This window comes from Neisseria subflava (assembly GCF_024205745.1).
GTDB lineage: Bacteria > Pseudomonadota > Gammaproteobacteria > Burkholderiales > Neisseriaceae > Neisseria > Neisseria flavescens_B.
This window is the reverse complement of record NZ_CP073117.1, coordinates 1,610,392-1,668,062: the sequence shown is the minus strand read 5'-3', so window position 1 is coordinate 1,668,062 and position 57,671 is coordinate 1,610,392. Positions and strand designations below refer to the sequence as shown.

Sequence of the window (57,671 nt, the reverse complement as noted above, 5' to 3'; positions counted from 1 at the left end):
TATTTTTTCAGACGACTATAATTTATTTCTTATGCTTTTCCCAACCTATTTGGCTTAATTACAGCTTGCATCAGTTTTTTTGCCGCCGCACATGATACCTTGCATCTCTTTCGCAAATTCAGGCATATGACGCTGTGCAACTTTCTCTGTTAATGCCAATCCAAAAGTCATTAGTTCGTTCATAGCTTGATTGAGCATAAGAGGAGTCTTAACAGCAACAGCCTGCCCGACAGGTGAACTATTAAAGGCAATCATGCCGTTAACTTCTTCTTGAGTGTATGTTAATTTGGCGTTCTTTAATAAATTATTGCGGATAGTCTGTTTCACTTCGGGCGTAATCAAATCTCTCAAAACATTTTCGCGATAACGGTCAATAGCTTTTGCTATTTGCTCTTTTTTCGCTTCCGGTACTTTGGCAAGGGCTTTATCTGCATACGGTTTAAATCCAACATTGAAACCGTCAATCATATTTTTTTCTAATTCCCGGTCAAAATTCTGCGTATCCAACCAACGCTCCAGCGACTCATCGCTAGGTGTAGCGGCAAACGCATTGGCACACAAGGCCAGCATGGCGAAGGGCAATAATAAGGTTTTCAGTTTCATTTTTTTCTCCTTTTCAATAAAAAAATATTTTCAGATAGTCGGAAAATTATTTGGCACATTCCGAAGAATGTTTATTGCCCTTGCACAAAATATCGCGCGTTTGCGCTTCAAAAGCAGGCGTATATTTCCTGCTTGCGTTGATATAGTTGTTGCTCATTGTCTTTTCAACAATCTCATCATTCAATTTATCGAAACGTTCCACCTTTTCAAATGCAGACTTACCGGCCCCATGCTCAAATACTTTTACTATGCTATCCACGTCTGCTTGGCTCAGGACATTATCAATATCTCCGCCATGCCGTCTGAGATGATTGATTTTTTTTCAAAATACCCTTGCCCCGAGGGGAAGAGAAAAAGCGGTTGAGCACATCGACTTCTTCTTGTGTAAATACTTTCTGTACGGCACGCTTTTCTTCATCCAACCATTGTTTTTTCAACTCAGGGCGGCTCAAATCGTCTTGCATGTTTTTCATATAACGACTGATGACCGCCTTCATCTGCGCTTTTTGAGCTTTGGGCGTCATCGTTAACAAGCGCTCATTGTCCTCTTTATTCACCATCTCCAAAGAACGTTGTACTTTCTCGCTATAATTATTGCTTATCCCTTGAATCTCCAACCATTTCATTACAGATTCATCACTTGGTTTAGCAGCTAAGCTTTGAGTGGATACAAATAAAGCTGCACAAGCGACCAACAAATATTTTAACTTCATGATTTACTCCTATTGCGTAGTTTGAAGATCATATTTAAAACATCTGTGAAACATCTATCAGCATTTAGATTGAAACATTCGCGGATACAAACGCCGCCAAGTTCGGCTCAATTATCGCATAAACAGGCAAGACCCACACATGATTCAGGCCGTGGCCGTCTGAAAATTTGACCGCATCCTTTTCCGTGATAATCACTACATCTGCGTCCGGCAAATCCGCTGCCGTAATATCTGCATGATCAGGCAAGGCAACGGTTTGTTTTAAAGCGATATTCATCTTTTGCAACGTATTGAAAAAACGCTCCGGCTTAGCGATACCGGCGACGGCGGCGACGGTTTGATTTCCTAAGCCCGCCAAATCCAATTTTTCAGACGGCCTGTTCAAACGGTAAATCTGCCCTGTTTCAATATGGCTGGCAAACATATTTTCAGACGGCCTGAATGCCGTATCTGCTTGCCACCCGCTGACGACGACCGCATCAACGGAAGCCAATCGAGACAAAGGTTCGCGCAAGCTGCCGTTGGGCAGTAAATCCAAATTGGTACGTCCTGTATCTGCCGCCGGGAATACGGCAATTTCCATATCGCGTTGCAAGGCATAATGTTGCAAGCCGTCGTCGGCCACAATCAATTCAAGCTCCGGATACGCCGCAAGCAATGCCCTGCCTGCTTCTGCACGGCTGCTGCCCACCGCCGTCGGCGCGCCAGTTTGGCGAAACAGCAATAAAGGCTCGTCGCCTGCATCTGCCGCGCTGCTGGCTGTATTCAATACATGAACCGCCTTACTCTTGCGCCCATAACCTCGGCTGATGATGCCGACCTTAACGCCCTTTTCCTGCAAACCCGACACCAGCGCGGCGACTATCGGCGTTTTCCCTGTTCCGCCTGCATGGATATTGCCGACCACCACCACAGGCACAGGCAATTTTTCGCTTTTCAGACGGCCTGAAACAAAATCATCGCGCCGTTTCACCGCAATTTTAGCAAACAGCTTGGACAGTGGTTTTAATAGTAAAGACAGAAACGGATTGGGGGATTGCCAATGGCGTTCGATAATTTGGTGGAGTTTGGGCATACGCATGGCTTTTGAAGCGGAAATCAAACGATAATATAACACAAGCCTGCCCATACAAGGCCGTCTGAACATGCGGCTTTGATAATGTTAAAACAAAGGGCGCAAGTTTCATGAAAACGAATACAACGAATCGCTCTAAAACCCTTATAATTCAACTTTCCCAAATTTTTTCCATTTCGTAATGTCCGAACTTTTCGCACCCTCATCCATTTCCGTATCCGAGCTCAACGCCCTCGCCAAAGCCTTGCTGGAAGACCATCTCGCAGGCTTGTGGATTGCCGGCGAAGTATCCAACCTGACCCGTGCCGCCAGCGGACATTATTATTTCTCGCTTAAAGACAGCCGTGCGCAGGTGCGTTGCGCGATGTTTAAGGGCGCGGCTATGCGCTTGGCGAAGCCTTTGAAAGAAGGCGACCATATCGAAGTATCAGGAAAAATCAGCATTTATGAAGCGCGTGGAGAATTTCAGATTACCGTAAACGAAGTACGGCTCAAAGGTTTGGGGCAGCTTTACGAAGCCTATGAACGATTGAAAGCGCAGTTGCAGGCGGAAGGCGCGTTTTCAGCGGAACGCAAAAAACCGTTGCCTGCCCGTCCGCAATGTATCGGCATCGTCACCAGCCTGGCGGCGGCGGCTTTGCGCGATGTCGTGACCACCTTAAACCGCCGCGCGCCCGAAATCCCCGTTATCGTTTATCCGACGCCCGTACAAGGCACAGGCAGCGAGTTGCAAATTGCCCAAGCGATTAAAACCGCTTCGCAACGCGCCGAATGTGATGTACTGATTGTCTGTCGCGGCGGCGGTAGCATTGAAGACTTGTGGGCGTTTAATGAAGAGCCGGTTGTACGCGCCATCGAAGCCTGCGCGATTCCCGTCGTCAGCGGCGTAGGCCACGAAACCGATTTCACGCTCGCCGATTTTGTTGCCGACGTGCGCGCACCGACACCAACCGGCGCGGCAGAGCTGGTCAGCCCCAACCGCCAAGAATCGCTACACCGCCTCGCCCAAGCGCAAGGCCGTCTGAAAACCGTTTTGGAACAACGCTATTTCGATGCCAGCCAAAAACTCGACTGGCTGGCGCGGCAAATCCGTCATCCGCGCCAAAAACTTGACGAGCAGCGTGCCTCAATCAGCAAGCTGGCGCAAACGCTGTCTTACTCGATGACGCAAAACGTCCGCGCCCACACCGCCCGTTTTGAACGCCAAACCCAAACCCTGAAACATTGCCGCCCTGATGTTTCCGTTTACACACAAAATATCGACCGCTTTCAGACGACCTTGTCGCATTCCTTCCGCCAGCTGCTTGTCCACCGCCGTCAAAGCCTGACCGCCCAAGCCGCATTACTCGAAGCCGTATCGCCTCAGCATATTTTGGAGCGTGGTTTTTCGGTCGTCAAAAACACACGCGGACAAGTCATCCGCAATGCTGATACATTGAAACAAGGGCAGAAACTACACATCACTTTTGCCGACGGCGAAACCGACGTACGCGTGACCAAAGAGCAGGCGCAGGGCGAGTTGTTTGACTGACAAAATAAAGGCCGTCTGAAACTTTATGCTGATAAAGTGAAACTATGTCTGCCTTTTAAAAATCCTTAACCAACCAATGCGGTATAATGCCTCATCTGCACACGCAGCATATACGGAAACATTATGGACAACTCACAAAATACAGAAAATCCGATTCCTCCACGCAACTCCATCCGCAAAAACAGCATTTACCTGCTGCCCAATTCCTTTACCATCGCCGCACTGTTTTGCGCGTTCTTCGCCATTACCCAGTCCATGCACGGACGTTATGAAACGGCGGCGATTGCAGTTTTCCTTTCCATGCTGCTCGACGGCATGGACGGACGTGTTGCCCGTTTAACCAACAGCCAAAGCGCGTTCGGCGAACAGCTCGACAGCCTTGCCGATATGGTCAGCTTCGGTGTAGCGCCTGCCCTGATTGCCTATAAATGGCAACTTTGGCAGTTTGGCAAAATCGGTTATTCCGTCGCCTTTATCTACTGCGCTTGCGCCGCCCTGCGTTTGGCACTGTTCAACACGCTCATCGGCAAGGTCGATAAACGCTGGTTTATCGGCGTTCCAAGCCCGACCGCCGCTGCGTTGATTGTCGGCCTGATTTGGGTCAATCACAGCTTTGAACGCTTCCCCGGCGTGCATTGGTGGGCATTGGGCATTACCCTGTTTGCCGGTATTTCCATGATTGTGCAGATTCCGTTTTGGAGCTTCAAAGAAATCAATATCCGCCGCCAAGTGCCGTTCATGGGCATGGTGCTTGCCGTGTTGGTACTGCTGCTCATCAACTGGAAACCTTCACTCGTCCTCTTCTTGTTTTTCCTTGGTTACAGCCTGTCCGGTTATGTGATGGCAGTCATCCGTTGGTTTAAAAAACGCCATAAAGCACACAAACACGACAAGGCCGTCTGAAATGTGGTCTTTGGACATCATCCTTGCACTGCTCGCCGTCGGCAGCGCGGCGGGCTTTATTGCCGGACTATTCGGCGTAGGCGGCGGCACGTTAATTGTTCCTGTTGTCTTATGGGCGTTGCAGCTGCAAGGCATAGGCGGCCACCCCTATGCCCAGCATCTAGCCATTGGCACTTCATTTGCCGTCATGGTATTTACCACCTTCTCTAGTATGTACGCCCAACATAAAAAACACGCCATCGATTGGGCAACCGTCCGCCGGATGACACCGGGCATGATATTCGGCGTCCTCCTCGGCGCAGTAACGGCAAAATATATGCCGACGCTGGCTTTGCAGGTTTTCTTTATTGCATTTCTTGCCTTTATCGCACTCAAAACCCTACGCGATTCCAAACCCACGCCTTCACGCACCCTGCCCGCCCTCCCCGGCCTGACAGCTGCAGGCACGCTTTTTGGTGCGGCTTCGAGCTGGGTCGGTATCGGCGGCGGTTCGCTATCCGTTCCATTCCTACTGTATTGCAACTTTCCGGCGCACCGCGCCATCGGCACATCTTCAGGTCTGGCATGGCCGATTGCAGTTGCCGGCACCATCGGCTATTTTGCCAACGGTTTGCCTATTGCCAACCTGCCTGAAGGCGCGGCAGGCTTTATTTATCTTCCGGCCGTAGCCATTTTGAGCATTGCCACCATCCTCTTTGCCCCACTCGGCGTTAAAACGGCGCACAAGCTGCCCGCCCGAAAACTCAAAATCGCCTTCGGCATCATGTTGCTGCTGATTGCCGCCAAAATGACTTGGAATTTGATTCATTAAATCTTTCTTGTGAAAAGGCCGTCTGAAACTCTTTCAGACGGCCTGTTTCATGACAATAAAAACAAACTAAATTAAATCTTTTTCTCTACCTAATTTGCCCCATCGCAAATACAGCCAAGCGCCATATTGCCCATCCTGCCACCAACAATCCGGCGCACAAACGAACCATGCGTTTTTGCAAAAAGGTTTTCAAATGCGCTGCAAATATGCCCATCGCGAGCAGGTTCGGCAAGGTTCCCAACGCAAATGCCAGCATATACAGTCCGCCGTGCAAGGCATTGCCGCTGCCTAAAGCATACAAAGACGCGCTGTACACCAAACCGCAAGGCAGCCAGCCCCAAAGCACGCCCACGCCGAAACAGGCAGATACCGATTTAATCGGCAGCAATTTGTTCAGCAAAGGATTCAGGCGTTTCCATATCGGTTTGCCGATGCCTTCGATTTTGGTTGCGGTAGTCGAAATACCGGCAAGATACAGACCGAGCAAAAGCAACAAGACATTGGCGGCAATATACAAACCGTTTTGAACCGCACGTGTATCATCCAAGGAAATGCCGACCTGCCCGACCAAGCCGACCAGAAGGCCAATGACGACATAGCTGCTGATGCGCCCCAAGTTCAACAATACAATCAGCCCGATTCGGTTTAAATGTGGCGGCAGCTGCAAAGCGAATGCGCTGCTTAATCCGCCGCACATGCCGACGCAATGCGTTCCGCCAAAAAAGCCGAGCAGAAAAAGCGTAAGAAATGTGATTTCTTGATTCATGGTTTTTAATGATTCAAACGAATGGATGAGGCCGTCTGAAACTTTTCAGACGGCCCTAAGAATGCAGGACAGGCTTTTCCGCCCACCCTCTTCACGCTTTAGAAAAGCAATTAACTGCGTGCGCGTACGTCAAATGCCTGACGCAAACCTTCGCCGATCATAACCAGCAAAAGCAGCATCACCGTCAGTGTAGCAACGGCAGACAGACCGATCCACCACGCGTCCAAGTTGTCTTTGCCTTGCGCCAGCAACTCGCCCAAGCTCGCCTGTGAGGCAGGTACGCCCAAGCCCAAGAAGTCCAAACTGGTCAGGGCAAGTACGGCACCCGAAATACGGAAAGGCAAAAAGGCCAATACCGGCGTCAAGCTGTTGGGCAGGATATGGCGCCACATGATTTCACGGTTGCCCACGCCCATCGCGCGCGCCGCCAAAACATAATCGGTCTGACGGTTTTTCAAAAACTCGGCGCGGACATAGTCAGATAAGCCCATCCAGCCGAAAAGCGACAGCAACACCAGCAAAATCAACAGCCCCGGATTAAAGAACGAAGACAGGATAATCAAGAGGTACAACTCCGGCATACCGCCCCAAACCTCGATAAAACGCTGCATCAAAAGGTCGGTTTTACCGCCGAAATAACCCTGTACCGCGCCTGCAACCACGCCGATTACGGTAGTCACCACAGTCAATACCAAGGCAAACAACAGCGAATCGCGGAAACCGTAAACCAAGCGCGCCAACAGGTCGCGGCCGCGGTCGTCCGTTCCCAAGATATGCCGTTCGGACGGTTTGGCCGGATCGGGTGCCGTATCAAAATCGTTCAAGGTATCGGCATCGTAAGGATTGGGCAGGTAAAGGGCAAAATTGCCGTCTGAAGTAATGTTGTGACGGATAAGCGGATCCAGATAATCCGCCGGCGTATCGAAATCGCCGCCAAATGTGGTTTCGTTGTATTCGTTTACCAAGGGGAAGAAATACTCGCCCTGATAGCGTATCCACAAAGGTTTGTCGTTGCTCCACAAAGGCGCAAGCAAAGTGACGACAAACAAAACGGCCAAAATCCGCAAAGCCAACCAACCGCGCTTATGCTGCTTAAAGGCTTGCCAAGTAGGGTTTGAAGTAGATTTTTTCTTTTTCATGGTTCGAAACATTCTTTAATAATGGATTGAAGATATTTTCAGACGGCCTTATTTCTGTCCGCCAAAGTGAATGCGCGGATCGACCCACGAATAAGAAATATCCGACACCAATTTAGCCAACAACCCCATTAGCGTGAACACATACAGTGTACCCATTACGACAGGATAATCGCGTTTCATCACTGCCTCGTAAGACAACAAACCCAACCCGTCCAGCGAGAACAACGTTTCAATCAACAGGCTTCCGGTAAAGAATGCGCCGATAAATGCGGCCGGGAAACCAGTAATCAGAGGAATCATGGCGTTGCGGAAAATATGCTTCCACAAAATCTGCTTCTCAGGCAAACCCTTGGCTCGCGCGGTATATACATATTGACGGCGGATTTCTTCAAGGAACACATTTTTCGTCAATACGGTCATCACCGCCAAGTTGCCTGCCACCGAAGCGGTAATCGGCAAGGCCATATGCCACAAATAATCTTTGACTTTACCTGCCCAAGAGAGCGTATCGAAATCATCGCCGACCAAGCCGCCCTGCGGAAACCAGGCAAAAAAGCTGCCGCCGCCAAACAACACCAGCAACACCAAACCCAATACAAACGGCGGTACAGTATAGCCGACCAAAATGATCATACCCGTAATCGTATCGAATCGGCTACCATCCCTGACCGCCTTGGCAATACCCAACGGAATACATATCAAATAAGTCAGGAAAAACGTCCACAAACCCAAACTCATCGATACCGGCATTTTCTCTTTCACCAGATCAAATACGGTTTGATGGTGGAAAAAACTCTCGCCCAAATCGAAACGGGCAAATTTCCATACCATATCAACAAAACGCGTCACAGGCGGCTTGTCGAAACCGTACAAAGCATTCAGCGCGGCCAAATCTTCCGCACTGATGCGGTTGCCGTTTTTGGCCAAAGTTCCAGGCATGCTGTGTCCTGCCGTCTCACCGCCAACCGCACCCTGCGTCAGCTGCTGAACCATCTGCTCCACCGGACCGCCGGGAACAAACTGAATCACGGCGAAGGTAATCGCCAAAATCCCCAATAACGTGGGAATCAAAAGGAGCATACGATGAAAGATATAACGCCACATGGTTAAGTGTTCCTCTATTTTTTTGATTTGAAGGCCGTCTGAAACCGCTGACTTCAGACGGCATATAGTAACGGATTAATAAGCGTTTGGCCGATGATTTACTTCTCCAACGCCTCCTGCAATTTCTTCTCAATCAAATCCGCATCAAACGATTTGGCAATCAATTCAAAGCGGGAATCGCGGCGCCATGAAACTTGGTTTGCGCCCCATTGACCGTCCACCCAGTTCAGCCACACCCAAGTGCCGAGTACTTGAAACACGCCTTTGGCGCGGACGAGGCCGTCTGTAAATTTAGGCAGGTCGTTGAAGAAATCGGTCAGTTTTTCGCCGTCGAAATCACGTCCGGCAGGGAAAGTGAAGCCTTGAGACTGGAAGCCCATGGTATTGTCAGGCAAGGCTTTGAGGCGGTAGCGCGATTTTTCGACAACGGGAATATCAAGCCATTGGATGTCGAGTTGCGCATTTTGTACTTCGACCACTTTGGCTTTAGGCGGGAACAGCTTGGCCGCTTTATCGTGAAACTCAGCCAGCTGCTCGGGGGTGCACAAGTCGGTTTTGCTGGCGACCAATACGTCGCAAATGCCGATTTGGTCTTTATACAAGGCTTGTTGCGCGTAATCGGGATTAATGAATTGGCGCGGATCGACAACGGTAAAGACTGCGCCGATTTCCAGCATACTGTCGAGCGGTTTGGCTTTCAATTCGTCGATAACGCTGGCGGCGTGCGCCAGACCGCTGGCTTCAATCATCAAGCGGTCGGGTTGGGCGTCGCGCAACATTTTTTGTACGGTCGTACCCATTTGCGCGCCGGCAGTACAGCACAAACAGCCGCCGGCGATTTCTGCCACGGGAATGCCGTTGTCGCTCAAGACGGCGCCGTCAATGCCGATTTCGCCAAATTCGTTGACGATGATAACCCATTTTTCATTCGGGTCTTTTTGCGCCATCAGACTTTTGAGTGCGGTGGTTTTGCCTGTTCCGAGAAAGCCTGAAATCAGGTGGACTTTGGTCTTTTTTACTTCTGACATTTTTTACAAATTCCTGTTAAAACAACATGTTCTTCTTTTAATGAGAAACCGGTTTCGGCCACGCCTGCACGCAAGGCCGCCCATTCTTGGCTCAAGGTCTGCTCATCCGCCGTACCGCATTCGGTGCAAACCAAAATAAACGCGCTGTGGTGCGCCTCTGTTTCTTCGTGGTCGTGGCAATGGTCGTTGCACTCGTGCTGCGCGTGGCTGCACAAAATATAGCCGTTGACCGCCGCCACTTTGTGCAAAACTCCCTGTTCCGCCCAAAAATCAAGGGCGCGGTAGGCCGTCGGCGGCGCAACCACACCCTCGCTTTGCTGCTGCATCTGCGACAGAACGTTGTAGGCTTTAATCACGCCGCTTTGTTTCAAAACAATATCAAGCACTTGCTCACGCAATGCGGTTACCTGCACGCCATCGCGCTGCGCTTGTTCTAAGATTTTTTGTTTGATTGCGTTCATAACTGAAACAGCCTTTCAGACGGCCTTGTTAATAAAAAATTACATTATAGCGTGTTTACTCAATTTCAGATAACAAAGAGGCCGTCTGAAACGTTCAGACGGCCTGATGCCGATTACTTAAACCAAGATTTAATTTTTCCAAACAAAGACATGCTTTGTTTTTCAAACGTTTCTTCCTTCGCCGGAGCAGGCGCGTCACGGTAAACTTTCATGCCTGCAAAGGTCTGGGCAACCGGCATGATTTCGATGGAATTGACGTTCATCCGCGCAGGACGCTGATAGAGCCATAAAGCGGTATCGGCAATATCTTGCGGCTGGATAAACTCGACATTCTCATAAACCTCGGCCGCACGCTGGTCGTCGCCTTTGAAACGGACGTTGGAAAACTCGGTATCGCCGCACAGGCCCGGTTCGATATTGGTAATACGGATATTTTTGTCTGCCAATTCGGCGCGCAGATTCATGCTAAATTGGCGCACAAAAGCCTTGGTCGCGCCATAGACATTACTGCCGGGATAAGCATAACTGCCGGCAATAGAACCCAAATTGATGATGTAGCCCTGTTTGCGCGCAACCATTTGCGGCAAAATCTGGCGGGTCAGAAAAGTCAGGCCGATGATATTGGTTTGAATCATGGTTTCCCAATCGCCAAAATCGGCTTTATCGGCTGTATCCAGACCTAAAGCCAAACCGGCGTTGTTGATCAGGCAATCGATTTCGGACAAATGCTCGGGCAGGCTGTTCAAAGCGTTTTGAATTGACTCCGTGCGCGAAACATCCATTTCCAAAGGGTAAAACTGCTCGCCCAATTCCTCTGCCAACTGCTGCAATTTGTCTTCGCGCCTTGCCGCACCGATGACATGATAGCCTGCCGCAACAAAGGTGCGGCACATCGCCGCGCCGAATCCTGCCGATGCCCCGGTAATCAAAATTGCCATATCGTTTCCTTTCTATACTCGTTTCAGACTTGGGTTTAAGGTATGATAACGCCTTATCAGACGGCCTGAGAGTTTGGCCGACTGATTCTAAATTTAACGATAATCATATCATCACAATAGGACACACTCCATATGAAAACCCGTTTTCTCCCAGTTGCGCTGGCAGCCGTGGTGCTTACGCTTTCCGCCTGCGGCGGCAGCGGTGCGCCTTCCCAGCCTAAAGGCCCTATTTCCGAAGACCGCACTGCCGCATTCAAATCCATGATGCCTGAGTTTACCCGCATGGGCAAAATGGTCAAAGACGAAGAGCCTTACGACGTTGAGAAATTCAAACAAGCTGCAGCCACTTTTGCCGAAAACAGCAAAAAACCGTTCACCCTGTTTGAATCCGACCCTCAAGGCAACGGCCGCGCCCTGCCTGCCATCTGGACAGACACAGCAAAATTCAAAGCCGAAGAAGAAAAATTCGTTGCAGCGGTTGAGAAACTCAACGCCGCAGCCCAAACCGGCAAACTGGAAGAAATCAAAGCCGCTTACGGCGAAACCGGTGCAACCTGCAAATCCTGCCACGACACATTCCGCGGTCCGGAATAAGGCTTAAAACAAACAATAAAGGCCGTCTGAAATATCATTTTCAGACGGCCTTTTCTTCAACTGACTTCAAACCTTTCTATATCGACTTTATATTTTGCATTTCATGTTTTTTAACGGTTTCATTTGAAACCGACGGCTCAATTCACATAGCGCAATCAAATTTTCTTCTTCCGGCTGTTTAAATTCAATTAAATCTCCCCTTTTCTTGACCAACCCAATTCAAATTCAGACCTGCTTTATTTTTTCAGCCGGATTAATCATATGCGGTTGGATTATCTCCTGAAACAAGTATCTGCTTTATTTTTTAACAAATAAAAACCATTATCAAAATATTTGTAAAGTTTAATAATATGTTATAAAGTAGCGACTTCGTTTCTGAGGTAACTATCATGAATCCGAATTTCAAATTAAATCTACTAACATTATCTTTACTGGCTATAACAAGTATCGCACACGCAGAAGACGAGGTTTCAACTCAAGAGCTTGATGAAATTCAAGTCAAAGGCAAACACATTGCCAAAGAGAAAAAAGTTTTTACCGAAGGCCAAGCCAAAAGTTCGCGTGAACGCGTTTATCAATCCAGCGAAAACATCGATACCATCGTTCGGAGCATGCCCGGCGTTTTTACCCAACAAGACAAGGGATCGGGGTATTGGCGGTCAATATCCGTGGCGATAGCGGTTTGGGACGCGTCAATACGATGGTTGACGGCGTCACCCAAACCTTCTATTCCACTTCTGCCGATGCCGGACGCAGCGGCAGCTCCTCGCAATTCGGTACGGCACTGGATCCCAATTTCATTGCCGGCGTGGATGTAACCAAAGGCAGTTTCACAGGTGCCAACGGCATCAATACCTTATCCGGTACAGCCAATTTCCGTACTTTACGGGTAGACGATGTGGTACACGGAAACAATACCTTCGGCCTCTTGACCAAAGGATTGACCGGCACAAACAGCACCAAAAGCAATTTTATGGCAACCGGAGCGGTACAAAAATGGTTTGACAGTGGTGCACGCCTTGGTGCGTTATATGGTTACAGCCACCGTAATGTCGAGCAAAACTATAAAGTGGGCGGCGGCGGTCAGCGTATCGGCAATTTTGGCGAAGAATATTTGGACCGTAAAAAACAAGAATATTTTGAGAGCAACTTATTGAAATTCGACCACGAACAAAATCTCTGGGTTCGTGACTTTTCCAAACGCAATGCGGTCGGTAAAAGCTATTGGGACTACCCTTTCTCCAAAAAATATAACGATCCTGAAGTTTTGCAAAGAGATTATGTCGATGATTTGGAAAGAAGCTGGAAAGAGAATTTGGCACCGCAATGGGACCTGACTCCAATCGACCCGACCAGCCTGCAACAACGCTCAAACAGCCATTTGGTCAAAGTGGAATACGAAAACGACAACAACAAGCTGGACCTTCAGCTTCGTACCATGAACAACCGCATCGGCAGCCGCAAAGTAGAAAATCGCAACTACCAAGCCAATTACAATTTAAACATTGGCGATTATGTCGATTTAAACGTGTTGGCCGCCCATAATCTGGGCAAACAAAAATATCCGAAAAACTCACGTTTTTCAGGATGGGGGCTGTTGGATTATTTGGAAACCAAAAACACAGCCAATCTTTTGGATATCAACAACAGCTTTTCTTTCAAACTTCCCCAAAAAACAGATTTAAAAGCCACCGTCGGTTTCAATTTCTTTAAAAACCAATACAGTAAAAACCGCTTTCCGGAAGAGCTGAGCCTGTTTTACGACGGCCCCGATCAAGATGCCGGCCTGTACAGCTTTTTAGGCCGCTTCAAAGGCGACAAAGGAATATTTCCCCAAAAATCAACGATATTGCAACCTTCAGGCCAGCAAAAATTCAATACCTTCTATTTTGATACTTCCTTGAAAAAAGGCATTTATCAATTGAATTACAGCGCCAATATGGTCAACTACCGCTACAAGGGCGAATATACCGACTACTTCAATACCCAAGAAGACTTTAAAAAAGCATTTGGAGAAGACTCTGAAATTTATAAACAGCATTGCACGCCAAGCTGCGACCTTTACGAACCGGTTTATACCAAATCCGGTAAAAAGCATGCGGTAAACCATTCGGTAGCATTAAACATCAATGTCAATGACTACTTTATGCCGTTTATCAGCTATTCGCGTACGCATAGAATGCCGAATATTCAAGAAATGTATTTTTCACAAATCGGCGACTCGGGCGTCAATACCGCCCTTAAGCCGGAACAGGCCAATACTTACCAAATAGGCTTCAATACCTTCAAAAAAGGGATTTTCAAGCCGGATGATGTATTGGGTTTCAAACTGGTCGCCTATCGCAGTAGGATCAACAACTATATCCACAATGTTTATGGCAAATGGTGGGATTTAGACAAAGCACCCAGCTGGGTAACCAGCACCGGCCTGCAATACTCTATCCAGCATCGAAACTACGCCAAACCTGTCCATAAAAATGGTTTGGAAGTGGAAATGAACTATGATTTCGGCCGCTTTTTTACCACCCTGTCTTACGCCTATCAAAAAACCAACCAGCCGACCAACTATAGCGATGCCAGCGAATCTCCCCGCAACTCTTCTAAAGAAGACCAAATCAAACAAGGCTACGGCTTAAGCAAAATTTCCCGCCTGCCCGAGATTACGGTCGGTTTGAATTGGGCTCACGCTGGTTGGGCAACAAATTGACCATCGGCGGCATTATGCGCTATTACGGCAAAAGTACACGGGCAACGACTGAGGAAGAGTTTGTTGACGGGACAACCGGTGCCAATACCTACTCTTCACACCAAATGGGCAGAAGGGTGATCAAAAAAACAGAAAGCATCAACAGACAGCCACTGATTTTTGATTTCTATGCCAATTATGAACCGAAGAAAAACCTTATCCTTCGTTTCGACATTCAAAATGCGTTCAATAAACGCTATATCGACCCTTTGGATGCCGCAAATGATGCCGCAACCCAGCGCTATTTCAGCGTATTTGAAAGAAAAGGCGGTTTAGATGATGAGGAAGTCGAATGCGATGCCAACGGTTTATGCAATGGCAAATATGGCGGCACGACACGCTCCGTCTTGAACAACTACGCACGAGGCAGAACTTTGCTGTTTACCATCAGCTATAAGTTCTAAACCTATCTATAAGCATTCTTAATGTAACACTAATTAAAAAGCCGACAAACACAATATTTGCCGGCTTTTTTCAATATATTCTCAAAATTTTCTTCATCAATACACAACAAAAAACCTGCCCTTGCGGACAGGTTTTCAATAATGACGGATTACAGGCCGCTCAGACGGGCTGTATCGTGTGCAATCATCAATTCTTCATTGGTAGGAATCACAACGGCAACAGCTTTGCTGTCGGTAGTGGTAATCACACCGGCATTGCCGAAGCGAGCCTTCAGGTTGGCTTCTTGGTCAATGTGCAGACCGAGGAAGCCCAAGTAGCCCAATACACGTTCGCGGATGATGTCGGAGTTTTCACCGATACCGCCGGTGAAGACCAATGCGTCCAAACCGCCTGCTGCTACTGTCATGCTGCCGATGTATTTAGCCAAGCGGTAGATGAAGATTTCCAGAGCCAGTTTGGCACCTGCGTGACCGTTGGCAGCTTCTTCTTCAATGGTACGGCAGTCGTTAGACAAACCGGAGATACCGAGCAGGCCGGATTTTTTGTTCAGCATTTCGGTAATTTGGGAAATGGTCATGTTTGCGTTTTCAGCCAAGAAGCTGAACACTGCGGGATCGATGTCGCCGCTGCGGGTACCCATTACCAAACCTTCCAGCGGGGTTAGGCCCATGCTGGTATCGCGTGATTCGCCGTTGGCGACGGCGGTAATAGATGCGCCGTTACCCAAGTGGGCAATGACCATGCGCAGGTCTTTTTTGTCTTTGCCGAGGAAGCGTGCAGTTTCGTCAGAAACGAAGCGGTAGCTGGTACCGTGTGCACCATAACGGCGCAAGCCGTATTTTTCATACAATTCATGTGGAACAGCATATTTGTAAGCGTGTTCAGGCATGGTTTGATGGAATGCAGTGTCGAATACGACAACGTTCGGCAGGCCTTTGAAGATGCTTTGTGCAGCGCGCAGGCCCAAAAGGTGGGCCGGGTTGTGTAAAGGAGCAAGTGGAATACATTTTTCGATACCAGCGATAACATCGTCGGTAACCAAAATGGATTCGCTGTACAATTCGCCGCCGCTTACCACGCGGTGGCCGATCGCGCCGATACGGGTATCGAGGCCGTGGGCTTTGAGTTCTTCCATCAGGGCTTCAACTGCGCCGGTGTGGTCGGGCTTGGCAGACAGGTCAACTTTGTGTTTTTCGCCGTTGAATTTGAAGGTGATGTAGGCATCGGGCAGATTGAGTTTTTCGGCAAGGCAGCTCAGCAATACTTCGCCGCTGTCGTTATCCAATACGGCACCTTTGAGGGAAGAGCTGCCGCAGTTCAAAACCAAGATTAATTTTTGTGTCATTTTATGCTCCTTGAGGTTTCAGACGGCATTTTTTGTCGGGACCTTACTACTGCTCCGGCTATATTGCACCCCTTGTGGGACGTAGTGGGTAGCGGTCTGAACAGATTAACAAAGTAAACGCCGTATTCTAACAAAAAATGTAATCGGCTGCTTGACTTAATATTTGATGTAAAATGGACGGAATTTTATTTTAGGCCGTCTGAAAAAAATGACGGCGGTTTTGAAGATTTCCCGATATGCATTATTTCAGTATCCACACTCAAGACGGCGAACACGCCGGATTTTTTATTATGTTGGCAGACGATGAATCACAAAATCCGCCGCAAAGCGGACGCTTCGCAATCAAGCTGCAAAGCGAAGATGCAGCCGAAGCGGCGGTATTGTCTCCTTTTGAGCAAACCGATATCCCGCAATACTGGCGCGTGGTTAAAGACCGTATCGAATTGTTTTTTGACGATAAAAATATCGGCGCATTGCGCAACGAGTATCTGACCATCAGCGGTAAAACCTTTATCCTGACCGATTTGACCGGAGCGATGTAATGGAAAGTATGTTTATCCTTGTCCCCATCAGCATTATTTTGGCCTTTATCATCGGCTGGTTTTTCTGGTGGTCGGGTAAAAACGGACAGTTTGACGACCTTGAAGGACCTGCGCACCGCATTTTGATGGACGATGACTCCACTGAAAAACTGATCGAAAAAGACGAAGACAAAGAATCCAAACAATGAGCCTTAAAAAAGACAATCTGAATTTCCACGCGACCCGCCGTTTTGCGCCGCTCTTTGGGACGCAGTTTTTGGGCGCGTTTAACGATAATATGTTCAAAACCGCATTATTCGTGATGATCAGTTTTTACGGTTTGGGCAAAAACGACTTGCTGCCGCCCAGCCAAATGCTGAACTTGGGCGCAATGCTGTTTATCCTGCCCTACTTCCTGTTTTCCGCACTCTCTGGGCAGCTGAGTAACAAATTCGATAAAGCAGTTTTAGCGCGTTGGATCAAGCTGTTGGAAATCATCATCATGGCAGTGGCGGCGTATGGCTTCTACATCCAATCTGCGCCTTTGCTTTTAATCTGCCTGTTTTGCATGGGCACGCAATCAACCTTGTTCGGCCCGCTGAAATACGCGATTTTGCCCGATTACCTCAACGACAAAGAGCTGATTATGGGCAACAGCCTGATTGAATCGGGTACGTTTATCGCCATCTTGCTCGGTCAAATTTTGGGTACGGCAGTCGCAGGCGTTCCTCCGTATATTGTTGGTGGTTTGGTATTATTGGTCGCCATCGGCGGTACGATGACCAGCCTGTTTATGCCGTCTGTACCCGCTAAAATGCCGGACACAAAAATCGAATGGAACATCATCAAAGGCACAAATTCACTGATTCGTGAAGCGGCAGCCGATCGTCCCGTATTCACTTCTATCATCGGTATTTCATGGTTTTGGTTTATCGGCTCGGTTTATACCACCCAACTGCCGACGTTCACACAAATTCATTTGGGCGGCAACGATAATGTGTTCAACCTGATGTTGGCGCTGTTCTCCATCGGCATTGCCATCGGCTCGGTGTTATGCGCCAAACTCAGCCATGAGCGCCTGATTTTGGGCTTGGTTACCATCGGCACATTGGGTCTGACTGTCTGTGGATTATTGCTGGTGTGGCTGACCCACGGCCAACGCTTTACCGAATTAAACGGCATTATTTGGTTTTTATCGCAAGCCCAAGCGTATCCGGTTATGCTCGTGATGTCGGCCATCGGCTTTTTCGGCGGCTTCTTCTCCGTACCGCTCTATACTTGGCTGCAAACCGCCAGCAGCGAAACCTTCCGCGCCCACGCTGTCGCCGCCAACAACATCATCAACGGCGTATTTATGGTGTCGGCTGCCATTTTGAGCGCGATTTTGCTGATCTTGTTCGACAGCATTACGCTGCTATATTTGATTGTTGCCGTGGGTAATCTTCCGTTGATTGTTTACCTCATCAAACGGGAACCGAAATTTATCGGGGATTTGACCGCTTTGTTGAAAATCAACAAATAAGGCCGTCTGAAATGTATCCCCACCATGCACATTTTCACTGTTCAATCGCGTGGACAGCTTGTGCATAAATCAGATTACTGTCTGATTTAACATTAAAAAAACAGTACTGCCTAAATTTTAAGCAACACTTTACCGCCAAACAAAATGCACATTTTCCCCAAACAAGCGTGTGCAAAGGCTGTGAATAAGTAAGCTTAATGATTGATATTTCAAATAAAAACGATATTTGATTAATTTCTAGGCAGTTTATTAAAGGCCGTCTGAAACCTTTTTCAGACGGCCTGAGAGTATAATAACTACCTACCTTATAGTTCCCAAACGATATGATTTATCCATGGCATGAAACCCAATGGCAACAGCTCGCCGCCCATTGGCAAAACCGTCCCAACGCCTGGCTGTTTACCGGCAAAGAAAATACCGGCAAAACCGAGTTTGCCCGCTTTGTCGCGCAGGCATTGCTATGCGAATCGCCCAAGTCCGGTCATGAACCCTGCGGCGAGTGTGCTTCGTGCCATTTGTTCAGCCAAAACACCCATCCCGACTTTTACGAACTCACGCCGGAAATTCCCGAAGGCGAGGCAACAGGACGCAAACTTCTGCAAATCAAAATCGATGCCGTGCGCGATATTGTGGAAAACATTTACCTGACCGCTGTCCGCGGCGGCCTGCGCGTGGTATTGGTGCATCCGGCGGAAAGTATGAACACACAGGCGGCAAACGGTTTATTGAAAGCTTTGGAAGAGCCACCGCAACACGTCGTTTTCCTGCTCGTTACCCATGCGCGTGACAAACTCCTGCCTACAATTAAAAGCCGTTGCCGCCAGATGGTACTGCCCTCGCCTACCCATGAGCAGGCTACGGCATACCTGCGCCAACAGGGCGTGGAAAATGCCGAAGCCTTATTAGCATTCCACAGCGGCGCTCCTTTATTCACGCCGACTCCCGAATTGGACGCATTACGCGAAGAGTTGCTGACGCTGCTGGCTGCCCCGCGCCTGTTGGCCATACTCGACTATGCCGCCGCGTTCGACAAACAAAAACAACCGCTGGCCGTTTTCATCGACTGGCTGCAAAAGTGGCTGATGGATGTCGGCTTGGCACAACAAAGCATGGTGCCGCTTTATTATCCGCACCATGCCCAAGCCCTGCTTCAGACGGCCTCTAAAACCGATTCACGCAAGCTGTTTGCCCTATTGGGCCGTCTGAACGCGCTCAACCCTTACGGATACCATACCTTGAGTGTTAAAATGCAGCTTGAGTATCTGCTTATCGAATATTTAGATTTTTGGCAAAACAAACCCTAACAGGTAATAAATGATGAATAAAAAAGACATTCCGGCGAAGATGTTGGCTTTGCAACTCAAAGACCCCAATCTACTGTACAACTGCTATATGCCGTTTTTAGAACACGGCGGCCTGTTCGTACCGACCGATGACGTACTCTCCCTAGGCGAAGACATCCTCTTGGCCGTAGAAATCGCCGACTACCCCAAACGCTTCCTGCCCACCAAAGTCGTTTGGATCAATCCGGCTCGCACTTCAGCCCACCGCCCCAAAGGCGTAGGCCTTGCATTCTCCGAACACGAAAGCTGCCTGCAGGCCAAAAACCTGATCGAAGCCGAGCTTGGCCCGCGCCTGCGCAGCGACCGCACTACTTTTACCCTGTAATACCATGTATTTAATCGATTCACATTGCCATCTCAACTTTGACGGCTTAAAAGACCGCCTGCCCGAAGTCTTTGCCAATATGGAAGCGCAAAGCGTCAAACAGGCGCTTGCCATCAGCGTCAGCAAACAAAGTTTTGCCGAAGTCTTCGACATTGCTCAGGCAAACGACCACATTTACTGCACCATCGGTATACATCCCGACAGCCAAGAAGCGGAAGAATTTACCATTGCAGAAATGGTAGAGGCGGCCAAACATCCGAAAATCGTCGGTATCGGCGAAACCGGTTTGGACTATTACTGGTGCAAAGGCGATTTGTCATGGCAACATCAACGCTTTGCCGACCATATCCAAGCCGCCAACGAAAGCGGCCTGCCCGTTATCGTCCACACGCGCGATGCGGCCGAAGACACGTTGCGGATTTTAAAAGAATGCCACACCAACTCCGGCGTGATTCACTGCTTCTCTGAAGACGTTGCCTTTGCCAAAGCCGCTTTGGATTTAGGGTTATACATCTCCTTCTCCGGCATTGTGACGTTTAAAAACGCACCGCTGATACAGGAAGCCGCCAAATACGTCCCTGCCGATAGAATCTTGGTAGAAACCGATGCACCCTTCCTCGCGCCGGTTCCCAAACGCGGCAAACAAAACGAGCCTTCCTACGTCCGCTATACAGCCGAGTTCTTAGCCAATCTGCGCGGCGAGAGCTTGGAAACATTGGCACAAAACACCAGCGACAATTTCTATCGCCTGTTTAAGAAAGTACCCGATGGCCGTCTGAACAACGGCTAGGTCTAAAGCCTCTAACATTGGCTCTGCCTCAAACACAGCGGTAAACTCGAAATGACCCGAGACAGAAACGCAATAGGCTTGCGCTATCTTCCGAACGGCCAGACTTTTGAAGAATGGGAATATTCCCATCAACACAATAAATAAGTTTAAATTCAAAATATTGCTTTCCTAAGCCCAGCAAAGTACAAGGCCGTCTGAAAGTATTTTCAGACGGCCTCTTGCTTATTTTACTGATAGGATGTAAAACCTACCCTTCGAAATAAACGGTTCATCAAAACCGTACATCAATCGACACAATATGGACACAAACTCCGAAATGCACACCCACCCTAATTTTTACGCTATGCTGACTGCAGCCTGCCAAAAAAACGGTAAAGGCACAGTCATTTTCAACGACAAAGAAAAAATCAGCTATTCCTCCCTCAAACGCGAAGTAGAAACCGTCGCTGCCTATCTGCAACACCAAGGCGTACAATATGGCGACAGGGTCGCCCTTGTCGTTTCCAACTCTCCCGAATTTATTGCCGCCTATTTCGCCATTACTTCCATCGGCGCGGTAGCCGTCCCACTCAACGTCTTTTTGAAAAGCGAAGAATTTTCCTACATTCTTAATGACTGCGGCGCACGCTTTATGTTCGCCTCCGCGCCGTTGGCCAAAGAACTCAAAAACATCAAAGCCAAAACCAAAGTCAATAAAATCATCTGGATTGGCGAAACCAAAGCCGCCAGTGGCGATGACAGCTATTTCGATGCCGCGCGTACATTCCCCGGCAAGCCGAATCTGAGCCGTCAGCCGTCTGCCAACGATTTGGCACATATTATCTACACCTCTGGTACAACCGGCCACCCCAAAGGCGCATTAATCAGTTATAGCAATCTATTTTCCAACCTTTCGGGCATCGAACAAATTTTCCAAATTTCGCAAAAAGACCGCTTCGTCGTCTTCTTGCCCATGTTCCACAGCTTTACGCTGACTGCCATGGTTTTGCTGCCGATATATCAAGCCTGCTCGATTATTTTGGTCAAATCCGTCTTCCCGTTCTCCAACGTGTTGAAACAGGTTTTACTCAAACGCGCTACCATTTTCCTCGGCGTACCGGCTATTTACACTGCCATGAGCAAAGCCAAAATCCCTTGGTATTTCAGATGGTTCAACCGCGTCCGCCTATTTATCAGCGGTGGTGCGCCTCTGGCCGAACAAACCATTGACGACTTTAAAGCCAAATTCCCGCGTGCCAAATTGCTGGAAGGCTACGGCTTGAGCGAATGCTCGCCCGTTGTTGCCGTCAATACGCCCGAACGCCAAAAAACCGCCAGCGTCGGCGTCGCCCTGCCCGGCTTGACCGTGAAAGCCGTCGATGACGAATTGATCGAAGTGCCGCGCGGTGAAGTGGGCGAACTCATCATCAAAGGCGGCTCGGTGATGCAGGGCTACCTCAATATGCCTGACGCCACAGATGAAACCATTGTCAACGGTTGGCTGAAAACCGGCGACTTCGTCACCATAGACGAAGACGGCTTTATCTTCATCGTCGACCGCAAAAAAGACCTGATTATCTCCAAAGGCCAAAACGTCTATCCGCGCGAAATCGAAGAAGCCATCTACAAACTCGAAGCCGTGGAAGCTGCCGCCGTAATCGGCGTGAAAGACCAATACGCCGATGAAGAAATCATTGCCTTTATCCAACTCAAAGAAGGCATGAAACTGGAAGAAGCCGAAGTCCGCAGCCACCTGCGCGGCCTGTTGGCAAACTTTAAAATCCCTAAACAGGTCATCTTCCAAGATGAGCTGCCGCGCAATGCCACCGGCAAAGTGTTAAAACGCAAACTCAAAGAACAGTTTCAAGACTAAACCGCTGTTTCAGACGGCCCCTTGATTCATGCAGGCCGTCTGGAAACCTGTCATCAACAAACTTTTCAGACGGCCACGACCATGACGACACCTATACTCGAAATCGAAAACCTAAACGGCTCCTTTCCGAGCAAGCAAGTCCTGCACGATATCAACCTGACCTTGCAACCCGGCCGCAAACTGGCATTGGTCGGCGAGAGTGGCAGCGGCAAAACCGTATTATCGCAAGGCATTATGCGCCTGAATCCGATGGTTACCTTTGAAGGCAGTCTGAAATATTGCGGAACCGAGCTGCTGACCCAACCCGAACGCGCCCTGCAAAAACTGCGCGGCCGCGAAATCGGCATGGTGTTTCAAGAACCCATGACCGCCCTCAACCCCGTCATGCGTGTCGGCGAACAAATCGCCGAAGTCCTGTCCCTACATTTGGGTTTGGATAAAAAACAGGCATGGGCGCGCGCTATCGAACTCCTGGACGAAACCGGCATCCACCAGCCCGAGCAAAAAGCCCAGGCCTACCCTTTCCAACTTTCCGGCGGCCAACGCCAACGCGCCATGATTGCCATGGCCGTATCAGCCCAGCCCAAGCTCTTGATTGCCGATGAACCGACCACTGCTTTGGACGTTGCCGTTCAAGCCCAAATCCTCGACCTGCTCTCACGCCTGCAGGAAGAACACGGCATGACCATGCTCTACATTACGCATGACTTAAACCTTGTGCGCCGTTTTGCCGACGATGTCGCCGTTATGCGTAACGGCCGTATCCTCGAAACCGGCAAAGCAACCGAAGTCTTCGCCAATCCGCAGCACGAATACACCAAAATGCTGCTCAATGCCGGCACAACGCGACGCGTCGCCCCCTTGCTTGAAAACCCTGCCACCGTCCTTAAGGCCGAACAAATCGCCTTCTCCGTCAAAGAATCGGACGGCTGGTTTAAAAAACGCGACAAAACTATTCTCAACCCCATTTCTTTCGACCTCAAATCCGGCGAAACCTTAGGTATCATCGGCGAAAGTGGTTGCGGCAAAACCACGCTGGCGAAAGCCGTTATGCACCTTATCGATTCCGAAGGCAGTCTGATTGTCAACGGCGAGCCATGGAAACGCGAATTGAGACGCGAAATCCAAATGGTGTTCCAAGACCCATTCGGCGCATTCAATCCGCGCATGAACGTCTTTGATACCGTTTCCGAAGCCTTGCGCGTTCACGAGCCAAGTATGCCGCGCGAAGAAATGCGCCGCCGTGTCGAAGAAGTCCTCAAACAAGTCGGACTGCCCGAAGACGCCCTCGAACGCTATCCGCACGCATTCTCCGGCGGCCAGCGCCAACGCCTCGCCATCGCCCGCGCCATCATTGTCCGCCCGAAAATCCTCGTATTGGACGAACCAACCAGCGCACTTGATGTCCAATGGCAACAACAAATCCTTGAATTGCTCAGCAACCTGCAAAAAGAATACGGCCTCGCCTTCATCATCATCAGCCACGACCTCGCCGTGATCCGCGCCATTTCCCACCGCGTGATGGTGTTGAAAGACGGCAAAGTCGTTGAAGAAGGCGAATGCGAAAACGTGTTTGCCAATCCAAGCAGCGACTATACGCGCCATTTGATTGCACACTCCGGCCACATGGTTCAAGAGGCCGTCTGAATCTTTAAGGATTACGATAGACGCATTTCAAAAAAACTATTACCTAGTGGCGGCACTTGAAATTTTCCCTGTCTGCCACTATTCTGAACAACATCTTTATTAATCCCGATTCAAAAGGAAATAACATGAGCAGCGAATTGATTATCCACGCCAGCGATGCCAGCTTCGAACAAGACGTTTTGAAATCCGACGTACCTGTATTGCTGGACTTCTGGGCACCATGGTGCGGCCCTTGCAAAATGATTGCCCCAATCTTGGACGACATCGCCTCCGAATTCCAAGGACGTCTGAAAGTCGTTAAAATCAACATCGACGACAATGAAGCTACTCCTGCCAAATTCGGCGTTCGCGGCATCCCTACCCTGATGGTGTTCAAAAACGGCGAAAACGTTGCAACTAAAGTCGGCGCATTGGCTAAAGGTCAACTGACTGCATTCGTTGAAGCCTCTATCGCTTAAGGCTTTAAGCATATAAAAAGGCCGTCTGAAAATTGTTTTCAGACGGCCTTTTTTGTATCGGTTAAGCAGCCAATGGTTTCAAAGTCAGGCTGATATTGTCAGCCTTCACTTTAAACAATAAATCAATATTCGGATGTTTGCCCGGATTGGCTTCGGCATCGGCAACATGTTCAGCAAACCATGCCAAGCCGCGTTCTGCCGCCGCTGCATCCAGCTTGCCGTCAAACTCTTGCGCCAAAGCATGGTAAAGCTTGAGCGAGCCTTGTTTGCCGGGCGCATTGGGAATGTGATGAACCACATTGCCCTCTTTATCGAGAATATCCAAGCCGATCAAATGGTCGATGGCAGGCATGGCGGCCAGATTATCTTGGAAGCTCATGATTGTCCTTTCTGATGTGGGTTTTAAAGCAAACCATATAACAAGGCCGTCTGAAAGTTGATGTTTGACACTTTTCAGACGGCCTTAAACATTTCAATTAACGTGTACCGAAAATCTTATCGCCGGCATCGCCCAAGCCTGGGATGATGTAGCCGTGTTCGTTCAAGTGGCTGTCGAGCGCGGCAGTGTAGATGGTTACATCAGGATGCGCGTCATTAACGGCTTTCACGCCTTCCGGAGCGGCAACCAATACCAATGCTTTGATATTGCTGCAACCTTTGGCTTTCAGCAAGTCGATGGTCGCAACCATAGAGCCGCCGGTCGCCAACATCGGGTCGATAATCAGGGCGGGACGCTCGGCCATGCTGTCAACGAATTTTTCAAAGTAAGAAACCGGTTTCAGCGTTTCTTCATCGCGCTGCAAGCCGACAACGCTGATTTTAGCGGTAGGAATCAGGTCGAGTACGCCGTCGAGCATACCCAAACCGGCACGCAAAATAGGGACAACGGTCAAGGTTTTGCCTTTGATACGGTCGCCTTCGATGGAGCCACACCAACCGTCGATGATGTATTTTTCGGTTTCAAAGTCGCGGCTGGCTTCGTATGCCATCAGGCGTGCCAGCTCGGTAGTGAGCGTGCGGAATTTATAGGTGCTGCATTCTGCCTCGCGCATCAAAGTCAGTTTGTGGCGGACGAGGGGATGATTGATGACGGTAACGTTCATTTTCTGTATTTCCGAGTTTCGTTGACGGACTGAATTATACTTTTTTTCACGAAGGGCGGAAAGGGTATGTTTTGTACGAAAGGCCGTCTGAATCAGGGTTTCAGACGGCCTTTGTCAACAATTTTACATTACGGAATATTGTGGATAATTAAGCTTTCAGCAATTCTTGCAATTCGCCGGCTTCGTACATTTCCATCAAAATGTCAGAACCGCCGACAAATTCGCCGTTGACGTACAGTTGAGGAATGGTCGGCCAATCGCTGTATTCTTTAATGCCTTGGCGTACGGCATCGTTTTCCAATACGTTGACAGTCACATAGTCGGTGCAACCTGCCGCATTCAGGATTTGTACGGCACGGGAAGAGAAGCCGCATTGTGGGAACTGCTTCGTGCCTTTCATGAACAATACGACGCGGTGGGTGGTTACGACTTCTTTGATTTGATCGTGGATAGAGGACATTGTGTGTTCCTTTTTACTAAATCGGTTGTTCGGGAAAAATCAAATTTCCCGCCATTATACGCAAATTGATGAAGTTGAGGGGCGTTTATCAACGTCGGATCTGACCGTTGCCGTTGATGTAGAACTTGGTCGAAGTCAGCGCTTCCAAACCCATCGGGCCGCGGGCGTGCATTTTTTGGGTGGAAATCCCGATTTCCGCGCCCAATCCGAAAACAAAGCCGTCGGTGAACCGAGTGGATGCATTGACATAAACCGCCGCCGCATCAATGCTTTCTTGGAAAAACTCGGCATGGGCAATGCTTTGGGTCACAATCGCTTCCGAGTGATGCGTCGTATGGCCGTTAATCCAATCGACGGCTTCTTCCACTGATTTCACTATTTTGACCGACATAATATAGTCAAGAAACTCGGTACTGTAATCTTCCTCGGTCGCCAAAACAGCATTTTGAAACATACGCAATGCTTCCTGATCGGCTCTAAATTCGACCGGATGCACTTTGGCAACGGCTTCTTCCAGTTTGGGCAAAAACACTTCCGCTATCTTTTCATGAACAACCAAAGACTCCGCGGCATTACACACGCTCGGACGCTGCGTTTTCGCGTTCACGACGATATCGACTGCCATCTCCAAATCGGCGCTGTCATCGACATAAATATGGCAATTGCCGACTCCGGTTTCAATGACGGGAACTTTCGATTTCTCTTTCACCGTCTGAATCAAGCGCGCGCCGCCGCGCGGAATCAGTACATCAATATAATCGACTGCCTGCATCAATTCCTCGGCGGCGGCATGACTGGTATCTTCGACCAGCTGCACCACATCGGCATCCATTCCCGCTTTTACCAAAGTCTGCCTGATGACGGCAATCAATGCGGTATTGGAATGGATGGCATCTCGACCGCCGCGCAAAATAATGGCATTTCCGGTTTTAAAGGCCAGAGAAAACGCATCGACCGAAACATTGGGGCGGCTTTCAAAAATCATGGCGACCACGCCCAAAGGCACGCGTTTTTGAACAATCTTCAAACCGTCCAAATTGGTATAGCCGCGGACAACCTGCCCAATCGGGTCCTGCAAATCGGCAACCTGCCCAACGCCTTCCGCAATGCCTTTGATGCGTTCGTGATTCAAGCGCAGCCTGTCGAGCATAATGTCCGAAATGCCGTTTTCTTTTGCAGCGGCCAAATCGCGGGCATTTTCCGCCAAAATCATTTCAGCCTGTTCAACCAAAGCCGCCGCAACCTGACGCAGCAGATTGTTTTTTTCCACGCTTCCCAAGCTGATTAACGTTTTACTGGCTTTTTGAGCATTCTTGCCCAACTGTTCGATATAGTTCATCAAACCTCCCTATTTCTCTTGTGCAAACCACGTTCCGATAGGCGCGCCATCTAAAACCTGAAGGATATCGCGCGGATTGGCGCTGTTCATCAACACCATCTGGCCATGATGTTCAAACATCATCTGCGCACTCTTAATCTTACTGAGCATGCCGCCCGTACCAAACTTACTGCCCGATCCGCCAGCAGAAGCAATAATTTCTTCGGTAATATCGGCCACATGGCTGCGCAGCTTGGCATCGGCATGAACGGTCGGATTTTTATCAAACAAACCGTCAATATCGGACAACATAATCAGCAAATCAGCTTTAACGATTTTCGCCACAACTGCCGACAAACGGTCGTTATCGCCAAACTTGGTCGCATGGTCCATCTCGTCCACACTGACCGCGTCGTTCTCATTGACAATAGGAATGACGCCGATGGAAAGCAGGGATTCAAAAGCATTGGTAACGTTTGCCAAACTTTCCGGATATTCGACCACATCACGCGTCAGCAGGATTTGCGATACCGTCATTCGATAATGGGAAAAAATCTGCGAATAAAGGCTCATCATGGCCACTTGGCCGACGCTGGAAACAGCCTGCTGCTGCGCCATTTCCACCGGACGTTTTTCCATGTTGAGGACATTCAGCCCAAAACCCATCGCGCCGGAAGACACCAGCACAATTTCTTTGCCCTTACTGACCAAACTGGAAATGACAAAGGCCAGTTGGTCGATTTTTGTCAAATTGATTTTGCCGTTTGGCAACACCAAAGAACTGGTTCCAATCTTAATGACAATGCGTTTTACTGCTTCAAAATCTCGTTTCATTATTCTCCTCTGCTTTCTATTTTTATGATTGCATGCGGCACTATTTCAGCCAAACGTGTCTACATCATAACTGCGAAGCAATAGAAAATACAGACAAAATTAAAAAACGCTTCCTTTAAAACCGTATTTTCAGCCTTTATCCGAATCCGTTAACAACAAAATAAAAGGCCGTCTGAAACCCGATTCCAGGTTTCAGACGGCCTTTTACCGATTATTGGGAACATGGCCTGCCACGATAAATACAGCCCGTTCCCTACAAACGCTTATTGGTGATCAGCAATAATTTTCAGCATTTGCGCCAATACTTTAGGATTGGCCGCAACGATGTCGCCGCTTTCCAACCAGCCCTCATTACCGGACATATCGGTAACGATGCCGCCTGCTTCTTGGACAATCAATGCACCGGCGGCAATATCCCAAGGTTTAAGGTTGAACTCAAAGAACCCGTCCAAACGGCCGGCCGCAACGGCACACAAATCCAAAGAAGCCGCGCCTTCACGACGGCCGCCGGCGGTTTTTGACAAGAAATCTTTCAAAATTGCCAGATACTTGTCCATCATGCTTTGATCGACAACAGGGAAGCCGGTACCAATCAGGCAGCGATTCAATTCGATGCGGTTGGAAACGCGGATGCGGCGGTCGTTGAGCAACGCGCCTTTTCCGCGGGATGCCATGTACACATCGTTGCGCTCAGGTGCGTACACCAAAGCTTCTTGCAACACGCCTTTGTGCAGGAGTGCCATAGAGATAGCGTATTGTGGATGGCCGTGGAGGAAGTTGGTTGTGCCGTCGAGCGGATCGATAATCCATTCGTACTCGGCGGTGGCTTTACCGTGGGAACCGCCTTCTTCGCAAGTGATTTTGTGATGCGGATAGGCTTCTTTAAGCGCTTCCACCAAAATCATTTCGGAGCTGCGGTCAACATCGGAAACGAAGTCGTTGAATGCTTTGCTGTCTACTTTGACGGCATCCAGATTGCCGGCGGCGCGAATCATCATTTGCCCTGCTTTACGGGCGGCTTTGAAAGCGGTATTTAAAAACGGATTCATGGTTTTCTTTCTAATTCAGGTAAAATACGCCCTAATGCGCCGAACAAGGCACACAAGAGGCTGTTAATCGTTTCCGATGCTGTTAAAGAACATTTCAGACGGCATGGAAAAAGGCCGTCTGAAAACAAAAAGATGGCGCATTATACCTGATTCCCGTACAAACAGAAAACAAAACATGACTTCCGAAAAACCCGCCCTGCCCGCTTATCTGGACAACATCCGCATCATCCTCACGCGCACCAGCCATCCCGCCAATATCGGCTCCGCCGCGCGCGCCATGAAAACGATGGGCCTGCACAAACTAACCATCGTCGCTCCCAATCTGATGGCAACGCCGATGACGGAAAATCCGCCCGTGTTCGATCCGGAACATCCGCAATCGTTTAAATTACCGGAAGAAAGTTTCATCCTCGCTTCCGGCGCGGCGGACGTTTTGGAAAATGCCACCATTGCCGCTTCTTTGGACGAAGCCCTTGCCGACACCACCATCACCTGCGCCCTGACCAGCCGCCGCCGCGAAATCACTGCGCCGCTGCAAACGCCGCGCGACTTGGTGCCCGAATTACTACAGGCTGCCAACCGTGGCGAGAAAGTGGCGCTGGTCTTCGGTAACGAGACTTTTGGCTTGAGCATCGAAGAAGTCCAAGCCTGCAACCGACTGATGACCATCAACGGCAATCCCGACTATTTCTCGCTCAACCTTGCCCAAGCCGTGCAGGTCGTGAGCTACGAAATCTTCAGCCAAACCGATTCGCCCATGACCCATCTGCAACAGGAAGACCACGCCGCGACCCACGAGCAAATCAAAGGCATGGTCGCCCACATGGAAAGCGTGATGAACGACATCGGCTTTTTCAACCGCCGCAACGGCGAGCGCCTGATGCGCCGTATGCAGAGCCTGTTCGGACGCGCCAACACGCAAACCGAAGACATCGACATCCTGCGCGGTTTTTTCAATACCGTCAGCCACCGTATCCATAAAAAAGACTGATTTAAGGCCGTCTGAAAACGTTTCCAGCTTTTCAGACGGCATGACTGATATTCGGATAAGCATGAATTACGCCCTAGACGCATTATGGTGGAAACTCACCAGCCAACCCGTCCGCGACCTCGCCTCGCTGCTGACTGCGCCGCCTTTATGGCAAAGCGGTTGCGAATTGAGCGTGCGCGAACTATTGGGGGAACACGGTTTCCGCTACCTGTTGGCATTGGACGCCGATCCCGCTCCGCTGACGGATTACCTTGCCCAACGCGCCCCGTTCGGCCACCGTCTCGGCATTTATGCCGAAGAGCTGCTGGCTTTCTGGTTTACCAACGCGCCGCACGCCAAACTGCACGCATACAACCTGCCCGTTTTTTCAGACGGCCAAACTTTAGGCGCCGCGGATTTTGTCGCTTCCCTCAATCAACAGCCCTACCATATCGAGCTGGCGTGTAAATACTACGGCGGAGACCAAGTGCAAAACCTGCGCGGCCTCAATCCTAAAGACACGCTGACGGACAAAGCCGCCAAATTGGTACAGCAATCCCAGCTGCTGCATACGCCGCAAGGCAAAGCAACTTTAGCCGCACAAGCCCTGCCGGAAAATCCGCTCCCTGCTTCCATCGTGCGCGGCATCGGATTTTTTCCACAAGGTTTCCATGCTTTTGAGCCGCCACTTAATCCATACGGCTGGCGCGGCATCTATATTCAAGATTGGGCGGAATACGGGTTTGAACGCCAAGAAGCGCGTTATCACTTGCTCGATCGCATGGCCTATCTTGCACCTGCGCGTGTCGCCGAAACCGAAACATTGAACGAAACCGAAATCCGCCGTATCTACCAAGGCTTGATTGCCGTTTTGGAATTACGGCCAGACGGCTTTTGGCACGAAATCGAACGCATCATGAAGGCCGTCTGAAACCCTTTACCCACTTAAGAGAACCCATTACATTATGAACGCCGCACAACTCGACCATACCGCCAAAGTTTTGGCTGAAATGCTGACTTTCAAACAGCCTGCCGATGCCGTCCTCTCTGCCTATTTCCGCGAACACAAAAAGCTCGGCCGCCAAGACCGCCACGAAATCGCCGAAACCGCCTTTGCCGCGCTGCGCCACTATCAAAAAATCAGTACCGCCCTGCGCCGTCCGCATGCGCAGCCGCGCAAAGCCGCTCTCGCCGCACTGGTTCTCGGCAGAAGCACCAACATCAGCCAAATCAAAGACCTGCTCGATGAAGAAGAAACAGAGTTTCTCGGCAATTTGAAAGCCCGCAAAACCGAGTTTTCAGACGGCCTAAATACCGCCGCAGAATTGCCGCAATGGCTGGTGGAACAACTGCAACAGCATTGGAGCGAAGAAGAAATCCTCGCCTTCGGCCGCAGCATCAACCAACCTGCCCCGCTCGACATCCGCGTCAATACCTTGAAAGGAAAACGCGATAAAGTATTGCCATTGTTGCAAGCCGAAAGTGCCGATGCAGAGGCAACGCCTTATTCGCCTTGGGGCATCCGCATGCAAAATAAAATTGCGCTTAACAAACACGAACTGTTTTTGGACGGCACACTGGAAGTCCAAGACGAAGGCAGCCAACTGCTTGCCTTATTGGTGGGCGCAAAACGCGGCGAAATCATTGTCGATTTCTGTGCTGGTGCCGGCGGTAAAACCTTGGCTGTCGGCGCACAAATGGCCAACAAAGGCAGAATCTACGCCTTCGACATCGCCGAAAAACGCTTGGCCAACCTCAAACCGCGCATGACCCGCGCCGGACTGACCAATATCCACCCCGAACGCATCAGCAACGAACACGATACCCGTATTGCCCGACTGGCAGGCAAAGCAGACCGTGTGTTGGTGGATGCCCCCTGCTCCGGTTTGGGTACTTTACGCCGCAATCCCGACCTCAAATACCGCCAATCCGCCGAGACCGTGGCCAACCTTTTGGAACAGCAACACAGCATCCTCGATGCCGCCTCCAAACTGGTGAAACCGCAAGGCCGCTTGGTTTATGCCACTTGCAGCGTATTGCCGGAAGAAAATGAGTTGCAAGTCGAACGTTTCCTGTCCGAACATCCCGAATTTGAACTCGTCAACTGCGCCGAACTGCTGCAAAGCCTGAAGATTGATTTGGATACCGGAAAATACCTGCGCCTCAACTCCGGAGAACACCAAACCGACGGCTTTTTTGCCGCTGTATTGCAACGCAAGGATTAAGGTTGGAAAAGGCCGTCTGAAATCCTTTCAGACGGCCTTTTTGATAGATTTTTTACATTAAAATCATTAGATACGATAGTCGCGCTCTGCAATAATATACTTTAAGGCATGTATCTCGACCTTTTATCAGAATATTGTGAAAAGCTAGAAAAAATGCTTTATGCTTTGTAAATGTATGTGTTCTCGTTCAAAATTCGCCCGGTCATGCCTTAGGCAATACCCGATACGGACAACGATAATATATAAATCATTTGGTTAAAAATCATGTCGCATATTTATTCTTCCCCCACAAAGCCCCGTTTATTATTATCGGCCGTTGCCGTCGCCTGCTGTCTGTTGCCGTTTCAGACGGCCTCTGCATACAGCCTGCAAGACATCCTCAGGGACGCTTTAATCAGCGACCCGATTGTGCGTGAAGCCAAAGCCACTCAAGAAGCAGCGCAAAGTACGACCAAAGCCACGCGTGCGCGCCATTATCCTGTCGTGACCCTGACCGGCACGAAAGTGCTGGCGCAACACAATAAATATTCCAGCAACGACATGGAAGACGGTATCGGCGTGCGCGGTAGCGTGAACATCTACTCATGGGGTGCGATTGAAGCCGCCGTCCGCCGCGACCGCAGCCGCGAAGAATACTATCAACACAAATACACCGAAAGCCAAGAGCAGCTGGGCAGCGATATTGGCCGCCTCTACCTAAGCGCATTGCGTGCAAAAGAAACCCTGATCCTCAACGAGCAGACTTTAGCGCGCCACAACAAGCTCTTAAAAGACTTGGATACCATCGTCAAATATGATGCCGGCCGCCGTTCCGAACTGATTGAAGCGCGCGCGCGCCAGCTGCAAGTAGCCAACATTATCGCCCAACAACGCCGCACCATGGATTTGGCACTGAGCCGTCTGTCCCGCTATACCTCGCGCCAACTGACCGCCAACGATTTGGAAGATCCGTTTAAAAACGACACGGCAAAATCCATCAGCGAACGCTTCAACAACCCCAATCGCAACAACAATCCATCCTATCAAGCACAATTGGCCGAACGCGACAGTGTCCGTGCCGATTTGGACGCTTCCAAAGCTGAACGCCTGCCTGCCCTCAATTTGGAAGGCAGTGCAACGCGCAACACCAGACAACTTTATTTGAACGTTGCATGGAATGTGTTGGATATTGCCGCACGACACAATGTAGAACGCAATGCCAAATCATTGATCGCCGCAGAAGCCAAGTCCGAACAAATCCTGCGCGACATGAACGAACGCGTTCAAACTTCCGCCATCGACATGCAGGAAAGTGAACAGCGTACTGCGCTGACGGCGCAACACATCGCCGCCCAAAAAGAAGTCATCAAAGTGTACGAATTGCAGTTTAAAATTGCCCGACGTACGCTGACCGACGTTTTGAGTGCATACAGCGAGTTGTCCTCCATCGAGCAGGATTATGTTGCCGCCCGCAACGATTTCCGCGATGCGGCGCTTGACTATTTAAATACCCAGGCCAAAATTTCCGCTTGGGTCGGTTTGGCACAAAAATAAAGCCATATCCGCCGGTTAAATCAAAAACATTACGCGAAAAAATATGAAAGCCATCATTGAACATATCGTTTTAGTGACCCGCCTTTTGGGTGCGCCCGTATCCGAAGCCGCTTTGTCCGCCGAGGTCGTGCGCGATAAAAAGCTCAAGGTCAACTATCACTCACTGGTCGAAGTCCTGCGCAGCCACGGCTTTGAAAACACCTTATCCAAACGCAATCTGGAAGACATCCCCTCGCTCGCCGTGCCGGTCATGATTATCCTGCACAACGAAGAAGCAGCGGTCATCACCCAAATCGAAGGCTCCGGCCAAGAGCGCAAATACCATATCCGCCAGGTGGACGGCTTGGAACAAGAACTCAGCCACGAACAGCTCTCCGGCCTGTATTTGGGCTATTGCTGGTTTATCAAACCCAAAATGGCGACCGATATGCGCTCGGAGCTGCCTGAATACCATTTGCCCAAAGCATGGTTTTGGAAAGTCATTTGGCGTTTCCGCAGCTACTACTACCAAGTCATCTTGGCCACCATCATCATTAACTTTCTTGCGCTCGTCAGCTCTTTATATGTGATGAACGTGTACGACCGCGTGATTCCCAACCAAGCCTATGAAACCTTGTGGGTATTGAGCATCGGCGTGGTCTTGGCGATTTTGTTTGAATTTGCCGCCAAGATGATTCGCGGCCACTTGACCGATATTGCCGGCAAAAAAGCCGACCTGATCATCAGCTCCGCCCTGTTCCGTCGCGTGATGGCATTGCGTTTGGCAGACCGTCCAGCTTCTTCCGGCTCATACGCCAGCAATTTGCGTGAATTTGAAGCCGTGCGTGAGTTTATGACCAGTGCCAGCTTGTTGACTATTGTCGACTTGCCTTTCCTGTTGCTGTTTATCTTCGTAATTTCCATGGTCGGCGGCAAACTGGCACTCGTTCCCCTGACCATCATTCCGATTGTCGTGATTGTCGGTTTTGTCGTACAACGCCCGCTCTCTCGCCACATCAACGAATCGATGAAAGAAGGTTCGCAACGCTCCGGCCTTGCCGTTGAAGCCATCGAAGGCATCGAAACCCTGAAAACCAACAACGCCACATCTTGGGCACAACAGCGCTGGGACGAATACACTGCCAAAACTTCCGCCTCTTCCATCAAAGTCAAAGACACCAGCAACTTCATGGTCAACTTCGCCGTTGCTATGCAGCAGCTCAATACCGTCTTTTTGGTCGTCGTCGGTACCTATCTGATTCATGCCGACAACCATGCGGAACGCATCACCATGGGTGCATTGATTGCCTCCGTGATTCTGTCCGGCCGCGCCTTGGCACCGTTGGCACAAATTGCCGGTTTGGCTACCCGCTTCCAACAGGCCAAACTTGCCCTCAAAGGCGTCAACGACATCGTTACCCGCCCTATCGAGCGTAATCCGGAACGCAAATACATTACTTTGGACAACGTTCAAGGCAGTATTACCTTTGAAAACGTATCGTTCAAATATCAAGCCGACAACAACAGCGCTGTCGAAGATTTGCGCCTGACCATCAAACCGGGCGAAAAAGTCGGTATTTTGGGCCGTATCGGCAGCGGTAAAAGCACCATGCTCAAACTGGCCAGCGGTCTGTACGACACTGAAAAAGGCAACGTTACCCTTGACGGCGTCGATATGCGCCAGCTTGACCCCAATTTCCTGCGCGATCAAGTCCTGCTGTTAAGCCAATCGCCACGCCTGTTCCTCGGCACATTGCGTGAAAACATGGACTTGGCGCGCACCGGCAGCTACTCTACCGACCAAGACTTACTGACTGCACTCAACCGCTTCGGCCTCGACAAAATCATCCGCAACCATCCGCGCGGTTTGGATATGCCTCTGGGTGAAGACGGCTTGGGCTTGTCCGGCGGTCAAAAACAAATCATCGCCCTGGCACGCATGACCTTGCGCAACCCGAAAGTCGTCTTGCTGGACGAGCCGACCACCAGTCTGGACCAAGCCACTGAGCGTATGGCGCTCAATGCTATTGCCCAATGGGGCCGCAACCGCACCATGCTTTTAGTGACGCATCGTCCGCAAGTTCTGCAAATCGTCAACCGCATCATTGTGATGGACAATGGTAAAGTCGTGATGGACGGCCCGCGTGACCTGGTATTGCAAAAACTCATGCAAAACGAACAGGCCAAAGCAGCCAACGTCAAACAACAACAGCAACAAGCTGCTGCAATCAAACAGCAGCAACAACAAGCTGCCGCCGCCCCTCAATCGGCAGCACAATAAAGCAAAAGGCCGTCTGAAACCAACTTACTCTTTCAGACGGCCTGCCCTAATGGTTAAAATCCACCAAACACAATAAAGATACACGATTATGAGCCGCGAAAACAACGTCAAATCCAAAGACCTACACCTCATCAACGACCTCAATGCCGCCCTTCAAAAAGAAAAACACAGCGGCCAATTTTGGGTCATCATCCTATTCTTCCTTTTCCTGGTTGTCTTCGTCGTCTGGGCATACAACAGCCCTGTCGAAGAAGTGACCCGCGGCAACGGCAATATCATTCCCAGCAGCCGTGAGCAAGTCATCCAAAGCCTCGACCCCGGCATCGTAACCGAAATCATGGTTAAAGAAGGCGATATGGTCGAGAAAGATCAGATTCTGATGAAACTCGACGACACGCGCAGCTCCGCCGTTTTGCGTGAAAGCGAAGCCAAAGTCCAAAACCTCGAAGCCACCGTCGCCCGACTTAAAGCCGAGGCCTACGGCACCAAGCTCTCCTTCCCTGACAGCGTGAGCCCTGAGCTTCGCCGTCGCGAAATCGCCGCCTACAAAGCACGCCGTCAAGCCATGACCGACGCCGTCAGCGGCCTTTCCCAAAGCAAGGCCGCACTTGACCGCGAAATCGCCATTACTGCGCCTATGGTTGCCGAAGGCGTGGTTTCCGAAGTCGAACTTTTAAGAATGCGCCGTGATTCTGCAGATTTGACCACCCAAATCTCCGAACGCCGCAACCGCTACAAAGCCGATGCCAACAACGAACTCTTGCAAGCCGAATCCGAGCTGGCACAATCCAAAGAAAACGTTGCCATGCGTGCCGACCCAGTTGAACGCTCGCAAATCCGCGCACCTATGCGCGGCATCGTCAAAGGCATAAAAGTTACCACCATCGGCGGCGTTGTGAACGCAGGCGAAGACATTATGCAAATCGTCCCGGTTGACGACAAACTGCTGGTCGAAGCCTATATCCGTCCGCAAGATATCGCCTTTATCCGCGCAGGCCAACCTGCATTGGTTAAAGTCAGTGCATACGACTACTCCATCTACGGCGGTTTGGAAGGCAAAGTTACCCTCGTTGGTGCCGATACCGTCAGCAACTCCATGCAAAACCGTGCCAATGACTTGAAACTCGACCCGAACCAAGTCTATTACCGCGTTCTCGTCCAAACCGAAAACAACTCCCTGAAAGACAAAAACGGCAAACCTATGCCGATTATTCCGGGTATGGTTGCAACTGTGGACATCAAAACCGGCGAAAAAACCATCTTCCAATACCTGATCAAACCGATTACGCGTATGAAACAAGCATTGAGCGAACGCTAATCGATAAACCGATAAAAGGCCGTCTGAACGTTTTCAGACGGCCTTTAGTTTATGTTTTAAATGCCTACTTATCCGGCAGGCAAATTATTTCTCCTTAAACGTCGCTCCGACAAACGTCCTTTTCGGATTGCCGCGCTCAACTTGATAGAGTTGCGCGTGCTGCTCCTGCGCAAAACTTCCAGCTTGTCCGGCATGATGCTCCGCCAGCTTTTGCGCCAATAACATTACCGCCAATTTTTTATTGGCGTGCTGGCTGCGTTCGCTCTCGACCCGCACGGAAATGCCGCTTTCTTTATGGGTAGCACGGACGGCGCTTTCAGTTTTATTGACGTGTTGCCCACCCTTACCGCCCGAACGGCAGGTTTGAAACTCGATTCCGTTTTCAGAAGGCATTTCATACATCTGCGGCATATCGGGCAAGCGGAAAACACCTATATACCAATTTTTGCGCGGATGTTTCGGGCGGATAGGGCTGGGGCATATCCATTGGAGCGTCCCCTGCCAAGATTGTGCCAAACTTTCGGCTTTCTGCCCTTCCAATTTGAGCGTTGCCGACAAAATGCCGTACTTATCGGCGGTTTCAGTAACAAGTTCGGCATCAATGCCTTTTACTTGAGCTTCGGCAAGCAGCTTGCCCAAAACGAAACGGGCAAATATACGGCACTCTGCCGGCCCTTGCGCGGTGGAAATTTGCAGATAAATCAATGGTGTATTCTGTTTCATCTTTACACTCCACACTCGCCACCGGTTTTATAAGTCAAAACAGGCTTGAACCGCGCGACCAATTCAATCAAACCTGCGTTTTTCATGGCGGCAATAACGCTGTCGATGCTTTTATAAGCCTGTGGCGCTTCTTCAAAAATCAAGGCCTTATCCTGACAAACGACTACGCTGCCAAATTCGGTCTGGCGCAGGCTGTCGGCAGTGTATTTGTGCGACAGCCTGCCTTTGCATTCGCCGCGCTGCCATTTCCGGCCTGCGCCGTGAGCCAAGGTATTCAACGAAATTTGGCAGTCTTCGGCAGGTCGGACCAGATAGCTGTAATCGCCGCGCGAGCCGGGTATCATGACCAAGCCTTTATCGGTGGGCGTTGCACCTTTTCGGTGCAGCCAACCGGTTGTGCCGTCAATCTCGGTTTGTTCCAAAAAATTATGATGGACATCGAGCAGGCATGTTCCTTCTGCGCGCCAACGATCGAGCATTCTGGCCGCAATCAAACGGCGGTTAAGTCCGGCAAATTCCAGGGCTGCTTGGTGTTCGGCAAGATAGGCTGCCGCCGCTTCGCCCTCTTCCGCCAAACCTTGATGCCCGAAGGCGGCAATCTGGCGTTGCAAAATCTGCTGGCCCAATCCGCGCGAACCGCTATGCACCAATAGTTGCAGATGGTTTTCATCAAAATCTGTAGGAAGCAGATCGGCGCGATAAACAGTATCAACGGTTTGCAACTCGGCAAAATGGTTGCCGCCGCCAATCGTACCTACGGCAAGGCCATCTGAAAATGGGAACATATCGACAGCGTAGCCTAACAAATCAACCTGTTCGTCTTTATCTAGCGGAGTATCGATGTTGCCGAGCTGTTTGGCGAGTTTGGCCGGTTTGAGTTTGGCTGCACGTAAATCGGTCTGCCAAAACGCCATGCCGCAACCGATGTCGTTCCCAATCAGGGCAGGATAAAAATGACGGTCGCTGAAAAATGCCGCGCCAACCGGATAACCGCGCCCTGCGTGTAAATCCGGCATTCCGGCAACGCGCAGCATATGCGGTAATCGGGCGGTGGTTTCGAGCTGTGCGACAGCGTTGCCTTCAATCCATGTATTTGAATCGGCAATAATTTGAATATGATGGGGATAATTGCCCATGTGTTTATGCTTTCTTTAAAACGGATAGAAACCGACAACAGATGACAATAAATATCCACCGTCTGTGAAATGTTCAGACGACCTGGTTTCTAGCCGATAATCGTAGGGAAAGCAGCCCGAAGCGGGCGACATGGAATGCGAAAAGCGTTATCCGAAAATCAGACCGACGCTTGGGCTGCAAAGAATGTGATTGAGCGGATTGAAGTATTACGTGTCATGGCTTGCTCCTTTCTTTGCATGAAAATATTAAAAACGTTCGGATTATAGAGTGTTCATTTCCAATCATGCAAACTTACTGACATTAATCTGCCAATAATGTTGCATAAATGGCAACTATTGAAAACATAATTTAGGCCGTCTGAAAACTTTTCAGACGGCCTTTGATACCCAATAATCCTTACAAAACAACGATCGGATAAGAGCCGACAACTTTCACGAAGGAAGCGCGTTCGCCCAAAAGCTGCAAGGCTTTTTGGACATTTTCATCGCTTTGATGGCCTTCGATATCGATGAAGAACAGGTATTCCCACAAAACCGATTTGCTTGGGCGGCTTTCAAATTTGGTCATGGAAATGCCCAACTCGGTGAAAGGTTGCAACAAGGAAGTAACGGCACCGGCACGGTTGGGTGCGGATACGACCAAAGAAGTTTTGTCGTTGCCGCTGCGGCCGGTTTCTTGATGACCCATCACCAAGAAGCGCGTGGTGTTGTTCGGTTCGTCTTCGATACACTCGGCGGCAAAGCTCAATTGATAAATTTCCGCGGCGATACGTCCGGCAATGGCGGCCACATTCGGGCTGTCAGATTCGGCAACCAAACGCGCTGCTTCGGCATTGCTGGCCACGGCGATACGCTCGGCATTGGGCAGGTTGCGGCCGAGCCAGTCGTTGCATTGCGCCAAGGCTTGGGCATGGGCGAAAACTTTGGTAATGCCGCCGATTTCGTGGCTGTCTTTACGCAACAGGTTGTGATGAATGCGGACAACCACTTCGCCGCAGGCTTTTAAAGCAGTTACAGCCAGCAAGTCCAAAGTACGACCCACCGAACCTTCTGTCGAGTTTTCCACAGGCGCCACCAAATAATCGGCTTGGCGCGTTTCAACTTGTTTGAAGCAGTTGTCGATGGTGGTACACGCCATAGTGTGTGCGGCGTGGCCGAAATGTTTGATGGCGGCTTGCTGGGTAAATGTTCCCTTCGGGCCCAAATAGGCAATCGTCAGCGGACGCTCCACCGCCAAACATTCGCTCATAATCTCGCGAAACAGCCGAGTAACTGATTCATCAGGCAAGGGGCCGCGGTTCAAATCCTGAATCCGGCGTAAAACGGCCACTTCCCGTTCAGGACGGTAAACTGCCCCGTCCCTTTCAATTCGCCGATAGCATGCGCATGACCGGCGCGCTCGTTGAGCAAACGGAGGATTTCCGCATCGATGCTGTCGATGGCATTGCGGTGCGGCAACAATTGTTCATCTATGGATAAAGGCATAAGCTGTCTCGCAATTTTGTGGGGGATATTTTGATTTTAACATTAAAGGCCGTCTGAATTCCGTTTTCAGACGGCCTCAATACTATCTTTATCTAACTTTATCGTCTATCAGGTTTGCAAACGCCGCCAATTCCATCATAATTAAGCCTTTTGAACGACAAGGCCTATTCCATGCACTCAAACGGACTGTACACCCGTTTTCTGCCCGATGAAGAAGCAACCCTGAAACTGGGTGAAGAATGGAGCAAGCAGCTTTCCGCTCCGCTGACCATCTATCTTGAAGGCGGGCTGGGTGCAGGCAAAACCACGCTGACACGCGGGATTTTGCGCGGACTGGGACATACGGGCGCAGTCAAAAGCCCGACTTACACCATTGTCGAATCTTATCCGCTGGATGCATTCACCCTCCACCATTTCGACCTCTACCGCTTTACCATGCCTGAGGAATGGGAAGATGCCGGTTTGGACGAATTGTTTGCGCCCGACAGCATCTGCCTCATCGAATGGCCGCAGCAAGGTGGGGAATTCACGCCTCCGGCAGACATTACCATTACATTGACGTACACCGATAAGGGCAGAACCTGCACCTTTTCCGCCCACACAAACCAAGGCCGAAAAAGTTTAGAATCATGGTCAAATTAACTAGAAGACACATTCTCCGTCAAGGCACAGGACTATTTCTCACCCTCACGCCCGTTGGTGCCGCATTGGCCAAACCGGCCTCTCCTGCGCAATTCCTTGCCGTCCGCATTTGGCCGGCGAACGCCTACACACGCGTTACCCTTGAGAGCAACCACTCGATGAAATACCAACATTTTATGTTGGACAACCCCAGCCGGTTGGTTGTAGATATTCAAGGAGCGGAAATCAACAGCGTCCTGCAAGGCATTTCCAGCAAAGTGCTGTCTAACGACCCTTTTATCCGCAGCATTCGCGCCGGTCAAAATACGCCCAATACCGTGCGTATCGTCATCGACCTCAAACAAAGCACCCATCCGCAAGTCTTTGCGCTCGCACCCGTCGGTAACTTCAGAAACCGCCTGGTTATCGACCTCTATCCGCACGGCGCAGATGCCAACGACCCGATGATGGCCTTACTCAACGGCAATGTCCCCAAACAACGTCCGAATACCAATATCGCATACGACACCCCTGCCCTAAAAGCAATCGCGGCAGCGGCGGCAACCGCCGTCCCGTGATTATGATCGACCCCGGTCATGGCGGCGAAGACCCCGGCGCAATCGGCCCGAGCGGCCTCAAAGAAAAAAACGTCGTACTCTCCATCGCACGCGAAACCAAAAAACGCCTCGAAGCCTTGGGTTACAACGTATTCATGACGCGCAACGAAGACATCTTTATCCCATTGGGCGTACGCGTTGCCAAAGGCCGTGCACGCAATGCCGACGTATTCGTGTCCATCCACGCCGATGCCTTTACCAGCCCGTCCGCTCGCGGTACCGGCGTATATATGCTCAATACCAAAGGAGCGACCAGCTCGGCGGCAAAATTCCTTGCCCAAACCCAAAACAACGCCGACGCCATCGGCGGCGTACAAACCAGCGGCAACCCCAATGTCGACAACACGATTTTGGACATGACCCAAACCGCGACCCTGCGTGACAGCCGCAAACTCGGCCATTCCGTCTTGACCGAATTGGGCAAACTCAACCAATTACACAAAGGCCGCGTTGACGAAGCCAACTTCGCTGTCCTCCGCGCGCCGGATGTTCCGTCCATTTTGGTGGAAACCGCCTTCCTCTCCAACCCTACCGAAGAGCGGCTACTCGGCAGCGAATCCTTCCGCCAACAATGCGCCCAAGCCATTGCCACCGGTATTCAAAAATACATCAATACCGCCGTTTTACGACGCGGATAATGGCTTGATGAAACAAAGGCCGTCTGAAAATTTTTCAGACGGCCTTATCTTTTCAAGCAATCTATTTAACCGCACTTCCCTACCGCAGCCGGATAGACGGACACCTTCGTCTGCGTCAATGCAAATAAGTTTTCCAACTGGATTTGCGCCTGACGGTTGGCATGCTCCAAAATCTCAGCCTTACACGCGCTTTGCAATACCTGCCTTTTCGCTTCTTCCTGCACCGTCTTAAATACCGACTTATCCATAGGCAGCAAATTAAACGAGCCGGTCTGAATATCGTACACTTCGATATTTTCCAAATCCACGCTCAAAATTTCCACCGCCGGCAGGCTGATTAAGACCTTGTCGTCCACAATATTGACATTGTCCGCGCCTAACTTGTCCAAATCCAAACCGGCCAACACCTTACCGCGCACAATAAAAATACCGCTTTGAGAATCCTGCCAAAGCCTGCGCCAATCCCCTTTTTTCTCCGTACGGATAATCGTATCGATATAAAATGCCGTACTTTCCAAGCGGTTCATCTGCTTAATCTGCATCAAAACCCCCTCACGGGACAAAACCTGATGTTCTTCGTTCTGACCATGCAGGGCATAAAACCAGCCGCCTGCAGCCGTCAGCGCACACAACACCAGCACGACCAATCCGCGCCCAAGCATTTTCATTTCAAACATCCCCCGTTAAAATAATCATCAAAACATTCCCCATATTCTCCCAAAACCGTCAATTTCAAGCCATACCCAGGCCGTCTGAAATATTAAAACTTATTACTAAAAAGTAATAAAAAACTCAATAAACAAAGTTTGCCTTTTGGTAAAGACAAGACTACAATCCATTACACACAATTCAATTCCATCTCATCATGAACACCACCGACCTGCGCCGCCACAACCTGCGGCAATGGATAACACAACACCACAACGGCCAGCAGACCAAGTTTGCACAAGCCATCGCCATCAACCAAGGCGAGCTGTCCGCCCTGTTGAAAAACAAATCTTTCGGCGAGAAAAAAGCCCGAAAAATCGAGCAGGCAGCCAATATGCCTGACATGTGGCTGGATCAAGACCACCAAGACCGCCACGCCCCACCATCAGCCAAGAAAGAAATACCATGTCCCACATCTCCACCATCCCAGAAATCCTAGCAGACATCAAAGCCGGCAAAATGGTCATCATCACCGATGCCGAAGACCGCGAAAACGAAGGCGACTTGCTGATGGCCGCCCAATTCGTTACCCCCGAAGCCATCAACTTCATGATTAAACACGCACGCGGCCTGGTCTGCCTGCCGATGGACGGCGAAATGGTCGAAAAACTCGGCCTGCCCATGATGACCCAGAAAAACGGCGCGCAATACGGTACCAACTTTACCGTCTCCATCGAAGCCGCCCACGGCATTACCACCGGCATCTCCGCCGCCGACCGCGCCCTGACCATTCAAACCGCCGTTTCCCCATCCGCCAAACCAGAAGACATCGTCCAACCCGGCCACATCTTCCCACTGCGCGCCCAAAAAGGCGGCGTACTCGTCCGCGCCGGACATACCGAAGCCGGCGTTGACCTGGCACAAATGAACGGCCTGATTCCTGCCGCAGTCATCTGCGAAATCATCAACGACGACGGCACCATGGCGCGTATGCCCGAACTGATGAAGTTCGCCGAGGAACACAATCTCAAAATCGGTACCATTACCGACCTCATCGAATACCGCAGCCGTACCGAAAGCCTGCTCGAAGACATGGGCAACGCACCCGTACAAACCCCGTGGGGCGAGTTCCAACAACACGTTTACGTCGACAAACTCTCCGGCGAAACCCACCTTGCCCTCGTCAAAGGCACACCAACCGCCGACGAAGAAACCCTCGTCCGCGTCCACGAACCCTTCAGCGTCATGGACTTCATCCAAGCCAACCCGCGCCATTCATGGTCTCTGCCCAAAGCCCTTGAGCGCATCCAACAAGCCGAAAGCGGCGTAGTCATCCTCCTACACCGTACCGAAGATGGCGCCACCCTGCTCGACCGCACCCTACCCAAAGGCGCCAACCAAGCCTACAAATGGGACAGCAAAAGCTACGGCATAGGCGCACAAATCCTCGCCGGCCTCAACGTCAAAAAACTGCGCGTCCTCGGCCAACCTTCATCCTTTACCGGCCTTACCGGCTTCGGCCTCGAAGTCGTCGGCTTTGAAGAAGCTGAAAAATAATCTTGCTTGATTGATTCTCAAAGCAAATGAAATAAAAGGCCGTCTGAAAATTTTCAGACGGCCTTTAAGTTTGGCCAGTTTAATTTGTCAGTATTTATGAATTGAATTTCAACATTGCCAATCTATCTTTAATCTCTTTTTCCAATTCGGCAGATTCCGCAAAGAGCTTGTCCAAATCTGCCGAAAATCCTGCCATTTTCTGCTCGAATTCCTCGGCGGAAATATCCACATAATCAATTTTTACTTCAAAATATTGACCTGCCGACAGGCTGTAGTTTTTGGCTTTAATTTCATCGTAGCTGACCATCACGCTGAAATCTTCCACTGCCTGTTTGTGCGTGAAGGTATTGCAGATTTTTTGTTCTTCTTCGCAGGAAAGTACGGTTTTTTGGTTTTTGCCGTCTTTGATTTTTTCGCCCAAGCCCGATGCGTCGATTAATACTACGTTGTCTTTATTGGCTTTATCGATAAACAGGATGGAAACGTTGGTTCCCGTCGTAGCGAAAATATTGGAAGGCATGGACACCACGCCGGCGAGCATTTTGTTTTCCACCAAATATTCGCGGATTTTTTTGTCGATGCCCGATTGGGCAGTGATAAAGCCGGTCGGCAATACAATCGCCGCTTTGCCGTTTTCTTTCAGGCTAAACAAGATATGCTGGATAAAAAGCTGGTAAATTTCCATTTTATTCTTATCCTTCGCCTTAATTTTCGGGATACCGGCAAAAAAGCGTTCGCGGTTTTCATCGCTTTCCAGCTGATCGCGGAAATCGCTGAAATCCAATTTAAACGGCGGATTGGAAACAATGAAATCAAATTTTTTCAGACGGCCTGAAGCGTCTTTGTGATACGGCGACAAAATCGTATTGCCCTGAACCACATTATTCAGCGAATGCACCAAATTATTCAAAATCAGATTCAGCCGTAAAAGATTGGACGATTTTTGCGAAATATCCTGAGTATAAATCATGCATTTATCTTCACCGATGGCATGGGCGACATTCATCAGCAGCGTTCCCGAACCGGCCGACGGGTCGTAAACGTCCACGCTGCGGATTTGCCCGCGCACATCTTCCGGCACCAAAATATCCGCCATAATCCGCGCCACCGCATGCGGCGTGTAGTATTCGGCGTATTTGCCGCCCGAATTGCTGTTGTAGTCTTTAATCAGGTATTCAAAAATCGTGGCGAAAAAATCAAATTTTTGCGCAAAAATCGCCTCAAAGCTAAAACCCGCCAACTTGGAAATCAGCGCACGGCAAAAATCGTCGCGGCGGCCTTCATCCGTAATATATTGACTGATACGCTCGAACAACACGATTTTTGCCCCGCCTTCGGTTTTCACCGAAAACAACTCCGCATTACAAGCGGCAATATCGGTGAGCGTATCGTCAAACAATTTGGCAAAGTCCGCGCCGTTTTGTCGCTCGGACAAATACTTGATGGAATGTTCAGGCTTTAAAACGGCTGTTTTTCCCTCAATGTCCATATTGACAAAATCGATTGGCTCGTCAGGGTTTTCTTTGCGAATTTGTTTCACTTCAAAATCGTATTTGTCATTTAAGAATTTATACAAAAACGCCTGACTGATGATTTTGAACTCGTTGCCATCGTTACCTAAGCCATAGTTGGCGCAAATGGTTTTTAAGCTGTCAATCAGCGCTTTGGTTTGTCCGGTAAAGTGTTGTTCGGTCATTTTTTATCTCGTTTGTTTCATCTTGTAGGTCGGATTCTTGAATCCAGATTATTCCGTCACAGATACCTGCCCGTTCATCAACATAGGCAGTAGGAAATCGCGTAGTTGGGTTAGTTGGTGGTTTTGTTTTTGTGTATTTTTAATTTTTTTAAATACATCTGAAAAAATTGTTTTTGCGTTTTCCAATGTTTCCTTATTAGGAATAATTAAATCCAACTCTTTAATATATTCTGTTTTTAGATTCTTAAAGATACTACCAGACCCTAAATTTATAATTTTTTCTTTAAAATTTAAAAAGTAAAAATACATGAATTCATTGAATAAACCATTTTTTAAATTTTCTATAATTAACCAACCATCATGAACACAACATTCCAATTCAACAATTCTAGGAATTCCAGGTGTCGCACTATTTGATAAAATCAACGTATTAGGATACAAGTATCGGCTATATTGTTTTCCGTTAGATTTAATGAATTCTTTTGTCTTAAATATGAACGGCGTACTTGTAGCCGTTGCATCTGAAATTTTTATCCAGGGAATTCCGTTATCACTGAGAAAATCATCTATTGGTCTTGGTGAAGCTCCTCTAACGATCTGCATCGCATCCTTTAGCTTCTTCACCTCCCACCCCTTCGGAATTTCCCGTTTCAAGGTTTCGTCAAATACCATTTCGCCGCCTGAGGATTTGTAGGGCTTGCCGTTGGTATCGGGGAAGTCGAACTGCACGAACCAGTAGTCGTACAGGGTTTTCGCCATCTCTTCCAAGCGCGCGTTGATTTGTTTGTTCAGGGCGATTTTTTTGTCCAAAGCGGATAGGACGGCAGCGATGGATTTCTGTTCATTTATTAAAATACTAGAAAAATGTATATTTTGTAGTATTGGTAAAGTAAGAAATTTTGTTTGTGATCCTTGTGATTTCTCTTTTAGCCTTTTAAGTTCTAGTTTTAAACTATAAAAAATGAAATCAATATCAAAGTTTTCCTTTGATGTTAATACGTAAGTCCTTTGGTAAGCATTAAATTTTCCTTTATAGCGATTAACATGAAAATTTCCTCTAGCATTATTCCCTGCAACTAAAACAGCATCACAATCAAAAGCATAAGTATTAATCGCATCCGGAAATTCTGCACAAGTAAAAAATGGGTAAATACCATTTTTTATAGATTGATTAGCATCTAATTTTCCTGTTGTAATATAACAGGCATCTTTGAGAGTATAACTTTTCATATCAACTTCATCTCTAAACATTATTTAAAGGCCGTCTGAAAAACATTTCAAAATCCGACCGCACTTTTATTGTCCACTTCGAAAGTATGCAATACGCCCATAAAGGCTCCCTGAAAATCTACTTCTCAAACCCGCCCGCTTTCTTTTAAATATTCCCGCACCAACAGGCGGTTGATGGCTTGGATGTCGGCGGGTTGAACGGGGAATTTTTGCTCCGTTCTAAAGCGTTTTAATACGATGCCCTGCATTTGTTTTTCAAAGTAATTCTGGTTGTCCAAAATCTGCTCCATATCCAGCACTTTTTGGTCAGCATCGGTTTTTACACCCGTCAGCGCGTTAAAGACTTTGAGTTTATCGCCGTAGAGGGCGGGGTTTTCCATCAGCCGCTTATGAAGTCGGGCGTATTTGGTGTCGCCGTGGTATTTGTGCCGTAAGAGGTCGTTTTGACGGTTCAGCTCTTTGATTTTGGCATAAACAACATCGAGCGTAGCGATGTTTGCCTGCATTTCTTCTTGTCCGACTTCGGCGAGGTTCTTTTTCTTGAAGATACGTTCCAGCTCTTCGCGCAGGCTGATGTATTCGGGGTCCTGTTGGTCGAAGTTGCTTGCCAGCCCTTCACGCACTTTGCGCATGATGTCTTTCAAATCGTCGGCAAGCTTGAGCTCGGCTTCGCTGATTTTGACGAACTGGAAGTAAACGTCTTCCAATGCTTCATTGAGCAAATGGGCGATATTGCCTTGTTGCTGTTTTTCAATAATGTTTAAGGTATCTAAGCGTGAAACAGCTTCGCGATATAAAAGATTGAGTTTGTCAAAATCCAGACGCTCGAGAAACTCATGATTGCCTTGCAGGCGCAGGACGTTGTACAACTCTCTTGCGGTTTGCAAGGCTTTTTTCAGGGCAAGAAGTTGTTTTTTATCTGCTATTTGTTCGATTTGATGACGAAATACTTCGGCGTTTTCTCTATCGAATTCAAACAGGGCGTCATTAATTCCTGCAATTTCCTGTTCGATTTCTTCGGCGGTTTTGAAAAGCTGGCTGTAGCTGCCGATTTCGTCGCCCAATTCGTTAGAAAGTTCGTCCCAATAGGCGCGGTTGGTTTTATCAAATTCGCTTTGGATGTCGGCAAAATCGACAACATAACCGTAACGGTATGATTTGTAGGTGCGGTTGACGCGGGTCAGAGTTTGTAGAAGATTGTGGGCTTTGATGAGTCTGCCTAAGTAGAGCTTTTTCAGGCGCGGCGCGTCAAAGCCGGTCAAAAGCATGTTGTACACAAACAGGATGTCGATTTTGCCTGCTTTAAAGTCTTTAACCCATTGGTCGCGTTCGTCTTTGGTGCCGATATCGTGCAATATCAGCGCGGCGGTGAGATTGTGGTCTGAGGCTGTCTGAAAATGGTCAAAGAGTTGTCGTGCCTGTTCTGAGCTGTCGCAAACGACCATGGCGCCGAGGCTGTCGTCTTGGTTGGTTTTTCTGAATTTGGCAAAGTCGTCAAGGATATAGTCGAGCATCGGACGGACGAAATGCGGATGGGCATAGATTTCTTTGCGGTCAAAGCTGCCTTTTTCGACTTCAAGTTGCGCCAGTGCTTCTTGTAATTGGGCTTTGTATCGGCTGCCGATTTCTTCACGTATCAGGCGTAGGGTGTAGCCGTCGGCAATGGAGGCGTTGTAATAGTATTTGTGGATGTAGTCGCCGAAAAGCTCTCGGGTGTTGACGTTGCCTGCGGTTACGCCGATAAGCGGCGTGCCGGTCAGCCCGATTTTGACGGCGTTTATGTCCGACTGGTTGAGATTGGCAAGAAACGAGCCTTTGGGGTTGTAGCTGCGGTGTACTTCGTCAAGAAAATAAACGCGCTGGATGGCGAGGTCGTAGTCGTTACGGGCGACAACATCAGGGTCATCTTTGAATTTTTGGATGTTGACGACGGTAATTTCCGGTTTGCCTGAGTGGTTGTGCAGGGTTTGGGCGGATTTGATATCAGCAGCGAAAGCTTCGCGGCTGTCGATGGTATGGACGATTAAGTCGCGGGCGGTAAATTCGCGCTGCGCTTGTTTCAATAAATCGAGCCTGTCTACAATGAAATAGAATTTCGGTACGATGCCTTGTTTGGCGTAATAGTGCGTCAAATAGCGTGTGTTGTAATAGGCAAGCGCGGTTTTGCCCGAGCCTTGGGTATGCCAAATCACGCCTTTTTTGCCGCCATCCGTCAGATGTTTTTCAATGGCAAGAGTAGCAAATAGCTGCGGATAGCGCATGATGTGTTTTTGTATCATGCTTTGGTTGCTTCTGACGTAAGTCAGCCCATGCTGCAGGATAAAGGCAAGACGATTACGGCAAAGCAGCGATGTCAGGATGCGGTTGGTCGGTGTATCGGGCGATTTATTGCTGGCAAATTCGGGACTGTGTTTGATAACAGATAAATTATTATCCTGCAGTACGGTATTTTCAAGGCCGTCTGAAAACGTGTTCAATAATTCGGCAAGGTTTAATTTATGCTCTTCGCGGAAATAGTTAAACATGGGCTTGCCATAAGCAGACGAGGCATAAAACGCACCCTGCACCGGCTCGGTTGCGCCGTCGTCGTATTCCATGTTGTTGGAAAAAATCATGAATTGGGTGATGTTGATGAAACGGCGGAATTTGGGATTTTTCGCACGTTTGCCCATGCGCTCCCGCTCTTCACCGATGCCGCCTTTGTTATTGGGCTTTTTGACTTCGATAAAGACCAAAGGCATACCGTTTACCAGCAGGGTAATGTCAGGGCGGAATTCTTCATCGCCGTTGATGCAGGGCAATTCGGTTACAACGTGGAAGCTGTTGTTATCAAAATTTTGAAAGTCTATTAGTTTCTTGCCGCCGGATTGATTGGTGAGGCGTTCGTAAAATTTTTGCCCCAAGTCTTCGTTGTCTAACTCAATAGTAATGTCAGTCAGCAAACGGCGTGCATCGTCCGGCGATAAATCGGGATTAATGCGGCAGAGGCTTTCTATGAAGATTTCAGGAAAAATATTGGTTGATTTGTCCCAATTTGCATTTTTGAGCGAGAGGTAATCGTAGCCCAACCGCATTAGGTGCAAAATAGCAGGGATTTTGACGCGGGAATTTTCGTTGTGAGTTTGAGACATAGACGTAACCAACCATAAATATAATTATTGAAACAGATTATAACACCCGAAAAAAGCCGATACACCTTCCTGATGTATCGGCTTTCGCTATCTGCTCAACGCTTAATTTTTGCCGGGCAGTTCTTTTTCGCTCAATGGTTTGATGTACCAAATATCGCGGCAGTAGTCGGCGATGGAGCGGTCGGATGAGAAGAAGCCCATGTTGGCGATGTTGATCAAGGCTGATTTGCGCCATGCGGATACGTTGCGGTAGTGTTCGTCCGCTTTGTATTGCGTGTCGATGTAGCTGCGGAAATCCGCCATCAGTTGATAGAAATCGCCATATGGTTGCAACACGTCGTTGTAGCGATTTGGCTCTTCCGGAGAGAAAGTGCCTTGGCTGATTTGGTTGACGACGCGGCGCAGGTCGCTGTCTCGCTCGATATAGCTCAACGGGTCGTAACCGTTACGGCGGATTTCTTCGACTTGTTCTACGGTGTTACCGAAGATATAGCAGTTGTCCGCGCCGACTTTTTCCAAAATCTCAACGTTCGCGCCATCCAGTGTACCCATACAGATTGCGCCGTTGAGGGCAAATTTCATGTTGCTGGTACCGGATGCCTCTGTACCCGCCAGTGAGATTTGTTCGTGCAAATCGGCGGCAGGAATGATGATTTGGGCAAGACTGACGCTGTAGTTTGGGATGTAAACGACTTTAATCAGGTCGCGGATACGGGTGTCGTTGTTGATGACTTTGGCAACGTCGTTAATCAGTCGGATGATTTTCTTCGCCATGTAATAGGCGGAAGCGGCTTTACCGGCAAAGATGAACACGCGCGGCTGCCAATCGAAATCCGGGTTTTCCAAGATTTTGTTGTAGCGGTCGACGATGTGCATCACGTTCAATGCTTGACGTTTGTACTCGTGGATACGTTTGATTTGGATGTCGAAAAGTGCATCAGTGTTAACTTTGATGCCCAGCTCATTTTCGATGTATTTGGCAAGGCGCTCTTTGGCGGCTTTTTTCACTTCGCCGAATTCTGCCTGTACGGAGGCATCGTCCACTTTGTCGTTGAGCTTGGCCAGGTTGTCCAAATGCAAACGCCAGTCTTCATCGCCCAGATGTTTGTCCAAGAATTTGGTCAAGCCCGGGTTGGCGATGTTGATCCAGCGGCGTGGGGTTACGCCGTTGGTTACGTTGGTAAAGCGTTCCGGGAATATTTTGGCAAAGTCGGCAAAGATGGATGTGGTCATCAAATCAGAGTGGATTTTTGCCACACCGTTGACTTTGTGCGAACCGATTACGGCAAGCCATGCCATGCGGACGCGACGGCCGTGGGTTTCGTCGATGATGGATACGCGGCGGACAAAGTCGTCGTCGAAGTTGCCGATGGCGCGTAAGGCATTGAGGAAGTAAGCGTTGATTTCAAAGATGATGTCCAAGTGGCGCGGCAGCAGACGGCCCATCAGGTCAACCTGCCAGGTTTCCAAGGCTTCGCTCATCAATGTGTGGTTGGTGTAAGAGAAAATCTTACAGCACATATTCCATGCTTCAGTCCATGCAATGCCCTCTTCGTCAATCAGGATGCGCATCAATTCTGGAATGGCGAGCACCGGATGGGTATCGTTCAAGTGGATGGCGACTTCGTCTGCCAAAGTGCGGATACTTGGGAAACGACATTTATGGCGTGCAACGATGTCTTGAACGGAAGCGGAAACCAAGAAGTATTCTTGTTTCAGGCGCAATTCGCGGCCGGATTCTGTAGAGTCGTTCGGATACAGAACGCGTGAGATGTTTTCGTCGCTGTTTTGTGCGCGAACGGCAGAGGCATAGTCGCCTCGGTTGAAGTCGGCAAGGTCAAACAGGTTGCCTGCGTGTGCAGTCCACAAGCGCAATGGGTTGGCACATTCGCCGCCATAGCCAGGAATGATTTCATCGTATGCCCAGGCGGAAATTTCTTCGCTCGGCTGCCATTCTTTTTTGTCACCCAAGTTCAACACGTGACCGCCGAAACGGATGGAATATTGTTTGTTCGGACGGGCAAACTGCCATGCCAAATCTTGGTCGAGCCACAAATCGGGTTTTTCGACTTGTTGGCCATCCACGATTTCTTGTTTGAACATACCGTATTGGTAACGGATACCGTAGCCCATGGCCGGAATGCGCAGGGTTGCCAAAGAGTCGAGGAAGCAGGCGGCTAAACGGCCCAAACCGCCGTTACCCAAACCCGGATCTTCTTCTTGTTCGCAGACATCGGCAAATTCTTTGCCCAGTTGCTTGAAGGCCTCTTCAAATTCGGCGTAAACGCCTTCGTTAATCAGCGCGTTGACAAACGAACGGCCGAGCAGGAATTCCATAGACAGGTAATAAACCATGCGTTTGCTGTTGTCGATGTGGGCGCGGCGTGTTTTGAGGAAATCTTCCGCAATCAGGTCACGCGCGGCAAGCATGGCGGCGTTGAGCCATTGGTGTGAAGTTGCCTCCTTCGGATCTACGCCCAAGATGAAAATCAGCTTGTAAACGATGGATTTACGGATGGTTTCGGCGTCCGGTTTAGGCATTACGTAATCGTAACCGGAGATAGGGAGTTTTTTCTTAGCCATGGAAGCCTTTCTCTAGCGTGAGGCACTGGACAACGCGCCTGATGGTTTTATTAAAAACAACGAAACTCGGTTTTCAGACGGCCTGACAACGGTAACAGGCCGTCTGAAAGGAATGACGCGTAGGTTTGTTACACAACAAGGAATTATAGCGGAAAGATTTAAAAAAAGGATATTTTTTTCTTTATAAAACATTTAATTAACAACTAACCCATCAATCATATCATCGGCATTTTCGATTTATACCACGAAGCCAAAAATGAACAAATACCAACAACATATCAAAGAGTTAATCAAACAATAGTTTAATTCTCATTTAATTTGTTTTATGCAAAATCCAAATCCCCATATGCTCAACAACACATTTCCCTGATTCTTCGTAATTTAATTTCTCTGATGGTACGCAAGAAATTTTCCAATTACCTTGAGGCAGATTAAATAACTGACGACTACGTTTGGCATTTACCAACAGCAGCCACTCATCATCCAAAACGATCTGAATCGCCTTACTGCCCCTGTTGTGCCAACAATATTCGGTCATTGGGCTGCTATCGGCATTGAGCCATTGCACACGCTCTTTTTCCCACCAACAATCATCTGTCAGCAGCTTGATTTGGCTGCGGACACGTATCAGCTCTTGAGTGTAATTTTGCAACGCATGGGACTCATTTTGCCAATCCAACCATGTAATCGGATTATCTTGGCAGTAGCTGTTGTTGTTGCCTTGCTGACTGTTGCCGAACTCATCGCCGGCCAACAGCATGGGCGTACCGTTGGATAAAAATAAGGAGGCAAGCAACGCTTTGGACGTGTATTCGCGGTTGAGCAAAACCTCTTCATCATCGGTTTCGCCTTCTACGCCGTGGTTGTAGCTGATGTTTTCATTATGCCCGTCGCGGTTGTTTTCACCATTCGCTTCGTTGTGTTTTTCGTTGTAGCTGACCAAATCGTGCAGAGTGAAGCCGTCATGTGCGGTAATGAAGTTGATGCTGGCAGACGGTCGGCGGCCGCTGTGGTTGAAAATATCGGACGACCCGGCCAAGCGTTCGGCAAATGCACCTAAATTACCGCTTTCCCACGACCAAAACGCGCGCATATCATCGCGGAAACGGCCGTTCCATTCGGCAAAAGGTTGCGGGAAATTGCCCAAGTGATAGCCGCCCTCGCCGATGTCCCATGCTTCGACAATCAGCTTCAAACCGGCCAATACCGGGTCTTGATACAGGACTTGGAAAAAACGGCCATATGATTGGAAATCGGGTTCGCGTCCCAATACGGTTCCCAAGTCGAATCGGAAGCCGTCAACATGAAACTCTTCAGCCCAATAGCGCAGGCTGTCTGCCGCCCAACGGGTAACGTCGCGACGGACAATATTGAGCGTATTGCCGCAACCTGACCAGTTCTCATAGCTGCCGTAAGAGGTGTGCCAATACCATAAAGTGTTGTCGATACCGCGCTGACACAGCATCGGGCCTTTGTCGTCCTGTTCTGCCGTGTGGTTGTACACGACATCCAAAATCACTTCCAAACCCGCCTGATGCAGGGCTTTAACCGCCTGTTTCAGCTCTGCCGCCGCACGCTCGGGATTATCGGCATAAGACGGCTCAACGGCAAAATGGGAGTAAGTGTTGTAACCCCAATAATTGCTCAAGCCCATCTGCTGAAGATGGTATTCGTCCAGATGATAATGAATCGGCAGCAACTCGACCGTCGTCACCCCCAACTCTTGCAAATAGGTCAAAACCCGTTTATCACTCAAGGCCTTATAAGTGCCTGCGTACTTCAAATCGGGGAACTGCTTGGTAAACCCTTTGACATGGGCTTCATAAATAATGGTTTTGCCCCACGGTATTTCCGGACGGCAATCTTTGGCCCAATTAAATCGGCTGCGTCCGATCACGACACTTTTCGGTGCAACGGCGGTATTGTCGCGTTCATCTTCCGGCCTGAACCATGCCATTTCTTCGGCGGTACGGTAGCTTGGTTTGCCGTCAATTTTTTTGGAATACGGATCAATCAGCAATTTGTTGGGATTAAAACATGAGCCGTATTCTGCGTTTTCACGTCCATACACGCGGAAACCGTATCGCTGCCCCGCCTTAACGTCCGGCACAAATCCGTAAAATACCGAACCGCGCCGCGAAGGCATCTCCAAACGGGTTTCTTTATCCTTATCAAACAGACACAATTCGACCTTTTCGGCATTGATGGAAAACAAAGTGAAATTTGCACCCTTACTTGTCAGGGTCGCGCCCATGGGATAAGGCTTGCCTTCCTCGATATGCCATGATTTGGCAGACATAGAATGATTCCTTGGTATGTATTTGGTTTCGTGTCCAATATAAGGCCGTCTGAAAATCTTTCAGACGGCCTTGAGTCATATTGATATCACTATCTTTTAATTTTCAGCTGATTGGGCAGGCATAATGCCCACCCTCAAAGTTGATTTACGCTTCTTCTTTGACTGCCGCCTGATACAGGTACACGGTTGCCAACGGCGGTACGGTAACAGACAGGGAGTTTGGTTTGCCATGCGACCAAACTTCTTCTGTCTCCACCGTTGCGCCGGCAGAAACGCCGCTGCCTTTGTAATGCAGGTCGTCTGAATTGAGGATTTCGCGGTATTCGCCGGCAGAGTTCACACCGAAACGGTAGCCTTCGCGCACCACAGGCGTGAAGTTGCTGATCACGATAACGCGGTTGCCTTCGCGGTCGCGTCGCTCGAAAACGAATACAGAATTGTCGCCGTCATCGGCAACCAGCCATTCAAAGCCTTCAGGCCATTGGTCTAATTGGTAAAGCGGCGCGGTGTCTTTATAGACATGGTTCAACTCGCGCACAAAGTCTTGTACGCCTTTGTGCCAGCCTCCCTCTTGCTCCAACAGGAACCAATCCAGTCCTTCGTTGTAGTTCCACTCGCGGCCTTGTGCAAACTCGTTACCCATAAACAAGAGTTTTTTGCCAGGGAAGCCGTACATAAAGCCGTAGTAGGCGCGCAGGTTGGCAAATTGTTGCCAGCAGTCGCCGGGCATACGTCCGAGCAGCGAGCGTTTGCCGTGCACGACTTCATCGTGTGAAAGCGGCAGGACAAAGTTTTCGCTGTACTGGTACATCATGCCGAAGGTCATTTTGTTGTGATGGTATTTGCGGTTGATGGGGTCTTCCATCATGTAACGCAAAGTATCGTTCATCCAGCCCATATTCCATTTGAAGCTGAAGTTCAAACCTTCTTGGCGGGTTACATTGGCAAATGATGTGGATTCTTCAGCGATTTCAGTCGCTGCCGGAACTTCCTCTTTCAACATAGTGTTGGTATCACGCAGGAAAGCGATGGCTTCGAGGTTTTCATGGCCGCCGTATTGGTTCGGAATCCACTCGCCGTCTTTGCGTGAATAGTTGCGGTAAATCATCGAAGCAACCGCATCAACGCGGATACCGTCAAAGCCGAAACGTTCTATCCAATACAGGGCATTACCTTGCAGGAAGTTTTTCACTTCGTTTCTGCCGAAGTTGTAAATCAGGGTGTTCCAGTCTTGGTGGTAGCCTTCGCGCGGGTCGGCGTGTTCGTACAGCGCGGTGCCGTCAAACTTGGCCAGACCGTGATCGTCGGTCGGGAAATGGCCGACTACCCAGTCGAGGATAACGCTGATGCCCTCGTCGTGCGCAGCTTTAATCAGTGCGCGCAATTCTTCCGGCGAACCAAAACGGCTGGTCGGTGCATACAAACCGGTTGCCTGATAGCCCCATGAGCCGTCAAACGGATATTCAGAAACAGGCAAAAACTCGATATGGGTAAAGCCCATGTCTTTGACGTATGCCACCAGCTCTTTGGCGAGCTCTTCGTAAGTCAGCCAGAAATTGTTTTCCGGATTGCGTTTCCATGAACCCAAATGCACTTCATAAATGCTGATCGGCGCAT

Annotated in this window: 47 protein-coding genes and 4 pseudogenes (1 of these 51 running past the window's edge); 24 read left to right on the top strand and 27 right to left on the bottom strand. The window is 49.4% G+C overall.

Annotated features, from left to right (window positions below):
• Positions 1-54: 54 nt before the first annotated feature.
• The 4 genes from KCG55_RS07955 to lpxK form a co-directional block, all read right to left on the bottom strand.
• Positions 55-603, bottom strand: a complete 549-nt coding sequence (locus KCG55_RS07955; RefSeq protein WP_254322687.1) for a DUF2059 domain-containing protein — start codon at positions 601-603, stop codon at positions 55-57.
• Positions 604-649: 46 nt separating this feature from the next.
• Positions 650-862 (bottom strand): hypothetical protein, encoded by a 213-nt coding sequence (locus KCG55_RS07950; RefSeq protein ID WP_254321706.1) that lies wholly within the window; start codon positions 860-862, stop codon positions 650-652.
• Between the two features lie 22 nt (positions 863-884).
• Entirely contained in the window at positions 885-1,316 is a 432-nt protein-coding gene (locus tag KCG55_RS07945; protein ID WP_254322686.1) for a hypothetical protein, read from the bottom strand.
• Between the two features lie 64 nt (positions 1,317-1,380).
• Complete coding sequence (gene lpxK, locus KCG55_RS07940) at positions 1,381-2,391, bottom strand: tetraacyldisaccharide 4'-kinase (RefSeq protein ID WP_254323654.1); 1,011 nt, start codon at positions 2,389-2,391, stop codon at positions 1,381-1,383.
• 181 nt (positions 2,392-2,572) lie between these two features.
• Here lpxK and xseA point away from each other — a divergent pair, with 181 nt between their 5' ends.
• From xseA to KCG55_RS07925, 3 genes are all read left to right on the top strand, one after another.
• Positions 2,573-3,922: an exodeoxyribonuclease VII large subunit gene (xseA, locus tag KCG55_RS07935; protein WP_254322685.1), complete on the top strand. Its 1,350-nt coding sequence runs from the start codon at positions 2,573-2,575 to the stop codon at positions 3,920-3,922.
• Between the two features lie 123 nt (positions 3,923-4,045).
• The gene (gene pssA / locus KCG55_RS07930; RefSeq protein ID WP_254322684.1) at positions 4,046-4,825 is read left to right on the top strand and encodes a CDP-diacylglycerol--serine O-phosphatidyltransferase; all 780 of its coding nucleotides are present in this window, start codon (positions 4,046-4,048) and stop codon (positions 4,823-4,825) included.
• Position 4,826: 1 nt separating this feature from the next.
• Complete coding sequence (locus KCG55_RS07925; RefSeq protein ID WP_254322683.1) at positions 4,827-5,636, top strand: sulfite exporter TauE/SafE family protein; 810 nt, start codon at positions 4,827-4,829, stop codon at positions 5,634-5,636.
• A gap of 85 nt (positions 5,637-5,721) precedes the next feature.
• On the opposite strand, the gene KCG55_RS07920 is transcribed toward KCG55_RS07925, so the two are convergent.
• From KCG55_RS07920 to KCG55_RS07895, 6 genes are all read right to left on the bottom strand, one after another.
• Positions 5,722-6,402, bottom strand: a complete 681-nt coding sequence (locus KCG55_RS07920) for a sulfite exporter TauE/SafE family protein (protein ID WP_254322682.1) — start codon at positions 6,400-6,402, stop codon at positions 5,722-5,724.
• Between the two features lie 110 nt (positions 6,403-6,512).
• The gene (locus tag KCG55_RS07915) at positions 6,513-7,553 is read right to left on the bottom strand and encodes an ABC transporter permease (protein WP_004520828.1); all 1,041 of its coding nucleotides are present in this window, start codon (positions 7,551-7,553) and stop codon (positions 6,513-6,515) included.
• Positions 7,554-7,589: 36 nt separating this feature from the next.
• Positions 7,590-8,645: an ABC transporter permease subunit gene (locus tag KCG55_RS07910; RefSeq protein WP_254322681.1), complete on the bottom strand. Its 1,056-nt coding sequence runs from the start codon at positions 8,643-8,645 to the stop codon at positions 7,590-7,592.
• A gap of 98 nt (positions 8,646-8,743) precedes the next feature.
• Positions 8,744-9,673 (bottom strand): CobW family GTP-binding protein, encoded by a 930-nt coding sequence (locus KCG55_RS07905; protein ID WP_003682934.1) that lies wholly within the window; start codon positions 9,671-9,673, stop codon positions 8,744-8,746.
• Positions 9,661-10,134, bottom strand: a complete 474-nt coding sequence (locus tag KCG55_RS07900) for a Fur family transcriptional regulator (RefSeq protein ID WP_003746077.1) — start codon at positions 10,132-10,134, stop codon at positions 9,661-9,663. Before KCG55_RS07900 ends, KCG55_RS07905 begins: the two co-directional genes overlap by 13 nt.
• A gap of 113 nt (positions 10,135-10,247) precedes the next feature.
• Positions 10,248-11,072 (bottom strand): SDR family oxidoreductase, encoded by an 825-nt coding sequence (locus KCG55_RS07895; RefSeq protein WP_070814462.1) that lies wholly within the window; start codon positions 11,070-11,072, stop codon positions 10,248-10,250.
• 132 nt (positions 11,073-11,204) lie between these two features.
• On the opposite strand from KCG55_RS07895, the gene KCG55_RS07890 reads away from it, so the two are divergent.
• Entirely contained in the window at positions 11,205-11,666 is a 462-nt protein-coding gene (locus KCG55_RS07890) for a c-type cytochrome (protein WP_254322680.1), read from the top strand.
• Positions 11,667-12,055: 389 nt separating this feature from the next.
• Positions 12,056-14,816, top strand: a pseudogene (locus tag KCG55_RS07885) (TonB-dependent receptor domain-containing protein).
• Positions 14,817-14,965: 149 nt separating this feature from the next.
• Here the strand turns inward: KCG55_RS07885 and KCG55_RS07880 are convergent.
• Positions 14,966-16,162, bottom strand: a complete 1,197-nt coding sequence (locus KCG55_RS07880; protein ID WP_254322679.1) for an acetate kinase — start codon at positions 16,160-16,162, stop codon at positions 14,966-14,968.
• 236 nt (positions 16,163-16,398) lie between these two features.
• On the opposite strand from KCG55_RS07880, the gene KCG55_RS07875 reads away from it, so the two are divergent.
• The 10 genes from KCG55_RS07875 (at position 16,399) to trxA (ending at position 24,620) form a co-directional block, all read left to right on the top strand.
• The gene (locus tag KCG55_RS07875) at positions 16,399-16,704 is read left to right on the top strand and encodes an HLGFF motif protein (protein ID WP_003681461.1); all 306 of its coding nucleotides are present in this window, start codon (positions 16,399-16,401) and stop codon (positions 16,702-16,704) included.
• Positions 16,704-16,892: a cbb3-type cytochrome oxidase assembly protein CcoS gene (ccoS, locus tag KCG55_RS07870; protein WP_003681462.1), complete on the top strand. Its 189-nt coding sequence runs from the start codon at positions 16,704-16,706 to the stop codon at positions 16,890-16,892. Before KCG55_RS07875 ends, ccoS begins: the two co-directional genes overlap by 1 nt.
• Complete coding sequence (locus KCG55_RS07865; RefSeq protein ID WP_254322678.1) at positions 16,889-18,205, top strand: MFS transporter; 1,317 nt, start codon at positions 16,889-16,891, stop codon at positions 18,203-18,205. Before ccoS ends, KCG55_RS07865 begins: the two co-directional genes overlap by 4 nt.
• Before the next feature lie 323 nt (positions 18,206-18,528).
• A complete protein-coding gene (locus KCG55_RS07860; RefSeq protein ID WP_254322677.1) occupies positions 18,529-19,509 on the top strand; it encodes a DNA polymerase III subunit delta' in 981 nt (326 codons plus the stop codon).
• Positions 19,510-19,519: 10 nt separating this feature from the next.
• Positions 19,520-19,873, top strand: coding sequence for a PilZ domain-containing protein (locus tag KCG55_RS07855; RefSeq protein WP_250600103.1), 354 nt, complete (start codon positions 19,520-19,522; stop codon positions 19,871-19,873).
• Positions 19,874-19,877: 4 nt separating this feature from the next.
• Positions 19,878-20,663, top strand: a complete 786-nt coding sequence (locus KCG55_RS07850) for a TatD family hydrolase (protein ID WP_049335570.1) — start codon at positions 19,878-19,880, stop codon at positions 20,661-20,663.
• Positions 20,664-20,714: 51 nt separating this feature from the next.
• Entirely contained in the window at positions 20,715-20,807 is a 93-nt protein-coding gene (locus KCG55_RS10645; RefSeq protein ID WP_285070385.1) for a hypothetical protein, read from the top strand.
• Between the two features lie 154 nt (positions 20,808-20,961).
• Positions 20,962-22,515 (top strand): fatty acid--CoA ligase, encoded by a 1,554-nt coding sequence (locus tag KCG55_RS07845; RefSeq protein WP_254322676.1) that lies wholly within the window; start codon positions 20,962-20,964, stop codon positions 22,513-22,515.
• Positions 22,516-22,596: 81 nt separating this feature from the next.
• Positions 22,597-24,162, top strand: a complete 1,566-nt coding sequence (locus KCG55_RS07840; protein WP_254322675.1) for an ABC transporter ATP-binding protein — start codon at positions 22,597-22,599, stop codon at positions 24,160-24,162.
• Positions 24,163-24,287: 125 nt separating this feature from the next.
• Positions 24,288-24,620, top strand: coding sequence for a thioredoxin TrxA (gene trxA / locus KCG55_RS07835; RefSeq protein WP_003681479.1), 333 nt, complete (start codon positions 24,288-24,290; stop codon positions 24,618-24,620).
• Between the two features lie 61 nt (positions 24,621-24,681).
• On the opposite strand, the gene KCG55_RS07830 is transcribed toward trxA, so the two are convergent.
• The 6 genes from KCG55_RS07830 to KCG55_RS07805 form a co-directional block, all read right to left on the bottom strand.
• Positions 24,682-24,999 carry a DUF2322 family protein gene (locus KCG55_RS07830; protein ID WP_254322674.1) on the bottom strand — a complete coding sequence of 106 codons (318 nt, stop codon included), beginning with the start codon at positions 24,997-24,999 and terminating at the stop codon, positions 24,682-24,684.
• A 97-nt stretch (positions 25,000-25,096) separates the two neighbouring features.
• Complete coding sequence (gene upp, locus KCG55_RS07825) at positions 25,097-25,723, bottom strand: uracil phosphoribosyltransferase (protein ID WP_039864255.1); 627 nt, start codon at positions 25,721-25,723, stop codon at positions 25,097-25,099.
• A 148-nt stretch (positions 25,724-25,871) separates the two neighbouring features.
• The gene (gene grxD / locus KCG55_RS07820; RefSeq protein WP_003681608.1) at positions 25,872-26,183 is read right to left on the bottom strand and encodes a Grx4 family monothiol glutaredoxin; all 312 of its coding nucleotides are present in this window, start codon (positions 26,181-26,183) and stop codon (positions 25,872-25,874) included.
• An 88-nt stretch (positions 26,184-26,271) separates the two neighbouring features.
• Positions 26,272-27,525, bottom strand: a complete 1,254-nt coding sequence (locus tag KCG55_RS07815; RefSeq protein WP_283255520.1) for a glutamate-5-semialdehyde dehydrogenase — start codon at positions 27,523-27,525, stop codon at positions 26,272-26,274.
• A gap of 6 nt (positions 27,526-27,531) precedes the next feature.
• Entirely contained in the window at positions 27,532-28,335 is an 804-nt protein-coding gene (proB, locus tag KCG55_RS07810; RefSeq protein WP_254322672.1) for a glutamate 5-kinase, read from the bottom strand.
• A gap of 263 nt (positions 28,336-28,598) precedes the next feature.
• Positions 28,599-29,384, bottom strand: a complete 786-nt coding sequence (locus KCG55_RS07805; protein ID WP_254322671.1) for an inositol monophosphatase family protein — start codon at positions 29,382-29,384, stop codon at positions 28,599-28,601.
• Positions 29,385-29,559: 175 nt separating this feature from the next.
• Here KCG55_RS07805 and KCG55_RS07800 point away from each other — a divergent pair, with 175 nt between their 5' ends.
• The 6 genes from KCG55_RS07800 to KCG55_RS07775 all read left to right on the top strand — a co-directional run bounded on the left by KCG55_RS07800 (position 29,560) and on the right by KCG55_RS07775 (position 37,690).
• Complete coding sequence (locus tag KCG55_RS07800) at positions 29,560-30,375, top strand: RNA methyltransferase (protein ID WP_254322670.1); 816 nt, start codon at positions 29,560-29,562, stop codon at positions 30,373-30,375.
• 61 nt (positions 30,376-30,436) lie between these two features.
• On the top strand, positions 30,437-31,285 hold the full coding sequence (locus KCG55_RS07795) for a DUF1853 family protein (protein ID WP_254322669.1): 849 nt from the start codon (positions 30,437-30,439) through the stop codon (positions 31,283-31,285).
• A gap of 34 nt (positions 31,286-31,319) precedes the next feature.
• A complete protein-coding gene (locus tag KCG55_RS07790; RefSeq protein WP_254322668.1) occupies positions 31,320-32,579 on the top strand; it encodes an RsmB/NOP family class I SAM-dependent RNA methyltransferase in 1,260 nt (419 codons plus the stop codon).
• 264 nt (positions 32,580-32,843) lie between these two features.
• The gene (locus KCG55_RS07785) at positions 32,844-34,112 is read left to right on the top strand and encodes a TolC family protein (RefSeq protein WP_254322667.1); all 1,269 of its coding nucleotides are present in this window, start codon (positions 32,844-32,846) and stop codon (positions 34,110-34,112) included.
• A 43-nt stretch (positions 34,113-34,155) separates the two neighbouring features.
• Positions 34,156-36,372 carry a type I secretion system permease/ATPase gene (locus tag KCG55_RS07780; RefSeq protein WP_254322666.1) on the top strand — a complete coding sequence of 739 codons (2,217 nt, stop codon included), beginning with the start codon at positions 34,156-34,158 and terminating at the stop codon, positions 36,370-36,372.
• Positions 36,373-36,460: 88 nt separating this feature from the next.
• A complete protein-coding gene (locus KCG55_RS07775; RefSeq protein ID WP_254322665.1) occupies positions 36,461-37,690 on the top strand; it encodes an HlyD family type I secretion periplasmic adaptor subunit in 1,230 nt (409 codons plus the stop codon).
• A gap of 84 nt (positions 37,691-37,774) precedes the next feature.
• Here KCG55_RS07775 and prfH read toward each other — a convergent pair whose 3' ends face one another.
• The 3 genes and pseudogenes from prfH to pheA all read right to left on the bottom strand — a co-directional run bounded on the left by prfH (position 37,775) and on the right by pheA (position 41,034).
• Positions 37,775-38,413 (bottom strand): peptide chain release factor H, encoded by a 639-nt coding sequence (gene prfH / locus KCG55_RS07770; RefSeq protein WP_254322664.1) that lies wholly within the window; start codon positions 38,411-38,413, stop codon positions 37,775-37,777.
• A gap of 2 nt (positions 38,414-38,415) precedes the next feature.
• A complete protein-coding gene (locus KCG55_RS07765; RefSeq protein ID WP_254322663.1) occupies positions 38,416-39,549 on the bottom strand; it encodes an RNA ligase RtcB family protein in 1,134 nt (377 codons plus the stop codon).
• 397 nt (positions 39,550-39,946) lie between these two features.
• Positions 39,947-41,034: pseudogene (gene pheA, locus KCG55_RS07760) on the bottom strand (prephenate dehydratase).
• A 171-nt stretch (positions 41,035-41,205) separates the two neighbouring features.
• Here pheA and tsaE point away from each other — a divergent pair.
• Positions 41,206-41,676, top strand: coding sequence for a tRNA (adenosine(37)-N6)-threonylcarbamoyltransferase complex ATPase subunit type 1 TsaE (gene tsaE, locus KCG55_RS07755; protein WP_070625833.1), 471 nt, complete (start codon positions 41,206-41,208; stop codon positions 41,674-41,676).
• Positions 41,664-42,910, top strand: a pseudogene (locus KCG55_RS07750) (N-acetylmuramoyl-L-alanine amidase). The gene tsaE and the pseudogene KCG55_RS07750 overlap by 13 nt, the downstream one beginning before the upstream one ends.
• Before the next feature lie 65 nt (positions 42,911-42,975).
• On the opposite strand, the gene KCG55_RS07745 reads toward KCG55_RS07750, so the two are convergent.
• Positions 42,976-43,587 carry a DUF4230 domain-containing protein gene (locus tag KCG55_RS07745; RefSeq protein ID WP_083290066.1) on the bottom strand — a complete coding sequence of 204 codons (612 nt, stop codon included), beginning with the start codon at positions 43,585-43,587 and terminating at the stop codon, positions 42,976-42,978.
• A 188-nt stretch (positions 43,588-43,775) separates the two neighbouring features.
• Here KCG55_RS07745 and ribBA point away from each other — a divergent pair.
• Positions 43,776-45,115, top strand: a pseudogene (gene ribBA / locus KCG55_RS07740) (bifunctional 3,4-dihydroxy-2-butanone-4-phosphate synthase/GTP cyclohydrolase II).
• 94 nt (positions 45,116-45,209) lie between these two features.
• Here ribBA and KCG55_RS07735 read toward each other — a convergent pair.
• From KCG55_RS07735 to glgB, 6 genes are all read right to left on the bottom strand, one after another.
• Positions 45,210-46,811 carry an HsdM family class I SAM-dependent methyltransferase gene (locus tag KCG55_RS07735; protein ID WP_254322662.1) on the bottom strand — a complete coding sequence of 534 codons (1,602 nt, stop codon included), beginning with the start codon at positions 46,809-46,811 and terminating at the stop codon, positions 45,210-45,212.
• Between the two features lie 48 nt (positions 46,812-46,859).
• Positions 46,860-48,041 (bottom strand): restriction endonuclease subunit S, encoded by a 1,182-nt coding sequence (locus KCG55_RS07730; protein ID WP_254322661.1) that lies wholly within the window; start codon positions 48,039-48,041, stop codon positions 46,860-46,862.
• Positions 48,042-48,166: 125 nt separating this feature from the next.
• Positions 48,167-51,172, bottom strand: coding sequence for a type I restriction endonuclease subunit R (locus KCG55_RS07725; protein WP_254322660.1), 3,006 nt, complete (start codon positions 51,170-51,172; stop codon positions 48,167-48,169).
• Between the two features lie 102 nt (positions 51,173-51,274).
• Positions 51,275-53,755, bottom strand: a complete 2,481-nt coding sequence (locus KCG55_RS07720; RefSeq protein WP_254322659.1) for a glycogen/starch/alpha-glucan phosphorylase — start codon at positions 53,753-53,755, stop codon at positions 51,275-51,277.
• 313 nt (positions 53,756-54,068) lie between these two features.
• Complete coding sequence (gene glgX, locus KCG55_RS07715) at positions 54,069-56,054, bottom strand: glycogen debranching protein GlgX (protein ID WP_254322658.1); 1,986 nt, start codon at positions 56,052-56,054, stop codon at positions 54,069-54,071.
• Between the two features lie 145 nt (positions 56,055-56,199).
• A protein-coding gene (gene glgB, locus KCG55_RS07710; protein WP_254322657.1) for a 1,4-alpha-glucan branching protein GlgB crosses the window boundary here: on the bottom strand, positions 56,200-57,671 show its 3' end. 2,815 nt of this gene lie beyond the right edge of the window; only the last 1,472 of its 4,287 coding nucleotides appear in the window; its start codon lies beyond the right edge, outside the window — the gene reads right to left on this strand; its stop codon occupies positions 56,200-56,202.

What these genes read in the sequence shown, in the direction of transcription:
- KCG55_RS07955 (WP_254322687.1), bottom strand. Translation starts at nt 603, where the DNA reads ATGAAACTGAAAACCTTATTATTGCCCTTCGCCATGCTGGCCTTGTGT.
- KCG55_RS07945 (WP_254322686.1), bottom strand. Translation starts at nt 1,316, where the DNA reads ATGAAGTTAAAATATTTGTTGGTCGCTTGTGCAGCTTTATTTGTATCC.
- lpxK (WP_254323654.1), bottom strand. Translation starts at nt 2,391, where the DNA reads ATGCCCAAACTCCACCAAATTATCGAACGCCATTGGCAATCCCCCAAT.
- xseA (WP_254322685.1), top strand. Translation starts at nt 2,573, where the DNA reads ATGTCCGAACTTTTCGCACCCTCATCCATTTCCGTATCCGAGCTCAAC.
- pssA (WP_254322684.1), top strand. Translation starts at nt 4,046, where the DNA reads ATGGACAACTCACAAAATACAGAAAATCCGATTCCTCCACGCAACTCC.
- KCG55_RS07925 (WP_254322683.1), top strand. Translation starts at nt 4,827, where the DNA reads ATGTGGTCTTTGGACATCATCCTTGCACTGCTCGCCGTCGGCAGCGCG.
- KCG55_RS07920 (WP_254322682.1), bottom strand. Translation starts at nt 6,402, where the DNA reads ATGAATCAAGAAATCACATTTCTTACGCTTTTTCTGCTCGGCTTTTTT.
- KCG55_RS07915 (WP_004520828.1), bottom strand. Translation starts at nt 7,553, where the DNA reads ATGTTTCGAACCATGAAAAAGAAAAAATCTACTTCAAACCCTACTTGG.
- KCG55_RS07910 (WP_254322681.1), bottom strand. Translation starts at nt 8,645, where the DNA reads ATGTGGCGTTATATCTTTCATCGTATGCTCCTTTTGATTCCCACGTTA.
- KCG55_RS07905 (WP_003682934.1), bottom strand. Translation starts at nt 9,673, where the DNA reads ATGTCAGAAGTAAAAAAGACCAAAGTCCACCTGATTTCAGGCTTTCTC.
- KCG55_RS07900 (WP_003746077.1), bottom strand. Translation starts at nt 10,134, where the DNA reads ATGAACGCAATCAAACAAAAAATCTTAGAACAAGCGCAGCGCGATGGC.
- KCG55_RS07895 (WP_070814462.1), bottom strand. Translation starts at nt 11,072, where the DNA reads ATGGCAATTTTGATTACCGGGGCATCGGCAGGATTCGGCGCGGCGATG.
- KCG55_RS07890 (WP_254322680.1), top strand. Translation starts at nt 11,205, where the DNA reads ATGAAAACCCGTTTTCTCCCAGTTGCGCTGGCAGCCGTGGTGCTTACG.
- KCG55_RS07880 (WP_254322679.1), bottom strand. Translation starts at nt 16,162, where the DNA reads ATGACACAAAAATTAATCTTGGTTTTGAACTGCGGCAGCTCTTCCCTC.
- KCG55_RS07875 (WP_003681461.1), top strand. Translation starts at nt 16,399, where the DNA reads ATGCATTATTTCAGTATCCACACTCAAGACGGCGAACACGCCGGATTT.
- ccoS (WP_003681462.1), top strand. Translation starts at nt 16,704, where the DNA reads ATGGAAAGTATGTTTATCCTTGTCCCCATCAGCATTATTTTGGCCTTT.
- KCG55_RS07865 (WP_254322678.1), top strand. Translation starts at nt 16,889, where the DNA reads ATGAGCCTTAAAAAAGACAATCTGAATTTCCACGCGACCCGCCGTTTT.
- KCG55_RS07860 (WP_254322677.1), top strand. Translation starts at nt 18,529, where the DNA reads ATGATTTATCCATGGCATGAAACCCAATGGCAACAGCTCGCCGCCCAT.
- KCG55_RS07855 (WP_250600103.1), top strand. Translation starts at nt 19,520, where the DNA reads ATGATGAATAAAAAAGACATTCCGGCGAAGATGTTGGCTTTGCAACTC.
- KCG55_RS07850 (WP_049335570.1), top strand. Translation starts at nt 19,878, where the DNA reads ATGTATTTAATCGATTCACATTGCCATCTCAACTTTGACGGCTTAAAA.
- KCG55_RS10645 (WP_285070385.1), top strand. Translation starts at nt 20,715, where the DNA reads ATGACCCGAGACAGAAACGCAATAGGCTTGCGCTATCTTCCGAACGGC.
- KCG55_RS07845 (WP_254322676.1), top strand. Translation starts at nt 20,962, where the DNA reads ATGGACACAAACTCCGAAATGCACACCCACCCTAATTTTTACGCTATG.
- KCG55_RS07840 (WP_254322675.1), top strand. Translation starts at nt 22,597, where the DNA reads ATGACGACACCTATACTCGAAATCGAAAACCTAAACGGCTCCTTTCCG.
- trxA (WP_003681479.1), top strand. Translation starts at nt 24,288, where the DNA reads ATGAGCAGCGAATTGATTATCCACGCCAGCGATGCCAGCTTCGAACAA.
- KCG55_RS07830 (WP_254322674.1), bottom strand. Translation starts at nt 24,999, where the DNA reads ATGAGCTTCCAAGATAATCTGGCCGCCATGCCTGCCATCGACCATTTG.
- upp (WP_039864255.1), bottom strand. Translation starts at nt 25,723, where the DNA reads ATGAACGTTACCGTCATCAATCATCCCCTCGTCCGCCACAAACTGACT.
- grxD (WP_003681608.1), bottom strand. Translation starts at nt 26,183, where the DNA reads ATGTCCTCTATCCACGATCAAATCAAAGAAGTCGTAACCACCCACCGC.
- proB (WP_254322672.1), bottom strand. Translation starts at nt 28,335, where the DNA reads ATGAAACGAGATTTTGAAGCAGTAAAACGCATTGTCATTAAGATTGGA.
- KCG55_RS07805 (WP_254322671.1), bottom strand. Translation starts at nt 29,384, where the DNA reads ATGAATCCGTTTTTAAATACCGCTTTCAAAGCCGCCCGTAAAGCAGGG.
- KCG55_RS07800 (WP_254322670.1), top strand. Translation starts at nt 29,560, where the DNA reads ATGACTTCCGAAAAACCCGCCCTGCCCGCTTATCTGGACAACATCCGC.
- KCG55_RS07795 (WP_254322669.1), top strand. Translation starts at nt 30,437, where the DNA reads ATGAATTACGCCCTAGACGCATTATGGTGGAAACTCACCAGCCAACCC.
- KCG55_RS07790 (WP_254322668.1), top strand. Translation starts at nt 31,320, where the DNA reads ATGAACGCCGCACAACTCGACCATACCGCCAAAGTTTTGGCTGAAATG.
- KCG55_RS07785 (WP_254322667.1), top strand. Translation starts at nt 32,844, where the DNA reads ATGTCGCATATTTATTCTTCCCCCACAAAGCCCCGTTTATTATTATCG.
- KCG55_RS07780 (WP_254322666.1), top strand. Translation starts at nt 34,156, where the DNA reads ATGAAAGCCATCATTGAACATATCGTTTTAGTGACCCGCCTTTTGGGT.
- KCG55_RS07775 (WP_254322665.1), top strand. Translation starts at nt 36,461, where the DNA reads ATGAGCCGCGAAAACAACGTCAAATCCAAAGACCTACACCTCATCAAC.
- prfH (WP_254322664.1), bottom strand. Translation starts at nt 38,413, where the DNA reads ATGAAACAGAATACACCATTGATTTATCTGCAAATTTCCACCGCGCAA.
- KCG55_RS07765 (WP_254322663.1), bottom strand. Translation starts at nt 39,549, where the DNA reads ATGGGCAATTATCCCCATCATATTCAAATTATTGCCGATTCAAATACA.
- tsaE (WP_070625833.1), top strand. Translation starts at nt 41,206, where the DNA reads ATGCACTCAAACGGACTGTACACCCGTTTTCTGCCCGATGAAGAAGCA.
- KCG55_RS07745 (WP_083290066.1), bottom strand. Translation starts at nt 43,587, where the DNA reads ATGTTTGAAATGAAAATGCTTGGGCGCGGATTGGTCGTGCTGGTGTTG.
- KCG55_RS07735 (WP_254322662.1), bottom strand. Translation starts at nt 46,811, where the DNA reads ATGACCGAACAACACTTTACCGGACAAACCAAAGCGCTGATTGACAGC.
- KCG55_RS07730 (WP_254322661.1), bottom strand. Translation starts at nt 48,041, where the DNA reads ATGAAAAGTTATACTCTCAAAGATGCCTGTTATATTACAACAGGAAAA.
- KCG55_RS07725 (WP_254322660.1), bottom strand. Translation starts at nt 51,172, where the DNA reads ATGTCTCAAACTCACAACGAAAATTCCCGCGTCAAAATCCCTGCTATT.
- KCG55_RS07720 (WP_254322659.1), bottom strand. Translation starts at nt 53,755, where the DNA reads ATGGCTAAGAAAAAACTCCCTATCTCCGGTTACGATTACGTAATGCCT.
- glgX (WP_254322658.1), bottom strand. Translation starts at nt 56,054, where the DNA reads ATGTCTGCCAAATCATGGCATATCGAGGAAGGCAAGCCTTATCCCATG.